The following is a 57,671-nucleotide window of genomic DNA, read 5'->3' as shown; positions in this document are numbered from 1 at the left end:
TGTTGTTGGGGGCTTATCGTGACAATGAAGTTTCACCAGTACACCCATTCATCTTGACGGTGGAGGAACTGAAGAAAGCTGGGAAGACTGTCAATACTATTACTCTCGCCCCCCTTACTTTTGATGATACGAATCAGTTGGTTGCCGATACATTGCATTGTTCAACTCAGCGATCGCAACCTCTGACGGAATTAATTGATCGCAAAACCAAAGGTAATCCCTTTTTCACAACGCAGTTTCTCAAAGCGTTACACGAAGATGGATACATTAGGTTTAACCACGTTTCATCCCCCGTTGCGAAGGAAGGAGGGTGGGAATGTGATATTACCCAAATTCATGCGCTGTCTCTCACTGATGATGTGGTGGAATTTATGGCGCAGCAGTTGCAGAAATTGCCTAGCCAAACCCAACAGGTTCTCAAGTTAGCGGCTTGTATTGGCAACCAATTTGATTTAGCTACCTTGGCGATTGTTTCAGAAAAATCAGAAGCGGATGCGGCGGCGGCTTTGTGGAAAGCGTTACAGGAAGGATTGATTCTGCCGCAAACTGAGGTATATAAATTTTATTTTAATCACGATGAGCTAAGTGTAAATACAGAGAAAATCGAAAATGTCGCCTATCGGTTTCTCCACGATCGCGTCCAACAAGCTGCCTATTCACTGATTCCAGAAGTAGAAAAACAGTCAACACACCTGAAAATTGGGCGATTGTTGTTGCAGAATACACCAACAGACCAGCAAGAGGAAGGAATTTTTGCGATCGTTAACCAACTCAATTATGGAGTGGAGTTAATCGCGGAACCTGACGAACGAAAACATCTTTCTCGGTTAAATCTGATAGCTGGTTGTAAAGCCAAAAACTCGACTGCTTACGGCGCGGCGGTGGAGTATTTCCAAGTAGCAATGGATCTTTTACCAATAAATTCTTGGCAAAGCAGCTACGAGTTGACTCTAGCTATTTACGAATCTGCGGCTGAAGCAGAATACCTGAATACAAATTTTGAATCATCAAAATCTTTAGTAGATATTCTCCTCAAAAACGCTAAATCTCCCTTGGAAAAAGTTCGTACCTATGAGATTCAAATCCAATCTTATACGGCGCAAAATAAATTCCTGGAAGCGATCGCTACAGGTAAAGAAGCACTGCAATTACTAGACTTGACTTTGCCTGAAGACAGTAACACTCAAATGATTTTTGCTGAACATCAGCAGTTGCAGCAATTGTTGATGAATCAATCGATTGCTGCGTTGGTAGATATGCCAGAAATTACTAATTCAAAATACTTGGTTGCACTTCGTATTTTATCGGGTTTATTTGCCCCGGTTTATATAGCCAAACCGATGTTGCTGCCGCTGAAGATTTTTACCATGATCAGGATTTGTATCCAGCATGGCAACTCACCCCAGGCAGCTATTGCTTATAGTCTTTATGGATTATTCTTGTGTAGTATTGGTGCTATTGAAGATGGGTATCAGTTTGGTCGATTGGCGGTACAACTGTTAGATAAATTTCAAACTAAAGAACTTAAAAGTAGAGTTTATCTCACATATAGTCTGTTTATTAAACACTGGAAAGATGCAATTAAATCCACATTAAGTTTATTTTTAGATGGGTTGCAAAGTGGATTGGAAACCGGAAATTTAGAATATGTCGGCTATTGTGCTAATTGCTATTGTCAGTTTCTCTTTTGGAGTGGCGAAAACCTAGAAAATGCTGCCCAAGAAGCAGATAAATATTGCGACATGATGCAGCAAATTAAACAAGAAGTATCTTTGATTTGGGGAAATATCTGGCGGCAGACTGTGAAAAATTTGCAAGGCGAAGCTGTCAATCCCTGTCAATTAAATGGCGAGAATTTTAACGAGGTAGAGATGTTGCCGACTTTGATTGCAACTAACAATATTAATGGTATTTGTTATGTCTATCTCGCCAAATCACTGCTGGCTTATCTGTTTGGTGAATACGAATCTGCTTGGGAATATTCCCAAAAATTTGAGCAGTATGAACAGGGTGCAGCAGGCTTATTAATAGTTCCTTTGCGGAATTTCTATCAATCTCTGAGTTTGTTAGCCCTTTGTCATCAAGCAAATGAAGCACAGCAACAGCTTTATCTCCAGAAAGTTACCGAAAATCAAGCAAAAATGCAGGAATGGGCACACCATGCGCCAGTCAATTACCAGCATAAATACAATTTAATTGTGGCTGAACAAGCCCGTGTAAGTGGCGATAAGCTACAAGCCGCAGATTATTACGAAATGGCTATCCAAGAAGCGATCGCTAATGATTATGTTCAGGAAGCAGCGATCGCCAATGAACTCGCAGCCAAGTTCTACCTCGACTGGAACAAAGAAAAAGTTGCCCAAGCATATATGCAGGAAGCGTATTATTGTTACGCACGTTGGGGAGCAAAAGCCAAGACCAATGATTTAGAACAACGCTATTCCCAACTTCTCAAACCCATCCTGCAACAACGACGACTCAATCTCAATCCTTTGGAAACGATTGCGACTATCACCCGTAGTTCCACTTCTAGATCAACTCACACTTCCACTACAGGTAGCAGTAGTATTGCCGATATTCTTGATTTTACTTCTGTGATCAAAGCCGCTCAAGCAATTTCCAGCAGCATCGAATTAGAAGAATTAATTATTAACCTGACACGAATTATCTTAGAAAATTCTGGTGCGAAAAAAACCGTCTTAATTCTTATCCAAGAAAATACTTGCCAAGTAAGAGCAATTACTTTTATTAGCCACAAGAACAAACCACAAGGTGAAATCCAAAGTATTCTGGTTTCAGAATCAACCGATACTTGTGAATATATACCAAGAAGAATAATTAATTATGTCAAAAATACCCAAGAAACTGTTGTCATAGATAATTGTCAAACAGATATTCCTGGGCTAATTGGTCAATATATGCTCGAATATAAACCCAAGAGTGTATTATGTACCCCAATTATTAACCAAGGGCATTTAGTAGGTATTTTATATCTGGAAAATCAACAGACATCTGGAGTATTTACAAGCGATCGCTTGCAAGTAATTAACTTACTTTGCACTCAAGCAGCTATATCCCTAGAAAAGGCTCAACTATACACTAATTTACAGGCAAGTGAAGCCCGTTTTTTACGACTTGCAGAAAATGCCCCCGGTATGATTTACCAGTTCCAACTTTCTCCAGAAGGTATCGCTAAATTTAACTACATCAGCCCTGGATGCTATGGGATTTACGAAGTTTCACCAGAAGAAGCAGTTGCAGACGCTAACAGATTACTTTCCTTGTCTCACCCAGAGGACATAGCCCATTATCAAGAGACTGTAGTAATTTCATCTCAAACTTTACAACCTTGGCAATATCAAGGACGAATTATTACCCCTTCCGGTAAAGTCAAATGGGTTGAAGCTGCATCTCGTCCAGTCAAACAAACCGATGGCACGATTATTTGGGATGGTTTGTTATTAGATATCACAGAACGTAAACAAGCAGAAGCTGCTGTTAAACAAAAATCCCAAGAATTAGAAAAAGCATTACAAGATTTACAACAAGCCCAATTACAAATTATCCAAAATGAGAAAATGTCTGCACTAGGTAATTTAGTAGCCGGGGTAGCCCATGAAATGAATAATCCTCTCGGCTTTATTTTTGCTACGCTTAAACAAGCTAAACCCATCGTTGCCGATATTAGCGAACACCTGAAATTATATCAAGTAACTTTACCCAATCCCAGCAAAGAAATTATTGAACATGCCGCAGAAATTGACTTGGACTATAGCTTAGAAGACTTGCCGAAGATGATAGATGCAATGGTGATGGCGTGCGACAGATTGCAAAATATCAGCACTAGTTTAAGAACTTTTTCCCGTGCCGATAAAGATTATAAAGTTGCATTTAACATCCACGAAGGTATCGATAGTACAATTTTAATTCTCAAACATCGCCTTAAAGCCAATGAACAACGTCCAGCAATTGAAGTTGTTACAGAGTACGGAAAGTTACCTCAAATAGAGTGTTTTCCTGGACAATTAAATCAGGTATTTATGAATATTCTGGCAAATGCGATCGATGCTTTAGATGAAGCAAGTACAGGGCGTACTTTCGAGGATATGAAAGCAAATCCTCACAGAATAACAGTTAAAACCTCAGTCGAAAATAACAACGTGAAAATATCAATTGCTGATAATGGTGAGGGGATGAGTGAAGATGTGAAAAACCGCATATTTGACCACTTATTTACTACCAAAGGGGTTGGTAAGGGAACGGGATTAGGGTTAGCGATCGCACGACAAATTGTGGTTGACAAACATGGCGGGACAATTGAGGTTAATTCTGTTTTGGGAGAAGGTACGGAGTTTGTAATTTCGTTACCGATCAATGGGGAGGTGGGGAGTGTGGGGAGGTGGGGAGTGTGGGGAGGTGGGGAGGTGGGGAACTCGGGGCCCCCACTCCCCCAAGGGAGTGGGGATTAGGGGCAGTGGGGAGGTGGGGGGATGGGGAGTAGTGAACAACTAACTACTAATGTACAGACGCGATTAATCGCGTCTGTACCCACTAACCACTAACTAATGACAAATGACAAATAACTACAATGAATAGTTATTACAAAGATTTTTTGATTCGTGATTGGGAAGAAGGCGATCGCATTCCTGCTTCTGAAGTTATTCGGTGGGTGTTAGCAGAATATGGTTTAGGTTGGGAACCTGATGGTGCTGATCGGGATGTGTTGCAAGTGGAAGAATGTTATTTAGCTACGGATGGGGAGTTTTGGGTAATTGAATACCAAAATCAAGTTGTAGGTACGGGGGCATATTATCCCATAAAAAGGGGCGAAAAAGCTGTAGAAATTAGGAAAATGTATCTTGTGCCGAGTGTTAGGGGTGTGGGGTTGGGGAAATATTTGTTACAAGAGTTGGAAGGTGCGATCGCCAAGCGTGGTTTTCAGCAAATTTGGATTGAAACTGCCAGTGTTTTAGCTGAAGCAGTTAAGTTATATGAAAGCAATGGTTATCTACCAACAACAGGTGTAGAGACAACACGGTGCGATCGGGTTTATGTGAAAGTGCTAGCGAGTATTTTTGATGCTGGAGGGTATGGCTGTTAATTATCTTAAGAGGTGCGATCGCATCAGCCTTGTTTGGATTTAGAAGAGAGGGGTGCCCGCTAGGGCGGGGTGAGGTTTTTGATCATAAGCAACTAACAAACTTGATATAGGTTGGGCAACCGTTCAGCTTTGACACCTACCAGGCTACCCAAACCAGTTTGATTTTCGGATGTCGTCGCCGACATCGCAGGAACAGGTCTGGACTCTTCTTTGGCACGCTCGACGCATTCCCATACGCCGACTCTGGCACAGAAGAGCGCTCGGCGCAACGAAACAGACCACCCGAAACCCGATGTTGTTGTTGTCGTTGTCTGGGTTGTTCCTGTTACGATTGGCAGAACGGCAATTTTCAGGATTGTTGTTCCAAGAACCACCGCGCAGCAGCCGGAGTTGCCTGTCCCTTCTTTACTCCCTCGTCCAAGCGAGTGCAGCAAATATCTGTTGACGCAACTGCCAAGTATCTCCATGCTCTAAATGAGCATACCAACTCTGAATTGATTGGGATACTTTCTCTTGGCTAATCTTACCGTGAATGTAGTCAAGTTGCATTTTTCTCAATCTGCGTTTTGCCCTTCGCAAGTTTTCTGCACGTACTCGGATGCGGTCTGGCAAGATGCGAAAACCAACAAAATTAGCGCCGTGCTTTGTTTCAAATAATTGACTTTTTACCGGATGAATTTTGAGTCTTAACTGAGCTAAATACTCTTCAATAGCTAATCTTACTTCGGTTAAAAACCCCCTGTCATCCGAAAATAAGGCAAAGTCATCGACATAACGAAGATATTTTTTTACTTGGAGTTGTTCTTTAACAAAGTGGTCAAAAGTGTTGAGATAGACATTCGCAAAAAATTGACTGGTAAGATTTCCAATTGGTAAACCCCGACGTCTTTGTACTGGTGTTAATAAATCATCTGATTTAAAATACTCAATTGCTGCTAACTGTTCGTTACTGTTGTCGATGATAGTATCAATTAACCAGAGAGTATCCTGACATTTAATTTTTCGGCGGAGTAGATTTTTCAAAATTTCGTGGTCGATGCTGGGAAAATATTTCTGAATATCACATTGAAGTACATAGCAACTACTACGAGCAAAATGAGTAAAGCGATGTAAAGCGCGATGAGTACCAAATCCTAACCGATTAGCGTATGAATCAGAAATAAATGTGGGTTCAATTAAAGGAACAATAACATTACATAAAGCATGATGTACTACTCTATCACGGTAAGGAGCGGCAGAAATCATGCGACTTTTTGGTTCTTTAATAAAAAAGGTTCTATAAGTACCAGGTTGATATGTTTTCTTAGTTAATTCCTGCTGCAATTTTGTCAGTTCACCTTCTAAATTATAGTTGAAAGCTAACACTTTTTCTCTAAATCTTTTACCCTTTTGTGCTTTTCTCGCTGCTACGAGGATATTGTCAAAAGCAGCAATTTGAGAATAAAGGTTGCTGTAGCGTTTCATATTATTTTAACTTATTCTGCTGTTTAATCCATCCACCTAATTCCAGACCAATTTCATTGATTAATTTTCCTGCATATTCATATCTATGTACTGGAATTAATTTAAAATCAAATAACAGACGTGTTTGATAACGTAAAATATCTAATTGACTATTTAACGATTCTAATTTATTTAGCTTATCCTTAGTATAACGAGCAATGATTAAACCATCTAATAAATCGTACAATTCATTAATTATTCTGTTTGCTAAAGTAAATTTATGAGAATTGGGCAGACCGTTGAGGATTGGAACGTACCATTTAATTAAATCATAGGTTTTTTGAATAATTGATAATTCTTCCATTGATTTTTAATAAGAATGCAAAACAGACTTTATATTCTAAAAATTGTATTTTACACACTTTTAAAGTAGAATTAAAAAAGAATAATTTGAGTTTTATCAAATTTAAAAAAATTTTAGATCGCTCCGCTCCGCTACGCTTAGAAAGGGCAAAAAGAAGAAGGGGAAAGGGTAAAAGTGCAAAAGTGTCAAGGGCTATTTAGTCCTCGGCGCAACGAAACAGACCACCCGAAACCCGATGAAGAGGTCGTCGTCTGGGTTGAGCCTGTTACGATTGGCAGAACGGCAATTTCCAGGAATGTCGAACCAAGAACCACCGCGCAGCAGCCGATAATAATTATCATTATCATTTTCATTTTCACTTAGCCAAGCTCTGCCATCTGTTGGCGCTCCTTGATAGTTTTCATGCCAGGTATCTTGACACCACTCCCAGACATTCCCGTGCATATCGTAAAGTCCAAAGGCATTAGGTGGAAAACTATCTACAGGAGTGGTTTGCTCTCGATATTCTCCCTTGGGAGCATTACCATAAGAGCCTGACCATTTATATTCTCTGATATCTGTACCTCTATAATTTGCTAAGTCTGTCGTAATCGTCTCACCAAAATGAAATGGCGTAGTCGTTCCTGCGCGACAAGCATACTCCCACTCAGCTTCACTGGGAAGGCGATAATCACGTCCTGTTTTTCGCGCCAGTCTAGCACAGAACTCGACAGCATCATACCAAGTCACGCATTCTACCGGGAGACGATCACCTTTAAAAAAAGAAGGATCTGACTTCAAATCCCGTTCTACTTTGGGTAATGCTGCGACTACTCGCCACTGCGCCTGAGTAATGGGATATTTACCGATAAAGAAGGGTTGAACAGTGACTTGGTGTTGGGGACGTTCATCATCAGTACTTCCTTCTTCATTTTCTAGTGCGCCCATAGTAAAGCTTCCACCAGGAATAGCAACCATTTCTAAGGTGACACCATTGCCAAGATTTTCAGTGAAATATTCGGCTTGACGTTTGTCTCGCCTAATTTCTTTACCTCTGTCGTTAACAGTGATGATCTCAAACTGAAAAATCGGTAATTGATTTTTTGGGGTTGGTGTGTCTCCTCTTGAGGAAGTGACAGGTTGAGTAGTTGATGAAATTACAGTTTCAGGGTTTGGATGTGGAATCGGTTGTCCTTGACCTGAACCAATTCTTTTAATCGCATTAATCGCCTGTCGGTCTGCGCTCGAAACTGCTAACACTCGAATCCATAATTGTTCAGCTAGTTCTAGGTTTCCTTGCACTTCAGCTTCAAATGCATCGGTTTTGAGGATAGCGACATCTTTTAGGGTTGCTTGCTTGGGTAAAAGAATCAAATGCAGCTTGGTTGCAGGATCAACAACAGTGTATGGAGTTTGTCTAGGCTGATTGTAGCGACGATTTAGTTCTGGAACAGAATTATACAAGTGTTGGTTGAGCCGTTCAACAGTAGCACAATTACCCTCTCCTTGTATCCGCAAAGCTTCTAGCAAGACATGAGTGAATGATCCTTGATTTAAAGCTTCAATTTCGTAGGCTTTCTCTTGAGGACTGCAAGAATAAAACGTGATCACTCCTGGATGTTCTTTACCAATTCCTAAACCGCCTCTACCTCCTTCATTACGGCAAGCATCTAAAAACAAGACTACATTATCAGCCCCACTGCGGCGCAATCTTTGGGTAACATAATCAATTGGGATTGCCGTATGTTCTACATCTCCTGGATCACTATCCAAAAACATGAGATAGTCACGGTCATTTTCACGACAACCATGTCCAGCAAAGAAAAACCAAAGATTATCTCCTGTTTCCAACAGTGGTTTTTCAAAGTTTGCCCGTAAAAAACGGCGAAAATTACCGTAGGTAGGCTGAGTTGGTATCGGCGGATTAGCTTTGTAGATGTCTACTTGATAAATCGTGGGAGAATCTTCGGTAAACTTCAAAACTGCATCAAACCTGGCTTCATCTTGGAACCAAGTTTCCATTGCTTCAGCATCTCGCTTGGCACACTTGAGTTGCTGAAGATTATTGTAATTGTTTATGCCGACAACGATCGCCCAATTCCTACCCATGCCCAATTCCTACCCATATTTAATTACTAATAGTCCGCCAAACTAACTTTGCGGCGTTTGTAGTGAGGACTTTAGTCCTCAAATATTCAAGCACTAAAGTGCTGACTATGAACGTCGCTTGAATTTGAAAGTCATCGCACCCTTACCTCCCGCTTTTCCACCAACCCCAAACAGGCTGATTTTTCCTTCGCCATTAATTTCTACAGATAACTCCACCTCCTCAAGTTGGATTTTAGAATTTGGCGGGTCCGCTTCTTCAAGAATTTCTCGCATCGCCTGCAAAAATCCTGACATTTCCTGCTTGAGTTGGTCTACTTCCACAGCTTTATACCTGGTGAACTTGAATTCTGTCGTTTCCGTAACTTCTGCACCAAGTATTCCGCCTAAATCACGACTGCTTCTTGCACCAGTAGTCGTAGTTTCCACAGAAGTAGCAGTTTCAGCAACTTCTTCAGTAATAATCCAGATTTGTTTTGGAGTTGGAATTTCTGTTGACATAGTTTGTTGATTAGTGGGTAGAGACGCGATAAATCGCGTCTGTACAATTAATTACGTCTGTGCGATAAATCGCCTCTGTGCGATTAATTGCCTCTGTACATTAGTGATTAGTGTCCCATTTAACAAGACTAATCCAAGTATAATATTTTTTTAATAGAAATTATTGAAACGTCCCATTAAATGGGATTAAATAGTAATAGAGAAGGGCGATCGCTCACCCTACATATATTTAGAGAAATATTTGTTACAAATAACCAATGATCAATGACTAATGACAAATGATCAATTGGAAAAACCTACTCAACCTCTTTCTCCAAGAGAATTGTCCTTTGTGCCAACGTTCCACCTCCCAAGAACTATGTCCCAACTGTATTCGCCAACTGCAAAAATGTCATAATCCCAACACACACTCTCTGCCGATATTTGCTTGGGGTACATATAGCGGTATCCTCAAACGAGCGATCGCTACAATGAAATACGAAAATCACCCCGAAATCGCTCGTCTGTTGGGTCAATTATTAGCACAAGCATGGCTATCACATCACGGGTGCGATCATAATTTAGTAGTTGTTCCGATCCCACTTCATGCTCAAAAGCTCAAGCAACGTGGCTATAATCAAGCTGCACTCATAGGTCAAAGCTTTTGCGAAGTAACTGGGTTACAATTAAAAAAACATGGCTTAGAAAGAATTAAAGTAACTCAAGCACAGTTTGACTTATCTGCATCAGAACGAGAAGAAAATTTAAATGAAGCCTTTGGATTAGGGAAAGACTTTTGTCTGCGTCCAAAAACTCCAGTGCTATTAGTAGATGATATTTACACTACAGGTGCAACTGCCAGGTCTGCTATGCAGATACTTCGTGAAAGTGGGATAAGTGTTTATGGTTTAGTAGCAGTTGCCATCAGTGTGAAATCAGTCAACAGCAAACATTTATCACCCTGATACACCCTGATAATTGATAACTGATAACTGAATCATACGTGGGCAAGCTGTGCCAGAGACAACTATAATTGGGCCAATCACGCTTAGTTTGTGGGAAAACTTTTAGGGATGAGAAGTCAGGCTTTTGTAGTGAGTTTAAAACAGATCGCTTTCATTCCTGCCTCTTTGCTGGCAATTGGTTTAAGTTCAACAGCAGCTTTTGCTCAAGTTAATAAGTTGTATAACCCAATTCCTCTACCTGGCAGTTATGAAGTTTCCGATACGCTGTCAGAAAAAGATATTCCCACAGGTCAGGGTGGATTTGCCCGTGATTATATGGTAACTCTGAAAAAGGGCGATAATCTGGCGGTTGATCTTAGTTCTGAAAGCTTTGACAGTATTGTCACTTTACTGGCTCCAGACGGCACGACAGTAGCAGAAAATGATGATGGTCCTGATGGTAGCAGTAATTCCTTGTTATTCACCCGCATTACAGAACCTGGAACTTACATTGTTCGCGTCCGGTCTTTTGGCGAAACTGGAGTAGGAGGTTTTAAACTCAAAGTAACGCGATTACAACCAGTCAAATAATTTAGGATTTAGATTTGAGCATCTAACTAGTGGTCTAAGTCGAGATCCCCGACTTTTTAAAAAGTCGGGGATCTCGCGGATCATCATAAATTAATGAAATTAACCACTAGCGCTCATTCGCGCCAGCATAATATACAAAAAACATCTACTTGATTTGTGTCTACCGTTATTTTAGTTGCTACAAATGATACCATTTCACGTTGATCACGATACATTTAAATCCTGTACCAGACGTGCCACGGCATGTCTGGTACAACACAAATGTGTTTCACGTTTAAAGGGAATGGGTATGACTTTTACTTATCATCGCACTGTTCGCTTTCAAGATACTGATGCTGCTGGGGTAGTTTACTTTGCTAATGTTTTAAGTATTTGTCATGAAGTTTATGAAGAATCTTTAGAAGCATCTGGTATTAATCTTAAGGAGTTTTTTAGTAATCCACCAGTAGCTTTTCCTATTGTTCATGCTAATGCTGACTTTTTTCGCCCAATGTTTTGTGGTGATAAATTAATCGTTAGTTTAATGCCACAAAAACTGAGTCTTGAAAAGTTTGAAATCAACTACGAAATTGTAGTAGCAGATGTAATGGTAGCTAAGGCGTTTACTAGGCATGTTTGCATTGATGTGACTAGCAGACAAAAAACAGAGTTACCTCAGCAGATGATTGAATGGTTAGAAGTAAACGCACCAGACGCAGAGAAAGCAGAGAGAAGAAAATCGAGAGAAGCGATTTGAAAACTTAAAATTCTCATGTATAAAAACTCTGCTACCTGGTGCGTCTACCTCTGCGTCCCTCTGCGTTGCAAAATGTTATCTAAAGCTATTGCCCGTAACTGCTGGCGGTTAATTTTACCCTGAGAATTGCGGGGTAAATTTTCCACAGAAATCCAGTATTTAGGAAGTTTAAATTTACTAAGTTTATCTTTGAGTAAATTTTGAATTTCTGCTACAGAATAATTTAAGTTTTTAGGAACATAAATAGCTGTTACAGCTTGTCCCCAATATTGATCTGGAATGCCTACAACACAAACATCACTCACCATTGCAGTTGCTTTGATTGCTGATTCTATTTCTGTAGGGTAGACATTTTCTCCACCTGTGATGATTTTATCGCTGTTACGCCCTACTATATTTAAATAACCATTGTTGTCTATAAAGCCGATATCATCTGTAGAAAAAGTAGGGGCTAGGGGCTGCTGGTTAGCAGCTAGGGGATAATAACCAAGGGCTAAAGATTCTGATTGAATAGTGATATTTCCTGCTTGGTTAGTATTTAATATATCACCTTTATCATTGCAAATTATAACTTTGGCATGAGGAAGAATTTGACCACTATTAACTTTCCCATTGAGAAAATCATCTGGTTTGAGTGTAGCAATTTGAGAAGCAGTTTCTGTCATACCATAGGTAAGAGCAAGGCGGATTTGGTAATATCTCGCTTTTTCTAAAATTTCATCCCAAGCTGGCGCCCCTCCTATAAGCACTGTTTGAAATTGGGATAGCCATGTTGTTAAATCTGAATTTTGCAGCAAACTTTGTAGCTGAGTTGGTACTAAAGATATGAAAAATTCTGCTGCTTCAAATTGATTTAATTGATACTCTGCTATTTCTTTAAAAGGTGAAATTACCAATTTACCACCAGTGGTAAAACAACGCATAAATTGCATCAAACCGCTGACATGATATAAAGGCAATACACAAAATGAATTGATTTTTTCTAGTTGAAAATATTCTGTAAACCCGCGTACTGAAGCTGTGAGAGTTTCCCAGGTATGAACAGCAAATTTAATCTTGCCTGATGAACCTCCGGTGGGAATCATGATATGTGGGTAATTAAAAGATAGGGAGATAGGAAGATGGGGTGTAGACGCACAACCGGCTTCCCGTAGGGTAGGGGTGATGGAGGAAAGTTGTCTCCCTATCACCCCACCGCCCCACCTCCCCATCATTGCAGCTGTTCCCCAAATAATATCTGGCTGCACTAAATCAAATACTTGTTGCCATTCCTGTTTTGCCCAATTAGGATTACAAAGAAAAACAGGACATTTAGCAGTCACAGCAGCGATTAAACCTGCTAAAAATCGCGTCGGTTCGCATTCAGCTAAAATGATTTTTGGTAGTGTTTGGCATTGGGAAAATTGCGTTAATTCTATATAACATTGTTCAGTTAACTGTGGCAGTTCATCACTGCGATCGCACACCAAAGTAAAATTTCCTAAAAACTCCATTTGTGGCTGGTTGTTGGTGGTTGGTTGTTGATGGTTAGTAGTTAGTGGTTAGTAGTTAGTTGGTAATTCCTCCACCTCTCATACTCCTCACACTCCCCCATCTCCCCACCCCCTCATCCTCAACAAAATAGTGATTGATACCAAAACCCATTGCCCGGTTGTGTCTCGATAATTCTACTGCTACTTGCAGGGCAGCTTTTCTACCAATGGCAGTTTCAAATACAGAAGAAAACACTGCATCAATTTCATGCTGCTGGCAAAACTGACGGAGGCGAGATGGGGAACCGGCGATTCCTGGTTTAATGACAAAAATTCCTCGCCAACCTTGTTGAAAGCAGTACTTTAGCTGTGGGAGTGTAGCAACAGACTCATCTAAAGCGATCGCTGTTTGATAGCGTTGACTCAACTCCAACATTACCGGAAATTGATCTACACATAGGGGTTGTTCGAGAAATTCAATATTGACTTTGAGGCGATCGCAACTCTCCAACCACAACTTTGCTTCCTCTTGATTCAATCCACCATTAGCATCTAATCGCAGTTTTGCAGAGGTTGGTAAGCTTTGCGTGAGTAAATCTAAAATTTTTAGTTCAACAGGCGTAGGATAAACCCCGATTTTCCACTTAAAAGTAGAATACCCCTGCTGCCACAAATTTTCCCACGCTTGTAGTGCTGCTTCTCCTGCGGGTAGTAAAGCGCTGTGGGTGAGGAGGGGATGGGGGGAGGTGGCCGGATGGGGTGATGGGGAGGTGTGATGGGGAGGTGGGGTGATGGGGAGGTGTGATGGGGAGGTGGGGTGATGGGGAGAAAGAAGAATTCTTTTGTCTCCCATTCTCCAACTATTCCACTCTTTCATTTCCCAAAGTGCTGATTCAAATCCAAATTGACAAGCCGGTAATTGATCGGGAATGGAAAAAATTGTTTCCTCTGTAATTTCTTGTGGTAGGTGACAACAAAAATCCCAAGCCTGTGCTAGGGTTTCGGAACCAAACCAGCTAATCGGCGCTATTTCTCCCCAACCTACTTTGTTAGTTTCGTCTGTGAGGCGAAGAATAATACCTTCACGGATCTCCCAGACACCGTGACTGGTAGCAACTGGGTGTACAAATTTTCGTTGGTAAGGACGAAAGTCAAATTGATAATTCACTACCTCTAGATCAAATAAATTTCGTCATTTGTAATGACAAATGACCAATGACTAAGGATAATCACCACGAGTCAGTTTCAAAATCAAATCGCGTTGTCAAAGCAGAAATCCCACACCAAACAGCAAGCAACACCAAAAATGGACGGCGACGGCGATGAATTTACAGTTACTGACTTGTTCTGGGTTGTGATGATTTTGCTGGACGTGACGGCATAATTTGATCGCGAAGGGTAAACTCACCCAACTCAGTAATGTCCATGTGGGAAAAATTGCTGTGAGTACAAATACCAAGGTGAGGGCGTAAATGCTAGCAGTAAACCAACTAAGGAGTTGTGCGCCTCTTTGAGTTCCCAGGCGGACAATGGGCGATCGCTTCCCTGCTGCTAAATCGTCTTTAACCTGGTGAAAGTGCGAACAGTACAAAATTAGAGTTGTGGCGATACCAACAATCGCTGAAGCCGCTAAATTCTGTAGTGACCAACTTTGAGTTTGGCTGTAGTATACTGCCGCCATGCCAATTGGCCCAAAGGCAAAAAAGCACAAGACTTCCCCCAAACCCTGGTATCCTAAACGAAAGGGAGGACCTTGGTAAGCGTATCCCAAAGCACAGCAGACCATAATTAACCCAATTACAGTCCAGTCATGTTGCCACCAAGCGATCGCTAGTATTCCCAGCAAGCCTAAACATAAAAATATATTTCCTAACCAAAATATTAATAGTTTGTTACCAGTTAAGTTCACTAAAGAATGATGTTTATTTTGATCAATTCCTGTCTCAGAATCAAAGACATCATTGCTGAGGTTTTCCCATGCCAAAATTAAAATTGCCGCAGCTAAGAAAACAGAAAAAACAGCCCAATTCCAAATTTTTGTTTCCGCAAATGCAACAGCCGTTCCTACCCAGATGGGCATAATTGCAACACTGTACATCGGCGGTTTGATTGCCGCCATCCATAATTTATTTTTGGCATTATTTTTGGGATATGAAATCAGATTTGTAGTCATCAGTCGCAATTAATTATATTGTTAGCACTTTCTTATGTCCAAAATTTCTGGTTTTATCCAGTCTATCTACAGGTAACATCTCAAGAAAGATTTTTCTACGTTTGCGATTAATTTCTTGCTAATGCCACAATCTGCACCACAAAGCTAGACTATGCCACACATGGTATTGCAAAACCATAATTTGGCAGAGCCAACACGCTGGTGAAACAGCGACTGTTTGTGTTACCTGTAGAAATACGACCATGATTTATCACTGTTTAGGAAGATTACTTCAAAAAAATTTACTATTTTTAGATCCATGACAGTTTCACCATGTGCCGCTGACTTTTGTGTATATAATAGGGAACTATACCAATTTCTTGTTGCTGCTCAGCGGAAGAGTAGAAAAAGTAATTCCACCCAAATTGCCAGTATTTCGCTAGAAATTAACTTGGTTGACCCCTTGGTAGTACTTAATAAACTGGCACAACCACATCAACTAAATTTTTATTGGGAAAACAAGGGCAAAAAAGAAGCGATCGCTGCAATTGGTGCTGTAGCAAAATTACAAATAGAGGGCAAGGAACGGTTTAGCAAATCTGAAGGATTTATCAAGTATTGTTTAAAAAATATAATTAATTTTGGCAGCACAGAAAGAAGTTTTTCCAAACCTCTATTTTTTTGTGGTTTTAGTTTTTTTGATATAAATCAACAAGAAAATTATCCATTTCCAGCAGCTACCGTTTTTCTTCCTCATTGGCAAATAGCTGTTAAAGAAGAATGCTGTATCTTAGTTGCCAATTTTATCATCCATGCTGACGTCAATATTGAAAAAATATTGCAGATGCTCTGGAGAAAAATTGAAATTATTCACTCTTGGGAATTTTATTCTCCTCACCAAGATTTTCAAGAGCCAAAGTTTAGTAAAAAATCCGTTGCTAATCCAGAAAAATTCAAACGTTCGGTATTGTCAGCATTAGAAACGATTCGCTCTACCCATGTCAGTAAAATTGTGCTAGCAGATGCACTAGACGTTAGATCCAATACCCCATTTAATTTGTTTAATTCCCTCCATAACTTGCGACAGCTACATCCGAATTGTTATATTTTCTCTACAAGTAACGGCAAAGGACAAAACTTTATTGGTGCGAGTCCAGAACGTTTAATCTGTATTCACAACCAACAATTAATCACCGATGCTTTAGCGGGTAGCGCAGCACGAGGTAAAACACCTGCGGAAGATGCTACCAATGCTGATCGCTTACTCAACAGTGAAAAAGAAAGACACGAACATTCCCTAGTAATTGATTTTATTACTCAACGCCTCTCACAACTAGGTTTATTACCGCAAATATTACCGCCCCGCTTGCGACAATTATCTAATATTCAGCACTTATGGACACCAATTAGTGCCATAGTTCCTGATGAAGTGCATCCATTAAAGATAGTTTCCCAACTCCATCCCACACCAGCAGTTGCAGGTACTGCGCCAGATGCAGCCTGTGTGGAAATTCGTCGTTACGAAAGCTTTGAGAGGGGTTTATACGCTGCACCCTTGGGATGGATAGACGCAGATGGTAACTGTGAGTTTATTGTTGGTATTCGTTCCGCACTCATAGATGGCGATCGCGCTAGACTTTACGCTGGTGCTGGTATTGTTGCAGGTTCTGATCCGGAAAAAGAACTGGCTGAAATTCAACTCAAGCTGCAAGCGTTGCTGAAAGCATTAGTTTAATAGGACTTACACACCAAGTTTGTCCCTTGAGACTGGGTGTAAGGGTGTAAGGGAAAGAACTTGCTTGGAAATCAAGATATAAGTGAGTCAATAGGTGTTTACTTTTTCCCTACATCCCCATACCTCTACCTTGAAAATTTTAGGCGATCGCATCGTACCTTATTTTTTGTCCTGTGTTTTTTGAACTGCAAGTATACAACACAAATGTGAAATCGAACATATCAATGTATTAGTAAAATATATCATAAGTATTTATCGCCTTCTCCACAGCCAAAAGTGCCAAACTGGCAACTAAGGCTACTTTTTTTTATTTATTATCTCAGGTAATATATTGAAGAAGCTTAACCAGCGGTGCTAAAAGCACTACCTACCATTTACCGATCTCAATTTAAAATTACGTAACAACTTAGGAAGCACAATAACATTAAGTAACCAATCTATGCTGTTTCAAAATTAATTGTGCTTTCCTCATTTTCTCGTGCAACTCACACATATTTGAACAACACTTTTGTTTGTGTCTTTGTGTCTTTGTGGTGAAAAAAGAAATCCTATTGAACCACCAAGACACTAAGGCACTAAGTTGAATCAGGAAAAAGCGATATTTTATGCCAAATCCTTGTGAGTAAAAGATTTGGCATTAGCACCAGTGTAATTAGCGGCAATATGACCATCACCTGTTAATTGGTACTTGTATGTAACTAATCCTTCTAAACCAACAGGCCCACGAGGTGGCATTTGTTGGGTGCTTATTCCGACTTCAGCACCTAAACCATAACGGAAACCATCTGCGAAGCGGGTAGAACAGTTGTAGTATACTCCTGCGGCATTTACTAGTGCTAGGAAAGTTTCAGCCGCCTTTGCATCTTCAGTGACGATCGCATCGGTATGCTTAGAACCGTAATCATTAATGTGAGCGATCGCTTCTTCTAAAGAATCTACAATTTTAATAGCCAAAATCAAATCGCTGTATTCAGTTTCCCAGTCTGTTTCTGTAGCTAATTTGAGACTTGGTAGAATTTCGCGGCTGCGTTCATCGCCTCTTAATTCGACATTTTGGGCTTGCAAAGCCTCAGCAATTTTTGGTAGAAAATCCGCAGCAATTTCACTATGAATTAGCAAAGTTTCGATGGCATTACATGCAGCCGGATAATGTGTTTTGGCATCAACAGTTATAGTAATTGCTTTCTTTAAATCAGCGGCTTTATCTATATAGAGATGACAGATACCATCGGCATGTCCTAGTACAGGTATGCGGGTATTTTCCTGCACAAATCGTACAAAAGAATTAGAACCTCGAGGAATAATTAAATCTACATATTTATCTAATTTTAAAAGTTCTAAAGTTTCTTCTCTAGTTGTTAATAACTGCACCACATCTGGGTTAACAGCAGTTGCAGATAATCCCTGTTTAACTGCTTTGACTATAGCTTCACAAGAACGAACTGCTTCTTTGCCGCCTTTGAGAATAACGCCATTACCTGATTTGATTGCCAAAGCCACAATTTGAATTGCCGCTTCAGGACGTGCTTCAAAAATCACACCTAAAACTCCCAATGGACAAGTGATGCGCTTGAGAATTAAGCCTGTATCTAGTTCGCGGTGAATCTGTACTGCACCCACAGGATCGGCAAGTTTAGCGACATCTCTGACTCCTGCGATCGCATCTTTTAACTTATACTCATCTAACTGCAAGCGTTTATAAAGTGGTTTCGCAATACCTTCAGTAGCAGCAGCTTGACAATCAGCAACATTCGCTTGCAAGATTTCATCTTTTGCTGATTCTAAAGCTTGAGCGATCGCTTCGAGCGCTTGATTTTTGGCCTCCGTTGATAAAACTGCGAGTTTGAGTGCCGCCAAACGGGTTTTTTTAGCTATTGCAACTAGGTTTGATGAGTTATCACCAGAAATATTCATGCCACACAACAACCTAAATCTATGCCGTTTTCCCATCGTATCAATTTAGGGGAAGCGGGGAAAAACAATTAGTGGTTAATGGTTAGTGGTTGATAGTTGGTTGTTGGTGAGACCAGCCCCCCAAAAAGGCGGTCTCCGTCACGTAGACACGAAGTGGCTTAAGGTAAGGGTAGGGGGACTGGCGAACCCGTAGACACGTAGACGCGTAGACGCGAAGCGGCTTCCGCAGGTAGCGGCTTAAGGCAGGGTAGTGGCTTCCCGTCAGGGTAGGGTTGTTGGTTGTTGTACCAGATGTGCCATGGCACGTCTGTACATTAGTTAGTGGTTAGTGGTTGATAGTTAATTACCAATGACAAATGACCCATGACAAATTACTCTTAACTTCCTTTCACTAGCCAAACTGTCAAAATCAATTTGGTGAACTAGTAGTTAGTGGTTGATAGTTAATTACCAATGACAAATTACTCTTAACTTCCTTTCACCAATACTTCATTACCTTCCACTTTGGTTATGTAGGTAGCTAGAGGTTGATCTGCTGGGCCATTTGTCACTTTGCCATCGCTAGCAAACTTAGAACCATGACAAGGACAGACAAAAGCATTTTGGTCTTGTTTCCATTCCACAACACAACCTTTGTGGGTGCAAGTGGGGTTGACGGCAATGACCTTGGTATTATTACTAGGATCTTTAATGGCCAATACCTTGCCAGCAGTATTATCATTCAAGAGTTGACCGTTTTTGTCTAAATCTGCTACTGTGCCAACTACCTGAAAACCATCAGCACGCACGGGAGTGGTAGTTGATTGGGATTTTGTTTCAGAAGAACAAGCTGCAATGACTACAGGTAGAGAACTAGCTAAACTCCCCACACTTACCCAACCGATAAATTCACGACGATTCATAAACTGTTTTTCAGTGGTTTTTCACTCTGGCGCGTCACGTTGCTTTCGCGAGTAGCCCCAATTGTCCGTATTACTGTAGCATAATTATCTTGGTAACTTTCCTTAGCACGAGCTACAGTGGGGAAAAGTTGAGCTAAATCCAGTGTATGGTTAATTGCTGTGATTTTTTATGTAAATAGGATGTAAAAAAATCAGAACTTATATAAACAACATCACACTATTTTCTGTAGGCGGAGCAGCATATTAATAGATCAATTGGGAAATTTAGGAAAAGTTAGGGCATAAAAAGCTTGATTCATTAATATCCCAAACAGTCAGATGAGATTTCAAATAGATTCTTAACAAAAACTTAAGGAGGGCCTGATGGTTACAGCCACTAGACCAGAACAACAGGTGAAAATTGGTCCAACCAAGCTGCTAATTAATAACGAGTGGGTAGAAAGCGTCAGTGGTAAAAGGTTTGAAACGATTAACCCCGCAACAGGCGAAGTCATCTGTGATGTTGCAGAAGCAGACGCCCCGGATGTAGATAAGGCTGTAGAAGCAGCAAGAGCGGCTTTTAATAGTAGAGAATGGCGCAATATGTCTGCTACCCGTCGGGGTGAATTACTCTACAAGCTGGCAGATTTAATTGAGCAAAATATTGACGAGTTGGCGCGGTTGGAAACCCTAGACAACGGTAAGCCGCTACATAGTTCTTATGGCGACTTAAAGCTAGTTATTGCTTGTTATCGCTACTATGCAGGCTGGGCTGACAAAGTACAAGGTAAAACCATCCCCATCAACGGTCCCTACTTCTGTTACACACGCCATGAACCGGTGGGTGTAGTCGGTCAAATTATTCCTTGGAACTTCCCATTATTGATGCAGGCGTGGAAGTTAAGCCCAGCTTTGGCAACGGGTAATACGGTAGTAATGAAAACTGCCGAACAAACTCCTTTGTCAGCACTGCGGGTGGGTGAGTTGATAATTGAAGCTGGTTTCCCGCCTGGTGTTGTTAATATTCTTTCTGGCTACGGCCCAACCGCCGGGGCTGCGATCGCGCGCCACATGGATATTGACAAATTGGCATTCACAGGCTCAACCGAAGTTGGACATCTGGTGATGGAAGCAGCAGCCAAAAGCAACCTCAAGCGCGTCACCCTCGAACTTGGTGGTAAGAGTCCCAACATCGTTTTTGCTGACGCTGATATGGATATGGCGATTGAAGGCGCACACCATAGTTTGTTCTTTAACCAAGGACAATGTTGCAATGCTGGTTCACGGTTATTCGTTGAAGAAAAATGCTATGACGATTTTGTCGCTAAGAGTGTAGAAAAAGCCAGACAGCGGACAGTCGGCGACCCCTTCGATCCCAATACCAAGCAAGGGCCGCAGATAGACCAAGAGCAGTTTGACAAAATCATGAGCTATATCGAGTCTGGTATGCGCGAAGGCGCGCAGATGTTATGCGGCGGTCATCGCTGGGGTGATCGCGGTTTCTTTATTGAACCAACTGTATTTGCCAATGTCAAAAATGAGATGAAGATTGCTCAAGAAGAAATCTTCGGCCCGGTGATGAGCATTATTAAATTCAAGGACATCGACGAAGTAATTCACCTTGCCAACACCACCATGTACGGACTTGCTGCTGGAGTGTGGACAAAAGATATTACCAAAGCCCATGCCATAGCCAACAACGTCCGTGCAGGTACTGTGTGGGTAAATTGCTACCACGTATTTGATGCTGCTGCCCCCTTCGGCGGCTTCAAGCAATCAGGTATGGGTCGCGAACTCGGTGAGTATTGTCTAGAACATTACACTGAAGTCAAGACAGTTACAATTAAGTTGTAAATAGTTAGTAGTTAGTGGTTAGTAGTTAGTAGTTGGGTTCACCACTAACCACTAACCACCTTTAGCAAGTTGTGCTTTCGCCTCCTGCCAAAGTGCTTCTAACTCTTCGAGAGTGTAATCAGACAGGGGGCGATCAGCTATTCCTTCTATTTTTTGGAAGCGGTGAATAAAACGTTGATTTGTTCCTTGTAAAGCTTCGCTGGGATCGAGATTATACCAACGGGCAAGCTGGAGAACAGAAAATAATAAATCCCCTAATTCAGCTTGTTGTCGTTCTGGTGTTTCGTGAGCTAAAGCTTCTTGAAACTCTCGCAATTCTTCGTGAAATTTCTCCCATACTCCATCAATATTTTCCCACTCAAATCCAATAGCAGCAGCTTTTTGAGAAATTTTCATCGTTGCCATTAATGGGGGAAGTTTGCGGGCATAACTACTGAGTTTTGTACTAAGTTTTTGATTTTCTGGAGATGGTTCGCCTTTTTCTGCTGCTTTGATTTGTTCCCAATTTTGCCGCACTTCATCGACACTCTGCACCGACACATCCCCAAAAACATGAGGATGACGCCGAATTAGTTTTTGGGAAATACCTTGTGCTACTTCTTGTAAAGAAAATTGACCATATTCCTTGGCGATTTGTGCTTGCAGAACAACTTGTAATAATAAATCTCCTAATTCTTCAGCGATCGCTTGTTTATCCCCACTGTTAATAGCATCTACTACCTCATAAGCTTCTTCAATCACATAGGGTGTCAGTGTTTGGGGAGTTTGTGCCAAATCCCACGGGCAACCAGCATCAGGCGATCGCAACTTTGCCACCACATCTATTAATTCTTGTAAGGCTGCCAAAGTCTCAGCATCAAATTGTGTTTGATTCTTATTTTGAAGATTAGACATAATTGTTAATTGGTAATTGGTAATTGGAGTAATGATTTTTTTCTATTCCCAATGCCCCATGCCCAATTCTCGCGAAATCAAAAGCCTAGATTGCAGGGGATGAGTTTAATTAACGCTTTTTGGTTTTGCTTGCTCTTTTGGTTCTAGTTCTATTCGACTGAGTGGTGGTACGTTTACGTTTCTTCATTTTCGCACGTGGTAATAAACCGCGAACACCTTGCTTTTGGAAACGCTTGTATGCAGAATTGCTCCAGTCACTGAGAGAATGGCTCATCGCACCAAGTTCTAGCCCTAAAAATAGTGCTAGTAATTCTGGAAGGTGATTAAGCGATCGCCCTAAGGTTTCACTCAAAATCTGTTTACTCCAGTTGCCGTTGCCTAGTATTTGAGCAACTACTGTACCCAGAATTATCAATATTCCCACCACGCCACTCAAATAAATCACTCGTAGTGTTGTACCGATAATTGGCCCATGAGATAAGAATGAGCGATGACGCAGGCTTTTTTGATAAGGAATCCAAATCCAACGTAACAGACCCCAACGTTGGTACTGGCGGGAATAGATATCCAAGTCTGGGCCAAACATCAGCCCCCCGAACATAAATCCACTTGCCACCGATAAAGTTAAGTTGCCACTCTTGGTTTGGACAAAAGTGGCTCCAGCAACAAACGGCAAAGCCCACAAAGTTATGCGATCGTGCGTTTGACCAGAGGGCATAGGAATTTTGGATGAGGCAAGCAAAATTTTCTCAAAAATACTATCGCGTTTTTCAATTTAGTGTGCTAACATTAATTCTTGTGAGCAAAAATGGGTGGTTAGCTCAGTTGGTAGAGCGCCTGCCTTACAAGCAGGATGTCACTGGTTCGAGTCCAGTACTACCCATATTTTCAAAACCCGTCCTAGTGACGGGTTTTGTTTTTTGCAATAATGCAACCTGCTGCTAAGTTGACGATTGAGGCGGCAAAAGATTGCATAATATCAAGTTCGGCTAATTGCTTACGATATTATGCTTCGTTGCTGGATATTGGGCGTTGGTTTTTCCCATTACCCATTACCAGCCTACGCGACAGTATAAGTATTCAAGCGAACATGATATAAGTCCTAATCTTCTAACTTCTCACCCCGAATTGAATAATCTAACAACTCCATCGGATGCATAATCGCAATATCCTTCCCTTGCAACTCCAAATGCTTCTGAATCTGCAAACTACAACCCGGATTTGGTGAAGCAATTAAATCAGCACCAGTGTTTAACAAATTCCGCACCTTTTGCCTTCCCAACTCCTCAGCTACATCCGGTTGCAGCATATTGTAAACTCCCGCGCTACCACAACATATGGCTGCATCCACAGGTTCTTTCAACTTCACCCCTGGAATTTGCTGCAACAACTGACGCGGTTGCACACTAATCTTTTGCCCATGTAGCAAATGACAAGCATCTTGATAAACCAAACTCAGAGGTTTACTAGCCAACGGCGATAACTTTGCTGTTAACCCAACCGTTGCTAAAAACTCTTGTGCATCCCTTACCTTCGCTGCAAACTGCTTCGCCTTCTCCCGATACTCTGGATCATCCTCCAAAATATGTCCGTATTCTTTCAGAGTATGACCACAACCAGCAGCATTGATAATCACATAATCCACACCAGTATTTGCAAAAGAATCAATCATCTGCCTAGCCAAAGCCTTAGCTTGTTCAGTTTGTCCTTGGTGTTCCGGCAGCGCCGCACAACAACCTTGAGACTTAGGAATTACCACCTCACAACCATTTGCCGTCAACACCCGCACCGTCGCTTCATTCACAGGCGAGAAAAATAACCGTTGCACACATCCGATAATCACCCCGACTCGATAACGCTTCTCACCCCGCGCCGAAATCACATCCGGCAAATTATCCTGAAAAGACTTCAGCGTAATCTCCGGTAAAATCGACTCCATCGCCGCTAACCGAGGCGATATATTCTTCAATAACCCAGTCGCCCGAAAAAACTTAGAAAAACCCAACCTCTGATAAACCAACAAAGGCACTAACAAAATCCGTAAAGCATCAGGATTAGGAAACAAAGAAAATATTAACTGCCTAACCAACCGATCCGCCAAACCACGCGAATAATTCCTCTCAACCTGGTGACGAGTCGCCGAAATCAACTTGTCATACTGCACTCCCGAAGGACAAGTCGTCACACACGCCAAACAACCCAAACAAGAATCAAAATGCTGCACACTCGCCGTATTCAACGCAATCTCACCCTCATTAATCGCATCCATTAAATAGATGCGTCCCCTGGGAGAATCCATCTCCTTACCAATCACCCGATAACTCGGACAAGTCGAAAGACAAAACCCACAATGCACACAAGAATCAATCAACTTCGGATCAGGCGGATTCTTCCCATCAAAGCCCTGCAAATTCTTCAAACTCGCCGTCTTCCCCTCAAAACCTTCCGAAACCTGCATATCATCCCTCTCCACTCTTCCTTGGCGTCTTGGCGGTTATATTTCCTAAATCCCATCCACAAAGCGACCAGGACTTAAAATACCCTTCTCATCAAACTGCAACTTAATCCGCCGCATCATTTCCCCAGCATTGCCAGTGTAACCCCACACATCCAACCCTTGCTTCACCGCCACTGGCGCAGTCAAAATTGTCAAAAACCCTCTATGATTTTCACAGAGCGATCGCATCTCCACCAATCCCTTCTCACCCTCAAACCGTAACACCCCCAAACCACTACCAATGTGAATCCAACCTTTTGGCGATCGTGTCAAAACTTCAACCGCCGCAGTAGGTAACACTCCTATTTTGCAAATAATTGCCGACTTATTGCCACCAGAATGGATAGATTCTCGTAATCTTTGCCATAAATCAGCTTCATCAGCCCCCGCATAAATCGCCTCTTGTAAACCCAAATTTTGCCCCACTTCCACCAACCGATTTGACTGTTCCTGCACACTCTCAGCAATACTCTGGAACCTCACAATCAACCCCATCCCCGTACCCAAACCCAACTCAGACACCAGTTGGGTTGAAATTAAATCAGCCTGAGTAGGCGTTAACGCCGAATTACGCAAAATAGCAGCAGCTTGGCGTACATCCTCCGCCCTACCCGTCAGTATCACTGTTGTAGAGATTTCTGGGATTGGGTATACACGAAACGTAACTTGACTAATCACACCTAATGTGCCGTATGAACCTGTAAACAACTTCATCAAATCGTATCCAGCGACATTTTTGACAACTCGTCCCCCAGCTTTGGCGACTTGTCCATCAGCACGGACAAAAGTAATCCCTAGTAATTGATCACGCACACTCCCATAACGCTGTCTCAAGGAACCCGTATCAGCAGTTGCAACAATTCCCCCCAAAGTAGCTGATGGTGTGACTGGATCAAGGGCAAGAAATTGGTTAGCTTTGGCCAAAATCTCTTGGAGTTTAGAAAACTTCATCCCTGCTTCTGCTGTCACCGTTAAATCACCAACAGCATGATCGATAAGTTTGTTCAGGTGTTCTGTGCTAACTACAACATCAGCCCCCTGAACTAACCCACCCCAACTAAGTTTGCTACCGCTACCATAAGGGAGAACACGCCATTGGTTGCGGTTAGCCTCCCTGATCACCTGTGCTAGCTGTTCAGTAGTTTCCGGATAGACGATACAACTAGGAGGAGTTTGAGAAGCGATCACCTGCAATATAGATTTTTGTTGAGGTGGTGTTAAATTTTCCCAAGGGTAGAAAGTATTTTCACCAACGATATATGCAAGACTAGAGGTACGGATACGCAAGGGGACTTGTTCGCTAGGCATTAGCTTTTGTCAATGTTTGTCTCTATGAAATACTGTACCTCATGAAGATAGGGATCGAGGCTCAGAGAACGAGAAGCAAACCCATAATCCATCTGTGTTCATCAATGTTCGATTTTTTCTTCCCTCGTTGTCAGCGAAAAGCCCCTAGAATTCTAATACAACACAGCATTTTTCAGAACTAAATACACAGTATATTTAATGGTGTAAAGGGATGCAGAATTAAAGTTATGAGAAGGATGACTGTTGAAGAGTTACTGAGAAGATATGCGATCGGGGAAAGAGATTTTACAGGAGTTGACATTGTTGAATTTAGAATCAGAGATTTGCTGGAAATCAATTTGAGTGGATCTGATTTTAGATATGCCAACTTACAAAAATTGGTTCGCTATACTGAAGGTATCAAGTTGAATTTGAGTTGTACAAACTTACGTGGGTTAAATTTAGAATATGCTCATTTTGAACATGCTAATTTGCAAAAAGCTGATTTGAGTTACACGGATATGTGGTGTGCTGCTCTTCATTCTGCTGATTTAAGTGGGGCTGATTTGAGTGGTGCAAAGTTGCATGAAGCTGTTTTTTATAATGTTAATTTGAGTCGAGCAAATTTGAGTGGGGCTCATTTGCTTGATACTCATTTTGATTATGCAAATCTGACTGAAGCTAATTTTAGATATGCTCGTAAAGTGAATTTTGGTAATGCTTATTTACAAGATACTATTATGCCGGATGGTAGTATTATCAATGTTTCTAGGCAAGTTTGAGGAAGCTGGTTTTTGCCAAATTTTGGGTTTAGATTATCGAACACAGATGCACACGGATGGGTTATTTGTGGGTATTGATGGGTTTGTATGTTGGTGTTGATTTGTGGCTATGCCAAATTTTGGGTTTAGATTATCTAACACAGATGCACACGGATGAACACGGATGGTTGATTCGTGGTTATTAGTTAGTAGTTAATAAGTTGATGTTTGATGATTTTCCACTAACTACTAACCGCTAACCACTAACTACTAACTACTAACTATTAGACATTCACCATCTCTCTTGTTTTTTCTGATGTGTAATTACCTAGAGGTTCTTTTCCTGTAATTAATCTTGCTCTACGATTACGAGTGAAGTAGTTCCAACCCCACTGAATCATTACTATCAGTTTGTTGTCAAATTCAATTAAGAAGTAAATATGAACTAATAACCAAAATAGCCAAGCTACAAATCCTGTAAATTTGATAAATCCTAAATCTACAACGGCTGAGTTTTGCCCAATTACTGCTAAGCTGCCTCTGTCAACATAATAAAATCGTGGCAATGATGTTTGACCTTGAAGTTTTTGTTTGATGAGTGAAGCGACGTATTCTCCTTGTTGCATTGCTACGGGTGCGACGCCAGGTAAGGGTTTACCATTTTGATGTGCAAAATGAGCTAAGTCACCAATTACAAAAATATTTGGATAGCCTTTAATACTTAAATCTGGTTCAACTATAACTCGTCCAGCGCGATCGCATTCTATTCCTGTTCTTTGCGCTAAGGCTTGACCTAGTGGTGAAGCTTTGACTCCTGCTGCCCATAATACTGTTTTGGCTGCAATTTGCGATATTTTTTCACCTTGTTTAATGGTGACAAAATCATTTTCGATGTTCGTCACTAATGTTTTTGTCTGTACTGTTACACCCAGTTTCTGAAGGGATGTTTCTGCTTGTGCTGATAATTCTGGGGCAAATGGTGGCAATATCCGATCTAAACCTTCAAGTAAAATAACTTGGGCTTCGGTTGTGTCGATGTTGCGGAAGTCTTCTTTCATTGTGTGGTACGCTAATTCTGCGATCGCACCTGCTAATTCCACACCTGTAGGACCACCACCAACAATGACAAATGTTAACCAAGCACGGCGTAGTTGCGGATCGGTTTCTTTTTCCGCAGCTTCAAATCCCATAAATATACGGTGACGCATTCCTATTGCATCTTCTACTGTTTTTAAACCAGGGGCAAATGATTCCCATTCATCCTTACCAAAGTAGGAATGTTTCGCACCTGTAGCCACAATTAATGTATCGTAAGGTATGGCTTCATCACCCATCAAAACTTTTTGTGCTTGGGGATCGATATCATTCACTTCTCCCAATAGCACTTTGGTATTCTTACTCTTGCTTAGTACTGAACGCAGTGGTGAGGAAATATCAGCAGGTGATATCGCACCTGTTGCAACCTGATATAAAAGCGGTTGAAACAGGTGAAAATTGCGTCTATCGATGAGAGTAATATTTACATTGGCATTATTCAGTGATTTCGCGGCATAAAGTCCGCCAAAACCGCCGCCAATAATCACTACCTGATGGGGTGGTTGAGTCTCTGTCGTGTTCGCCATAAGATTTGCTTCCTTTTGTTGATAGTACTGCCACTATTCTTAACAAATTTTTACAAATTTGTTCACTTGATTCTGTTTTTTAATTACATATTAAGATTTGTAAAAGTAATTAATCATACAAACCTAAAGTAGTCAAAACTACATTGTAATTTTTTCTTTAGATTGATATAACTACAAAATTACTCAGAAAAAATGGCTTTAGTGATTACTAAACTCTATTTTTGCAGGTGTTTCATAAAGTTATGGAACTTACGTAAAAACTCAGTAACTGAGTGATTATCTGCAAGATTTGTTGAATTTAAATTATAAATAACCTCTTACTCTACAAACTGCACCACACCCCACTGTCCATTTGTTAACCATTCAGAATCAGATTTCGATACTTTTTCAATTACTTCTGGCTGCAAACCTACTGCTACTTCTGATTTAAGGGTACGTAAAGCCACAATTGGCACTGGTAAATAACATACAATATCTGCAATGTTAGTGGTAAAATCCCAGTGTCTATCTCCCAATAATCTACGATAATTGGCATCACCTTTAATCAGTAATAAATCAGCATCAGCTAACTCTTGTTTGAGGGATTCGGGTATTTCCCAAAAAGCTAGAGGCGATGTCCAAAAATAATCATCACCCAGAATTAACTTACCTGACGCAATATAAGCTTGTAACCTTTCTGCAACATTTGCCACTTGTTGATGGTTAGATGCTGCTAAAAAATCGACTGTATCATACACATCTTTAATCATGGCATCAGAGACAAAAGTAGGGTGAGGTTTTAAATGCAGCTTGATTTGGTCAACGACACCACTACCTAATAAAAAATCTACTAAACACAAATCGCAAATTAACTCAAAGCCAGCATTATCAACTATAAAATCAACACGTTGACATGCACTACTAATGAATACTTCTGTAACGATGGAAGCATCATCTACTAAAATATGAGCTTTTTGATTTTCAATATCAAAATTACTGCGTTCGCTTTCAAATGCTGACCACAAACTCAAGTCTACCCGATTACCCCAAAGTGCAAAATATAATAGTGTAATCAGAAAATTTTGATTAATTTTTCCTGTATTTTTACTTTTTTCTAGCCCTTGATTCACTTGATAACACAGATTAATTATTGCATCTAGAGATGTTTTCAAACCTTGAGATTTCTGTAAATGGAATGGATCTACACCTTGCCATTCACTAGATTGAAAATAATTAGTAATATTGAGAATTAATCTATAAAAATAAGTTTCAGCAAAAAACCAAGGGATATCTATCCAACGCTGTCCTTTGTAGGGTTCTAAATATTTTTTCCAATCTCCGACATCAGTTCCAGCATCATCTGCAAAAGGTAATAAATATCCTGATGGCAATTGATTAGCTAAGTTTTCTAAACTTTTATTAATATTTAGTGAAAAATTGTTTTCCGCGATGATTCGACGAGCAATACCAGGCATCCTTTGAGTTACTGTAAACTCAGTGAAGGTTCCAACTTCTGATCCTACAAGTGATACTGGAAGTGGTAACTTAGGAATTTGCGATTTCATCACTAAAAATTTCTCTTTTTGTTAATGGTTAGTATTATTAGTTGGTGGTTGGTTGTTGTTTGTTGGTGGTCAATAGTTAATGGTCAAGGGTCAATTATCATTAGTTATTCTCCCCATCGCCCCATTGCCCCATTGCCCCTAATCCCCACTCCCTTAGGGGAGTGGGGGCCGGTGAGTTCCCCATCTCCCCATCACCCCATCACCTCACCTCCCTAGCAATGCCTGAAAACATTTTATTCAAAAAAGTTAAAAAAACTCTCAAAGAAGCAGATGCTAGTTTTGTCCGCATCCTTTGGTGTGATAACGCCAATATCATTCGTGGTAAAGCTGTGCATGTGGAGATGCTACCCCATTACTTTGAACATGGCGTGGGTATATCCGTAGGACAACAGGGTGTGCCAGTTATGTATGATGCTGTTGTTCGCAAAACTGGTTTGGGGCCAGTAGGTGAAGTTTCCTTAGTTCCCGATTGGTCTAGCTTAACTGCTTTACCGTATTCTCCGGCTCATTTTCGTGTCATGGGAAACATGAAATTAAACAATGAAGCCTGGGATTTATGTCCACGCCATTTTTTAATGCGGATGATAGAAGCGGCAAAAAGTCAAGGATTAGAAGTACAGGCTGCCTTTGAAAATGAGTTTTACCTGCTGCAACAATCAGGCGATCGCATTGTACCCGCAGACTCTACACTTTTCGCCTCTACCCAAGCAATGGATATTCATTACGAAGTCATTGATGATATTGCTGAAGCGTTGATTTCCCAAGGCATTCCTGTCGAACAATACTATCCAGAGTCTGGCCCCGGTCAACAGGAAATATCCATACGATATACTGAAGCATTGCGTGCTGCTGACTGGCAAATTGCCTATAGAGAGACGGTAAGAGCCATAGCCAGACGTCACAATCTGAAAGCTTCTTTTTTACCGAAAATCTTTCCAGAGTCAGCAGGTAGTGGTTGTCATATTCATCTGAGCCTATGGCGGGATGGGCAAAATTTGTTACCCGATACCCAAGGTGTTTGTGGTCTATCTAAGGTAGCAAGAGCTTTTATTTCTGGCATTCTGGAGCATTTGCCAGCACTGATGGCGTTGACTACTCCTAGTGTTAATTCTTACCGTCGTATTTGTCCTCATGCTTGGAGTGGTGCTTTTCGTTGTTGGGGACTAGATAATCGGGAGGCAGCGGTGAGAGTACCCAGTGCGACTGCATTCGGTATTCCCACACATTTTGAAGTCAAAACGGTAGATGCATCAGCAAATCCTTACTTGGCTTTAGGTGCAGTGATCGCAGCCGGATTAGACGGGGTGCAACGAAATTTAGAACTAGGACAACCAGTAGCTGTAGATCCTGGATACCTGCCACCAGATGATCGCCAACTACAAAAAATCGACCCTTTACCCACAACATTAGGTGAAGCGATCGCGCACCTCAAACAAGATAACGTGCTTTTAGATGCTTTAAATTCACAGCTATCAACAGCTTTTATCGCTGTACGTCAAGCCGAATGGGAAGCGATGAAAGATTGGGATTTAGAACAAGAGGTAAAAGTTTTATTAGAAAGATATTAACTAAAGTGGTTGATTGTTGGTTGTTGGTGAGACCAGCCCCCCAAAAAGGCGGTCTCCGTCACGTAGACGCGTAGACGCGAAGCGGCTTCCGCAGGTAGCGGCTTAAGGTAAGGGTAGGGGGACTGGCGAACCCGTAGACACGTAGACGCGTAGACGCGAAGCGGCTTCCGCAGGTAGCGGCTTAAGGCAGGGTAGTGGCTTCCCGTCAGGGTAGGGTGGTTGGTGGTTAGTGGTTAGTAGTTAGTGATTAGTGGTTAGTAGTTAGTAGTTTTTTTATCCTCACACTCCCCACCTCCCCACCTCCCCACCTCCCCACCTCCCCACTGCCCCTAATCCCCACGACCGACAGGGAGTGGGGGCCGGTGAGTTCCCCACCTCCCCACCTCCCCACCTCCGCTAATACTAAGCGGAAGCTTGAATTTGACCAAAGCGGCGATCGCGTTTTTGGTAACTTAATAAAGCTTGGTGGAAGGCTGTGCGGTCAAAATCGGGCCAGAAAATATCGGTAAAGTATATCTCTGTATATGCAAGTTGCCACAAGAGAAAATTACTTAACCGCATCTCTCCACTAGTGCGAATCAATAAATCTGGTTCAGGAGTATCTGTTGTGTAGAGATGTTGTGCAACTAAACTTTCATTTATTTGTTGGGGTTTAAGTTCTCCCTGTTGCACCAATTCCGCCAGTTCACGACACGCTTTGATAATTTCGTTACGACTCCCGTAATTGACTGCAACGGTAAAGTGAATTGCTTGGTTGTACAATGTCTGTGCCATTGAACGCTGCATTTCTGTTTGTAGGGACTTGGGTAGAAGTGATAAATCTCCAATGAACGAGATTCGCACTCCTTCGCGATGCATTTGTGTTAATTCGCGACGCAGTAGACGTTCAAACAAATGCAGCAAAAAATCCACCTCTTCAATGGGACGCCGCCAATTTTCTGTAGAGAAAGCATAAGCTGTCAGTGCTTTGATTCCCCAATCCTTACAGCATCGTAATAGTTCTTTGAGTGTTTTTGCTCCTTGGCGATGTCCAGCAATACGCGGTAAACCGCGACGGGTTGCCCATCGCCCGTTACCATCCATAATTACGGCTACATGTTGGGGTAAGTTTTGGGGATTTAAATCTGGGGGTAATTTGGCAAAAAGTTTAGATGTCATAAGTTTGAGATTTGATCTGAGTTGAAGCGAGGACAAAAATTCTGTTTTTTTTATCGAACACCGTGCAAGGCGATGGACACCGATGGACGCAGATGGATCATGGGTAGGCGTTTATGTCATTCCCATCAACAACCAACAATTGATTTGGTTATAATTAATTGCTTGCCAGTCAATAGGTTTCCAAGGACGCGGCTGGGGATTTTGGAATTGCAATGGTAAATCTTGCAGGCGATCGCATAATTTCTCGACCGTAAGATAGCGATTTACAAGGGATTTAATCCGGCGTTGAGTTTGAAAGTAGTGAGGCTGAGTATATAACTGACCTGCCAAATCTTCCGTAGGTGGGCTGGTGGTAATAAGCATATTTTTTTACTTATATTTTTACCTTGTTGCCCAATAGATTAAGCGACCTAACAGGGGTTTGTCTGTAGGGGAAAGTAGGGAATTTTACAGTTTACAAAAGTAGGGAAAAAAGTCGGATTTACAGAAACTTATCAGAAAATTCCAGGTCTGGAACTGTAGACTAAAATTCAGTGAACAGTAAACAGTTATCAGTGAGACTCATACCCAAATTTAGAAAGCTAATAACTGACAACTAATAAACAATGGACGCTGAAGCAGTATTAGCATGGTTAGATACCACAATTCCTGCTCAGACCGGGGAACGGTTGAGCGAACTCCAAAAAGTTATTCTTCAGCAAGTTTGGCAGGGTCGAAAATACCTAGAAATCGCTAATTACTACGGTTGTACGGAAGGACACGCTAAGGATGTAGGTTCCCAGTTATGGAAGTTGCTCTCTTTAGCATTGAAGCAGAAGATTACCAAAAGTAATTGTCGCTCTACTTTAGAACGGATTGTCAAAAAGACAAGTGCGATCGCTAATCTGCTTCATCACCCTACACTCAACCCGGAAAATGCCAATTTTATTGGCCGTACAGCAGCCATTGCTCACCTGAATAATTTAGTCGATCAAGGTATCAAAGTGATTGTGATCCAGGGTGAAGGAGGAGTGGGTAAGACGACTCTGGCTCAACAATATCTGCAAACTCAAGGTTTTGAGTTGGTTTTAGAATTGTTGATGGCGAAAGAGACTCAAAATATCACGGCAGTAGAACACGTAATTGAAGAGTGGTTAAAACAGGATTTTCAGGAAGAACCGGGAGTAGAATTTGGGGTGACGCTGGGGCGACTGAAGCGACAACTCCATAACCGTAGAATTGGAGTTTTGATTGATAATCTTGAACCCGCGCTTGATGGACAAGGACAATTGATTGCTCCCCACCGCAACTATGTAGAGTTATTACGGGTTTTAGCTGATGCGAGGGTAGAGTCTGTCACCTTAATTACTAGTCGCGATCGCCTTTGTGAACCAGGAATAAATGTGGAACATTATCGTTTACCTGGTTTAGATCAAACAGCATGGCAACAATTTTTTAGTAACCGGGGATTAGCAATTGATTTACCCACCTTAAAAACTATGCACCGTGCCTATGGGGGAAATGCCAAAGCAATGGGTATTCTCTGCGGTTCGATTCAAGCAGATTTTGACGGTGACATGGCTGTTTATTGGCACGAGAATCATGCTGATCCTCTGTCTGCAACAGACTTAAAAAATTTGGTGGTGAGTCAAATCAATCGTCTGCAAGTCCTCGATCCCCAAGCTTACCAGTTACTTTGCCGTCTGGGGTGTTATCGTTACCAAGATATACCCCAAATCCCAACACAGGGATTGTTGAGTTTATTGTGGGATGTTCCGTCTTCACAACATCGGCAAGTGATCGCTTCGTTGCGAAATCGCTCTTTGGTAGAGTGTCATCAAGGGCAATATTGGTTGCATCCGGTGATTCGTGGAGAAGCGATCGCACGTTTACGCCAGAGTGAAGAATGGGAAATTACCAACTACAAAGCCGCCGAATTTTGGACAGCTAGTGTCAAACAAATTGCCACATTTAAAGATGCGTTGCAAGCCTTAGAAGCTTATTATCATTATTTAGAAATTAACAAGTTTGAATTAGCAGGCAAAGTCATCCTTAAAAGTAGAAATAATCAATGGGGACAGTTTTTACCCCTTGGTAGTACCCTATATCGTATGGGTTGGTTACAACCTTTAATTGCTGCCATTAATCAAGTTATTCTCAATGTTATTAACTCTGACGTTAATATCAGTGAATTATATAATATTTTAGGCGATTTATACTGGATTACAGGAAAAATCCATCTGGCGATTACCTGTCAAGAAAAAACAATTAATTTAGCAAGTCAGTTACTTAAATCTCTGGTTGGCAGCTTAGACAATAAACATCAAATTTACTATTTGACAATGTTAGAGGTAGATTCCCTTTTAAGCATTGGTCTTTATAAAATAGATTTGTGGGAATTAGAAGCAGCTGTTCAGTTATTTCAACAAGTTATTGACTTAGCTCAAAATACTGCTCATCATCGCTGGGCAGAAAAAGCAATGGTGTGTTTATCTCTAGTCTATTCTTATTTAAAGCAGTATGAAGCATCTTATAGATTAGCAGATGCAATTTATCACTCTATGACTACAGAAAATTTTCTAGAACAGACAGGCAGATTTGCCTATTTTATTCAAATCCTCGGGCAAACCTACGTGAATTTAGGAGAATTTACTAAAGCCAAAGAATTATTTACCATAGCCTTGAGTTGTGCTGAAGAAAGCCATTATATGCAAGTCAAAGCCAAAACCCTCAATGGTTTAGCAGAAATCCATCGCCAGCAAACAGAATATGGATTAGCTCTTGCTAAACATTCACAAGCCATTGAGCTTTTAGAGAAGATTGGTGCTAAGTGTGATTTAGCGATCGCTTATTTGCAATTGGCTTTAACTGAGCAAAGTATGGGAAATATTCATGAAAGTAAAATGAATTTTGACAAATCTATACAACTTTTTACTGAAATGAATGCACCAAAACAAAGAGAGAAAATTCTATCAATTATCAAATTAAGATTTTCTGATTGACCAATTACCTTACCTTATATTTTGCACTGTTAACCGTTCCCTGTTCCCTTTTAAATATTCTGTAGAATACCACAAAGTCTGCATTTTCTGGCTGAAATTGCGATCGCAGCTCTTGTTTACTCTACTCAACCCACAAGCGTGGCGTTGTCGGACATGTCTTTTAAAAAACACGCTTCCACGTCCCCCAATCCTTGATGATTAACGTGAAATGGTTATAAGTGCATAAATTGATCTTGTTTACCCCTATAAGAAATATAGGTTTGTACATTTGTGATTTTGTGCAAATAGTATTATCACTTATGCACATATCATTAAGCGATTAACCAGGAAACCGCGACAAGGTAGGAATTAGCCGAGGGTTTTTCTGGAATTCTATTTTGCTCATTTGTAGTTTTGTGTAGATTTTTGTAACCATTATCGTTGATTTATCTATGCATATTAGTATCCCGGATAACCTCAAGCGACAGTTCCACTCGACTTGCGCTCTGAGGGGACTGAAGATGAGCCAAGTAGTGACAGAGCTAATTGAGCAATGGCTGAAAGTGAACGATGCTTCTACATCTGATTTTGAATCTGGTGAATTTTTGACAACAGACAAAGTAACTAAGCCGTAGTGGGGTGGTGTCAGCGATCGCTTGAAACCAGCCACAATCATTCTCAAGTTGTATTGAAAATATGGGATGTTGATAAGTATGGGTTTATCTAAGGAACAACGTAAAAAACTACAAGAAGCTTTAATTGATGCTTTTCCGACTACAGCATCCTTAGAACAGATGTTGTCATTTGAATTAGATAAAAGCCTAGATGCAATTGTTGGAGGAGGTAGTTTAGCAACAGTTGTGTTTAATTTAATCAAAGTGGCAGATTCTCAGGGATGGGTGGAAAATTTAGTTCGTGCTGCATGTCAGTCAAATCCTGGAAACTCCAATTTAAAAGCTATTGCAGAAGAACTGTTAACAGAAAGTTCATTCATAGTACCGCCTGCTCCTTCTCCTGAACCTCTGACACAACCAAATCAGCAGCAGAAAATATTGATTTTGGCAGCTATTCCTCATGGATTACGTTTGGATAAAGAGATTCGAGAAATTGAGGAAGCTATACGACGATCTGTAAGACGAGATTTATTTGAAATTCGTGTGAGAACTGCTGTACGTCCTCAAGATATTCGTCGCGCGATCGCAGAAGAACAACCTCAAATTGTTCATTTTTGTGGACATGGCCAACCAGATGGCAGCTTGGTGTTAGAAGATGATGGGGGAAATAATAAACCAGTTTCACCAGAAGGTTTAGCATCACTGTTTGAATTACACACCGATTATGTTAAATGCGTGCTGCTGAACACTTGTTATTCACAACAACCTGCTGAGGCAATTAGGCAGCATATTAATTATGTTATTGGTATGAATAACCCAATCAAAGACAAAGCAGCGATCGCGTTTGCTCAAGGGTTTTATGATGGGTTGGGTTACAAAAATTCAGGTAATCAAGATGTGTTCCAAAGAGCCTTTAAAGAAGGGATGGCTGCCATTATGCTAGAAAATCCTTCACAAGGTTCAATACCAGTCTTGAGAACAAAATAGAACAGTTTGCACCAAAATCAAACCAGAGATTATTTCTTCTCAACATTTATCAAGCAACGGTAAAAATTCCCAATCTACCTACCTTTTAAACATATAAATAGATGGATTTAAAATATGAAGTTATCTTGTGAATTGCGTCAGGGACTACGAGAAGCTTTGATTAATGCTTTCCCTACAAAAGCATTCTTGGAGCAGATGTTATCATTTGAGTTAGATAAAAATCTAGAAGCAGTTGCAGGAGAAGGTAATTTAGAAACTGTTGTCTTTTACTTAATAAAAAGAGCAGAATCAGAAGGGTGGGTTGGAAAACTAGTACGTGCGGCACGTAAGCAAAATCCTGGAAACTCCAATTTAAAAGCTATTGCCCGAGAATTATTGATAAATACTTATCATAAAGAAAAGGAAGCTGAACAACAAACCGTTAAACTCAACCATAATGGACCCACAAGTAATTGTTGTTGTGTACGATTACTTATGAGCTATGGATAAGTAAAATATCATCTTCCTAAATACCTAGTTGCCATCTGCATCGCATCAGCAATATCAACATCACCATCATTGTCAGCATCTAGGAAAGAATTCAAGACTGAGTTCCCGCCTGATTGAGAACTTGCACCTGTTTTCAAGAAATTCAGGACTATAGGAACCAACACTGGTAGTAATTGTTCAATCATCCCAGCATCCAAACCTGTACGCTGCGAAACAGCTTCAGCTACCTGTCGTTGCATTCCTAGCGAAAATAGAGAGTTTACAGCTTGGGAACTGGGAGAAGTACCGCCGTATTGATTAACTACAGCTTGCGCTTCTGCGTTACCACCATGAGCTTGCTTTTCTTGCAAAGCAGAACGTACATAACTACCCACAATACCAATAACTGATTGCATGGTAGAAGGATCTGCACCAGTCCGATTACTTAGCTGCTGTACAGTATTGACAATATCACCCAATTGCCCTGTACTGCCTTGCTGGCTAGGATTGTCGATCGCATTGATAATTTGGTCAAAAAGTCCCATAAGCTTTGGTGATCCCTTATCAGAACATGGGGTTTGGGGGAGTAGTAAAACCCCGAACCGTAAGAAAGGGGATATATGAACTCCCCCAGTAAAAATAGGTAATTCGATATTACCTATTTTTACTTAAGGTAGACTTGTTGAACCAACAATCCCTATCACGATAGATTTATCTCGTAGTGGCAATTACTTGGATGCAAGCAATTGTGACACCTCTGCGTGTGCTAATACAACGCTGGCTTCACGCTGGAGAGCAGTGTAGTATTTTCTGGCAAATGCATTACCTTCCTCTTGTGGTGTCAGTAGGGTGCGAACATCAACAATCAAATTTTCGACATCTTCCAGTGATACCGGTTTATCTGCTTGCAGCATTTCATCGATTTGTACAACCACTTCAGATATGCGATGTAGCCAAGCGAATTGTTCATGTTCGATGACGAGTCGGAGTAGTTCTCCGTTCGATACTCGTCCACGTACCTGTTCGTAATTGATGCGTTCTGTATCCAGCAACATCCGGTGAAGGTGTAGCAGTTTATTTCGCAAATCGCGCAGATATTGATGTTGATGTATTCGCTGTAAAAGTATGTTAGAAGTCAATGGAACCCATCCTCTCGTTACAATAGTTTGCAGTAGCTGGAATGATTTTGCAGAGTTGGTTGAGTGGTACACCAGCAATTAGCAACAAATTCAGCGGTGATTTCGCATCTGATAAATTGGCGATCGCCACTTCCTCACCTTCCAATTCAATGTTGTAAAACTTAAACGGCAAAAGCTGGTAGTTTGTTCAATTCACAACCAGATAGTTACGGTTTTTGTTAAGTTACGCCGTCATCAAGATTACCGTGCTGGATAACTCTTATATATGATTAGTCTTATATTAGCATCCATATCAGAAATGACAGATAGAGCTTCAACTACTTTATTTTCGGAAAACCGTCTATGTCGCTAGCATATGCAATAATGGGTCTGCTTCAGCAAGAACAGAGGACAGGTTACGAACTGAAAACAAACTGCTTCGATCAATACCTTGTTCACTTGTGGCCAGCAGATCAAGCACAGATTTACAGAACCCTTGATAAACTACTAGAACAGGGTTGGATTACTTGTAGTATTGAAATTCAATGCGATCGCCCTAATCGTAAAGTCTACAGTGTGACGGAGGCGGGAAAAGCCGAATTCATCCAATGGTTACAATCTCCCCATCCTTTACCAACACTAAGAGAACCATTACTCCTTCAGTTATTTTTCGCAGCACACTTACCCAGTGAAGCGATCGTTCAACTCCTAGAACAGCAGCTTGCTGCACGTATCGAAAAACTAACTGAGTGTGAAAACATTAATTTACCCATGCTCAGCGATCAGTCTACGAGTCGTGAACAGATTATGCAAAAACTCGTATTAGAGTTGGTGTTACGTAGAGAACAAATATATATTGATTGGTTGAAGACGGTTATTGAGATTATGCATCACCAGTAAATTTTGTTTGTAGTAGAAAGGCAGGAGGCAGAAGGAAAGATTATTAGTGTACGCAGTTCATAGCGGCTACTTATGTTTATTCTTTTTTCTGTAAATACTCTGGTGGTACATGATCAACTAACCAAACTCCATTATCAGAACAGTAAAAAATGTAACCAGCTTCATGCATTGCCGCCGCATCTACAATAAAAACTACAGGTTTACCATGCCTTGCACCAACAGTTTTTGCTGTAGCAATATCAGCTGATAAATGCACATGATGACGCGACATTTTATTCAGTCCTGTTTGCTGAATTGAATCAACAGCTTTGTGTCCTGTACCGTGATAAAGCACATCGGGAGGAACAATGGGTTCTAGTTGCAAATCAACTTCTGTGCTATGTCCTTGATTAGCACGAATTAAAGCGCCTGTGGAATCAAAAGAAAAGCGTTTTTTGTCGTTATTCGCGACAACTTCATTAAGTTCAGTACGGGTTATAGGAAACTGATTTTTTTTGCACGCTGCTAATAATTCATCAACAGTAACCCAGCCACCAGGAGCAAGTTTTAAACCAATACGTTCAGGTTGGTGGCGGAGGTGTTTGCTAAGGTATTTACTAATTTTGACAAGGCGAGAATTATTCATAGATTCACTAGCTTTACAAATAATATTTTTTCACCGATAATAAAAATCTAGCTATAGCAATCCCATTTCATGTGAAAAAATAACCTCTTTAATGAACTGCCAAGGACGCCTTAGACGCGATAGTGGCTTCCGTAAGGTAGGACGCCAAGAAAAGAAAGAGGAAATTTCATAAATTATCTAGGAATTCTCTATTACTAAGCTAGTCATAAGAATAACTGAAATACGTAAAATATTAATATTTCAGGATGAAGAAAACAATTGAGCTACTTGTGACAAATCTACATTCCCACCACTAATAATCACACCAATCTTCGCGTCAGGTTCATTAATTACACCTTCTAATAAAGCAGCAGCAGCTAATACTCCAGTGGGTTCTACAACTATTTTTAAGCGTTCCCATAAAAAGAACATAGTTCTAACAATTGCTTCCTCAGATACTGTCACCATGTCATCGACGTAATTTAATACCAGAGGAAACGTAATTTTACCTAAACTAGGAGTCCGCGCACCGTCAGCGATGGTATCAGGATTATTGACAGTGTGGAAAGTTTTAGTATGAAAAGAACGGGTAGCATCGTCAGCGCGTTCTGGTTCTACACCGATGACTTTACAATTGGGTGAAAGTGCTTTAGCCGCGATCGCACTTCCAGAAAGTAAGCCGCCACCACCACAACACACTAACAGTAAATCTAATCCACCGACTTCCTCTACTAGTTCTTTAGCTGCTGTCCCTTGTCCCGCAACTATATGAGGATGGTCGTAGGGAGGAATCATTGTTAAACCCCTATCCTGTGCCAAAGTTTGGGTTAATTCTTCCCTATTTGTTTCGCTACGGTCATATAAAATTACCTCTGCACCATAACCACGAGTTGCTGATTGTTTGACACTGGGGGCATCCTCTGGCATGACTATAGTTGTGGGGATGTTGAGCAAACTTCCAGCTAAGGCGATCGCTTGAGCGTGATTCCCTGATGAAAATGTGATCACACCTTTTTGTTTTTGATCTGCCGATAACTGCAAAAGTGCATTGTATGCACCGCGAAATTTAAAAGAACCCGTGCGTTGAAAGTTTTCGCATTTGAAGAAAACTTGACTATTCGTGCGTTGATTTACAGTTGTTGAAGTCATAACTGGCGTACGGTAAGCAATACCAGCAAGATGCTTCGCAGCCATTTCAATATCGGCAAACGTAACAGAATGAAACTGTGACATGACACCTGTATGAGTAGACCTGTGATAAATCAAAGCTGTGGCAAAAATTAGGTTTTGAAAATCGACCACCGATAAACACCGATGCACACCGATAAATCATCCGTGTGCATCTGTGTGCATCTGTGTTCGTTTTTTCTAAAACAATTCACTCAACGCTAGCCTCAATTGGCTGTAAATCCTAATTCAATCAAATAGAAAACAATAATCATATAAATCACCTACAACTCGATAACCAATTGCTTCGTAAATATGGTTGCTGGTTGGGTTTGCCAAATCTGTAAATAAAAAACAGTATTTATACCCTTGCTGAAGTAAAGTCTGGCTCAAAGCTGCCACGCAAGTGCTGGCGTAGCCCTTTTGGCGATATTCTGGTGGTGTGTACACCATACTGACTCCTGCACCGTTGGGTGTGACACCAGTATGACAAGCCATAGAGACGGGGATTATATCTTCCCAAATGTAACCAGTACCACGCTGCAAGTGGTTGTCAACAGCGCGTTCCGTATTTGTGGGAGGAGTGTCCAAAGCTTCTAGTACAAAGGCTTTAAACCAACGGATAAGTATTTCGCGATCGCTTTGTGTCGCCTGACGTAAGTGACCATTTGCTTGGGAAATCTTCTGCACCTGTTCTAGTTGAAAAGCACGCAGGGCCATTTTTAATTGGTATGATTGACCTGTTAGGGAATGCCAATTCTCTGCAAAGGCTTTTGCCTCAGCCGTAGGGCCGTTGACTCCTGGCAGTAACTTTTGGGTAAAGTGTAAATTTTGAGCGATCGCCTGTATGGCCGCAAAATCTTGTATCTTTGACAATAGCAAGTTCCGAGACTTTGTCTTCATTACTACTGCAATAATATCTCCGTCTGCCTCCACAATTGCTAAATAGGGTTTTTCGTCGAAGCGTTGCGGATTGTGAATCAAGGCGTGACAAAGTGCAAGCTGCACGTTATGCATTGCTTCGTGAATCAGCAAGTAATCTTTCACCCGGTCATAAAATTGTTTTGCATCTTCAAATTGTTGGAGTTTCATCTAAACCCCTAATTTCCTACGATATGAAACAATAATTATGCCAATCACCTACAGGTCGATAACCTATTAATTGGTAGATATGATTAGTGGTTGGATTTGCTAAATCCGTAAACAAAAAACAGTATTTATGCCCTTGATCAAGTAATTTTTGGCTTAACCGTGCCAAGCAAGCACTAGCATAGCCTTTACCACGATATTCTGGTGGTGTATACACCAAATTGATCCGCACACCATGAGGTGTGAGTTGACCACGGCTAGCCATTGAAACTGTTACCTCATCTTGCCAAAGGTAAACAGCTTGCTGTTGCAAATGATGATTAATCCAAGCTTGGGGATCAGATTCAACTTTGCCAACTGCTTCTAGGCAAAAAGCTTCAAACCAACGTAACAAAAGTTCTTGATCACTATCGGTTGCTAGCCGCAAATATCCTGGCGCTTGAGAAATATGGTGGACTTGTTCTAATTGAAAGGCACGCATGGCCATTTTCAATTGATAGGATTTTCCTGTAAGAGAACACCAGGCTTGTGCAAAAGCTTCGGACTCAACAGTAGGCCCATTAACTGCTGATATTGATTCTGAAACTAAATATAAGTCTTGAGCGATCGCTTTGACTGCATCTAAATTTTCGCTTTGCGATAACACCAAATCATATGGTGGTGTTCTCATCGCCACTGCAACGATATCTCTGTCTATTTCTACTATTGCTAAGTAGGGTTGGGATTTATATCGTTCTGGATGATGAATTAAGGTATTAGCTATTCCAAGTAGCAAATTATGCATTGCTTCTTGACTGAGCAAATAATCTTTTACCCTGTCATAAAATTCACTTGCATTTTCAAAACGTTGGAGTTTCATGAGACTCTCCTAATTTTGCACTTTCCATTTGTTCTCGCACAGCAGCAACTTGTGAAACAACACTTTGTTTCATACCACCAATTTTCATCTCTGTTATCCATTGCATCATGGCAGAAAGAAATTGTTCTTTGAGATAAGCAAAGGAAAAACTTTTATTATCTTTCTTTGCAATAACCCTGCTGCCAACTGAGTAAAATTACTGCTAGTTGATTTCCTTGCCATGTGTTCCCAAAAATTTTACAACTTCAATAAATATTTTTCCAACTCTTGCAATAAGGGATCAATAGTTTTTCGCTGAATCGTATGTGGCGGTTTCCATTCTACCCACATATAGCCACTGTGTTCGCTGGTTTTAATCAAAACTTCGTTCTTTAACCATGCTAAAAATATGACAACTTTTTTCTCTGCTTTTTTGTTTTGAGTCCGCTTAGATTTGACTAGATAAGTAACATGAAACTGGAATTTATGATCTAATTCAATGTCATTAGCTCTAATTCCAGTTTCTTCAAATAATTCGCGTAAAGCACAACTGATTTCATCCTCACCTGTTTCTATATGACCTTTTGGTAAGTCATAACGGTTAGGTTTTAACAGGAGTAAAAAACTCATTTGTGGTTGTGATCGCATTACAAGCACACCACAAGATTTGATTTTACGCATTCTCTAAATTAAACAAATAAATGAGTAAATTCATACATCAAATCTACCCTACCTTTACGCAACATAGCGGGATCTAGTCTTTCTGTGGTGTTGCAAGTCATCAGTACTACCAACCTTTGTTGCATTTGCATACCAGAGTCTTCTATAACACTTTGATACAAAGTGCCATCTAGCAAACTTAAAATATGTTCAGTCTTATTGCTATGCTGTGCGACTTCGCTAGCACGGTCTTGAGCTAAATTGTCTGCCTCATTAATAATAATACAGATTCGCTCTAAATAATTAGGTGGTACAAAGTTAGCGATCGCATCATGATCCAAAATAAAAATCACAAACCCAAGCGATACTAAAATTTCTTTTGCAACTGCTTGTGTCCACGCAGTCTTACCTGTTCCTGGTTTACCATGTACTAAAACTGCTAATTGATTTTGATTTAGAATTGCCTGTTGAACTATATCGGTAAAGTGTTGAATATCTTCTGGAAAACTGCGAATCATAAATTGACTCTGCACCTTACCTACACGACTTTGATATCCACTCAACATGATTGCTAAATCATAAGTCGCTTTGTTAATTAATGGAGATAATTTTTTTGCCATTAAACTATAATGCCGCCGTCCCCGATCATAGGGATCAATTTGTAACCAGACATCATCTTTTGACCAATATGCATAAACAGTGTTTATCACATCTAGCCGTTCCCAATTTATAAATTTCTCAACGGGAAAATAAAAATTTCTTTCTAAATAATATTGAGTAATTACATCAGGGCGTCCTAATAATTTTAAAACCCGCATCACCGTAATTTCTTGCAGTCGATTGAGAACATAATCGATGGGAATACTATTACGATTCACAAATTGCGTAATAGGTGTATCTGTATTTAAAACATCCTTATAACGATAATCAGGTGTCAGTGGGTCTGGTGTGATATAGTTCCAGAATTTCTCAACTTCGTAGCGCGTATTTTCCGAAACAATATTTAATAAATTTGCCCACCAAGCATAGTTATTGCGTCCCAAAGTTTCTGCGATGCTACTTGCTAAATTCAGACTTTTTTGAGTTAACTCCTGTGTATCATGCAACATCAGTTGACCTAAAAATTCCCAGTCCAATTCCCGATGGAAAGGTCGCCAACCACTAGCTAGTAAACTTTGACGGTTGTTATTAACAGGAGAACCTTCATGGTGTCTGAAATAATCAAATTCCATATTTTGTCAGTTATCAGTGATCAGTTAACAGTTATCAGTTATTCACTAATTTAATGGAGTTGTCCTTAAAGATGTAAACATATAAATTATACTTTTTAAGTAAAATAAACCACTTGCGTGTAAGTCGTCAGAGCAAAGCGTTTATCGCATGGAAAAAACTCCACTGGTGAGTTATGACACACTCTTTTAAGGATAGCTACTTTTAAGCTAACCTCCCAGATTCTCAGTAATTTCCCTGCGTCTACGCACCCGCCGCTTTTGAGTAACGGTACATTTCCTCTCGTACTATGTATGTAAGCTCTGAACTGTCGGGACACGCAAGCGGTGAATTTGAGATAAATTTTTTAAATTAGTAAAAATAATTTCGAGTGGTAGTTATTCGGTAGAGGTTTTGCCAACGCTAATTTATAGCAGCTTGCAGTTGGGTACAGTATTAAGATAAGAAACGAACACAGATAAACACAGTGCAAGGCGATGGATCATGGGTTTGCTGTTAAGTTAATCCCCAATCGCTATTTTCAAAATAGATTTCAGATACGGTTCACTCCAGTGCGTTGCTAGGTTGTGCTACTACGTTGCAGATTTGATATATCCATCCAGCCATAGCCAATCTCGATTAGTTTAGTTCCTCCCCTTTCAATCTCTTTTTCATGTACTTTTTGTCCTCCAAGCGTTTCATAGAAACGACACGCAGGATTGTTTGCTAATACCCACACCAGCATGGAATCAATCTTCATCTGACCTAACCTTTGTGCTACTATCCGAACTAGTTCACGCCCAATTCCTTTTTTTTGATGGCTCTTGAGAATATAAATTGCCCTCAACTCACCCTGATAAACTGGATCGCCTGTGCGTTCTACTCCACCATTCGCAAAACCAACAATTTGACCTGATTCATCCTCTGCAACGTAAGTAAAGTTGCCATCTTTTGATGCGTTGTTCAAAACTTGATGCCAACCATTTTCCCGCTTCTCGTAGGATAGATTTGTGAGAAACTCATGTGGAACAATCCCTTGATAAGTGGTTCGCCAAGTATCTACATGAACTCGTGCAATTGCGGGTACGTCACTATGGGTCGCTTCTCGCACAATCATCAGCAACTTTCACCAATACGTTAACTTGTGCAATTTAGACTCATATCCAAGTCAAGTTGTTTTATTTTGCGATCGCTGCTCTATATACTTATGTATTACACTATATTACATAAGTAATAACTGTGTCAAGTTACTCAATTTTGAATTTCTGATAGCAATTGAGCGGACTACATTAATGTCAAAAATGGCGGCTTTCTGTGGGGGTGGCACTTAATATTACAAGTGAGATACTTGGAGGTATGCGATCGCATCCAGCAAAGTGATGTGTAAGATACCCTTGGTACTAAATCTAGCTTTTAACCCTTAATAAGGTTGAAATGTCGTCAAAATTACAGAAAAATAGATTTAATACGGAATTTTTCTTTGTTTAACATAATCTTATAAGTAATTACACGTCAGTAATTCTTCCTTACAAAGTTTTACAAGTAATAATTTTGCTCCGGTTAATGTTTAAGTTTTTGGTAGAGATGATTAACGGGGTGCTAGCCCTATGTCCTAAATAGAGCTTTTCTATCATGACTCGGATTATTGTCATTACTTCCGGCAAAGGCGGTGTGGGTAAAACCACCATTACAGCCAACTTGGGCATAGCTTTAGCCAAGATGGGTTATCAGGTAGCATTGGTTGATGCTGATTTTGAATTGAGAAATTTGGATTTGCTGCTGGGACTAGAAAAACGAATAATATACTCATTATTTGATGTTCTGGCCCGGGAATGTCGCTTAGAACAAGCTTTGATCAAAGATAAACGCCAGCCGGGTTTAGCACTTTTACCAGCAGGCAAAAAACGCAGCAAAGAATTAGTCACTCCAGAACAGATAAAAGCGTTATTGAACGACTTGGCACAGAAGTATCAATATGTACTCATAGATAGCCCAGCAGGTATTGATACAGGGTTTCAAAATGCGATCGCTGCTGCTACTGAAGCGTTAGTTGTGACTACACCAGAAATTTCCTCAGTACGTGATGCTAACCGTGTCATTACCTTACTAGAAGCACAAAAGATAAAGCCCATTCAATTAATTATTAATCGTGTTAGACCCGGAATGGTGCGTGATTTGAATATGATGTCACCAGAAGATGTCCAAGAACTTCTAGCAATTCCACTCATAGGATCAATTTGTGAAGATGAGCGTGTGATCGTTTCTACCAATCATGGTGAGCCTTTAGTATTAGGAAAAAACAAATCACCTGCTGTAATTGCGTTTGATAAGATTGCTCACAGCTTAGGAGGCGAAAAGGTCAACAAATCTCTTGATTTTGACTTATCTGATGACAGAATCTTAGATAGAGGCTCTACAATCGATCCAACTACTGACTTTATAAGTTTATATCCCTATTTTTAAATTGCTGGAATCCTTATATTGTCGCGTAGGTTGGTAATGGGTAATTGGTAATAGGTAATTGGTTTTTCCCATTACCTATTACCTACAGTCCTTCACAGATATGATAAGTCCTCAAACGGACATGACATAAAATCTATAAACTTAATTCTTGGCGTTCTTGGCGTCGAAGAAATTCTGCTGGCTGATTTTGTTAATTATGCATGGGATCAATCCTTTGGCAGTCCTCATTCGTCATTTGCAAAGTTTGAAAAAAAAGCAGGAAGAATTGATCAACGCTGCTGCGGTTTGAGCATATGATCTAAAGAACCCCGCTTACCCAAACAAGCGATCGCATTAATTGAAACACGGTCAACAATATCAGAACTAGCGATTAAGCTAGAAATGAGAGGAATTATAAATATCAACAGGGAGACAAGTGTGAACAGTGTAGTTCACTGGCAACAACGAGTAGGTAATCAAAGAGACTGGGTATGGCGGGGTTGGCAAACTCGTTACACTTATATTCGTCCAATCCAAAACCACCCCAATACAACCCCCCTGATTTTGCTGCATGGGTTTGGTGCTTCTATTGGACATTGGCGACACAATTTAGAGGTGTTGGGAGAACTGCATACAGTTTATGCCCTAGACATGCTGGGTTTTGGTGCTTCTGAAAAAGCTTGTGTGAATTATAGTATCCAACTTTGGGTAGAACAGGTCTATGACTTTTGGAAAACATTTATCCGCCAACCTGTCATTTTAATAGGTAACTCCCTCGGTTCTCTAGTCTCCTTGGCTGCTGCTGCTACTTATCCTGAGATGGTGCAGGGTGTAGTGATGATGAGTTTACCAGATCCATCTTTAGAGCAAGAAGCTATTCCTGCTTTTCTGCATCCCGTCGTTGCCACAATTAAAAATATGGTGGCTTCGCCATTGTTAATGAAACCCCTATTTTATTTCATTCGCCGACCAAATATACTACGGCGTTGGGCTGCGATCGCCTACGCTAACCCAGAAGCTATTACCGATGAACTAGTAGAAATATTAGCAGGGCCTCCCCAAGATAGGGGTTCTGCCCGCGCTTTTAGTGCTTTGTTTAAAGCGACAATTAGTGCCAATTTTGGCATGAGTGTCAAGTCTATGCTGCCTAACTTAACAATTCCCATGCTATTAATCTGGGGACAAAAAGATAAATTTGTTCCCCCAGCACTTGCCCATGAATTTACTAAATATAACCAGAATTTACAATTGCTGAGTATAGAAGATGTTGGTCATTGTCCCCACGATGAAAATCCAGAGATTATCAACCAAGCTATTTTAGATTGGATTAATTCACTTAGTGATCGCCAAGACAAAGATAACTCTTTAATAGATACTACTTCAGCCCAAAAGTGTTGACATGTTTAGTTTGTAGTTAGTGCTTCAGCGCTCAAGTATAATATCTTAAAAGCGCTAAAGCCCAGACTATAAACTAACCAATCGTAACTTGACTGGTGTCAACAGCTGCCGCACCATTCACGCTTCGCGCCACAGAAACCATTTTGTTGAGAATGTCTTGGCTGGGAACTTTACCCTTTAACACAACAGTACTGCCAGTTTGAGCAACCCAAAGGGTATCAACATCATCCAATTGAGGATCTTGATCAAATGCAAGTGCTACACGCTTTGCTAAACCACTTTGATCGTATTCTCCATTTAATCCCATCCGTTCTGGAGCAATTTGCTGAGTAGCAGCAGGTGCAGCTGGCTGTTGTTGTATAGCTTGAGGAGTAGGATTTACTTGAGCATTTTGTGGTTTTTCTAATCCAAAAAGTCTTTTTAACCAACCCATAAATTTTGTCTCCTATAGGGTTATTAACCATCTGTAATATAAAAACCAAAACATAGAATTTACATCTATCTATGTTCTGATATTGATCTATTTTTTTACCATAAATTGCTACACTCTTTCTTTACCTCACAAGCTTTTCAAGGTATTTTATCGCCCCTTCAGCCCGATCTCTTACCCCAAGTTAACTTTTAGCGACGACAAATCATCAACAAAACTTTATTTACCACTTAAATTTATAAGATGTGCTAATACTTGCTTGAGATTACAGGTAGTTTTGGACAGAGATTGCGATCGCAAGACATTCAATATGGATACAGATAATAAAGCTGAACCTACCCCGTTGCATATTTGCAGACAAATCAAATGTTCAAATTAATACTTCACATATTACGCAGGAGGCAGCAGTTTACCATCCTCCTTACCAGATTCAACCTCATAACAAGAACTAGGGCAAGAGAGTCTTGTTGAGAATGGTGCTACTAGATTTCCAAGTAGATACATTGTTATTAAGACTTGCCGGATCAATCAGAGATTTTACTTCTACCATACTTGTAGCAGGCGGATTCTCACCAAAAACTTCTTGATGCGCGCGTCCAAATTCTGCCCAACGACTAATATCTGTGACGAACATCCGAGTTCTGACTACAGAATTGATGTCAGCACCCAAGTCCTGTAATGCTTTTTGAATAATTGCCAAACAATGCTTTGCTTGTGTGTAACCATCCCCAGGGGCAAAGACTTCACCCCCTTCAGCAATTGGTGCAGTCCCGGAAATATAGATATGGTTATTGACTCTAACGCCTCGACAATAGCCTACCTGAGATTCCCAAGATGCACCAGAAAATGTACGTTTAATGTTCATTGTTAACTTGATTACTTTGGACTTGCTAAATTTTATTCAGACTAGATAATTATGAAGTAATCATTATCAAATTACTAGAGATGATACAAAATTACTTCATCCTCATAATTTAATTGAATAGGTGGTTTTGGACAACTTATTAGAAAAACCTAATTATGCGGCGTCTCATTCTTGCTCCCAGGTGGTTGCAGTTTTTTATTGTTGTACTTTTGTTATTTGGTGTATTCTTTCGCTTCGTTAATCTTGATAGAAAAGTTTATTCACCAGGGGAAATTGATACTTTATTACGTATTTCTGGTTACACATCTACCCAAGTTAAACAACAACTTTTTAATGGTAGAGTAATTGATAAACAAGCTTTTGCGAAATTTCAGAGTCTCAATCCTGAGAAAAAACTTGGAGATACTATTAAATCATTGGCAATAGATAATCCACGACATCCACCATTGTATTATCTACTAGTAAGATTTTGGGTACAATTTTTTGGCGACTCGATAACCACAATTAGAAGCTTATCTGCTGTAATTAGTTTATCAGTATTTCCTTGTGCTTATTGGTTGTGTCGAGAATTATTTAAGGTGCCTTTATCACTACCTGGGATAGCGATCGCACTTCTGGCTATCTCTCCTATACAAATTATCTATGCTCAAGAAGCACAGGAATATATTCTATGGGAAGTGACTATATTACTATCTAGCGCAGCTTTACTTAGAGTATTGCGGCTAGAATCAACCCAGCTAAAAGAAGAGTCTTATATATTGAATTGGGGGATTTATACATTTACATTAGTTCTTAGTTTATACACATTTTTATTAAGTGGTTTTGTAGCTATTACTCATCTGTGTTATGTAATTGCAATTGCCAAATTTCGCTGGAATCAAATATTTCAAAGGTTTTTAATATCATCATTATTAGGATTTTTTATTTTTTCGCCTTGGATATTGGTCATACTTGCTAACCAATCTTCCGTTTTATTTTCTACTGAGGCTAAAATTCAAACTTTATCTTTTCCTAATTCAATTGTATATTGGTTAATACAGACAAATCATATTTTTATTGATGTAAATTTTAATTGGCTTAAGCCTTTAAGTTTGATAGTAGTAACGCCAATATTTTTTGCTTTAGTTGGATATGCACTTTATTGCCTTTGGCGTACAAATCATGAAAAAACTTGGTTATTTATTACAAGCTTAATTTCAATACCAACAATACCTCTGTTAGTTTCGTTTCGCCAATTAGATATAATACCCTATTACTTAGGCGTACAAATAGCGGTGGCTTATCTCCTGGCAATCCAGCTATATAATGGCAGTATTTCCCGACAAAAAACTTGGCAGACTATATTAGCAGTGTTAATAATAGTTGGGTTATTTTCTGATACTTTATATTCTCAATCTTATACTTGGTGGAGTAAATTTAGTGGTAATAACCACCTAGAAATAGCCAATATTATTAATCAAGCTCCCCGCCCACTTTTAATTAGTAGTGATGCAGGTAATAATTCTATAAGCATACTGACTCTTAGTTCTTTAGTTGAACAAAACGTTCTATTTTTATTAGTACAAGGTAATAATATTCCAAAATTTTCTAAAAATTACTCTAATATATTTTTATTAAATCCTTCTGATACATTACGCAAAAGAATAGAAAAAAAATATCAAATGAATATTAGTATTATTTACCACGGTGAATATTCTTCTCTATGGAAATTATCAAAATGAGACGATAGTAACACAGCTTATATCCTACACCAGGCAGCTAAAAGTCGCAGCTACTTTTCTTGACTACAGAGAGAGGTTATTCTTGTGAGGTTTTTCAATTCATTTTGGTGTACATAATTTGTCATGGCTACTCAAATCATTAGAAATAATAAAAAATTTTAGATGAAATTAAAGTTTTCCGTAATGTCAGCTACTTGATTGGAATTATTAATAAATATAGAGAGTACCATAGCTATGAAATTCAAAATTTTAGCAATTATAAGTATTTTTACTCTATTGACCGTAGGTTGTACAACAGATGTAAATTCTAAGCAGCCGATTAATGAAGCCCAGCCGATAGCTAGAACCAACGCTCAACCAGGAAGCTTTGTTACTGGGGAATATGCTACTCAAGGAACTGTTAAAGTTGTAACAGAGAATGGCAAGCGTTATTTAGAATTCAATGAAAATTTCAAAACTAGCAAAGGTCCTGACTTATTCGTAATCTTGTACCGCAATGATACAGTTCCTACATCTGGTATTCAAGAAAAAGATTATCTCAAAATTGCTCGTTTACAAAAGACAAGTGGGAATCAACGCTACACTATTCCTAATGATGTAAAGCTTGTAGATTATGAATCTGTGGCAATTTGGTGTCGTCAGTTCAATACAACTTTTGGCTATGCATCTTTAGGTAAGTAAATTACTGCTTCATCAAGTTTGAATTTATAGGTTTGTAGTAAGCGCTTTAGTGCTAAAGCGCTTATTAGGTAAGCATACCTCATAGCAAAATTGACAGAGTACTGGACTGATACGGGCATTGAGCGCGTCTACCTTTTTCCTAACAATCAGTCTCACAATTAAAGCAATGAACTATGCAACAATAACTTTAGCTAATCTGCAAATTCCCTCTTGAATTTGTTGTGATGTTAGTTCTGAATAACCAAAAATAAATTCGCCTGTGCTATTATCTTGCAGATAATGGGGTTGAGCAGACATCATCCCCACACCCAAGGATGCGGCACCCTCAATAATCTCCTCATCCGTAAGTTGCGTGTGTAGTTTCACCATTAAATGAAGTCCAGCCTTCTCGCCTAAAATTGTTACTCGTTCCCCAAAGCGATCGCTTAATGCTTGTACCAATACTTGGCGACACTGATCATAGTGCTTACGCATTTTTCTAATATGTCTTTCTAAATGCCCTGACTCAATAAAATCAGTCAAAACACACTGTTCCAACAATGATAAGTGTCTATCGTTCAACCACTTAGCACTGGCAAATATTGCTAATAAACTTTTGGGTAAGACTAAGTAACCAATCCGCAGTGAAGGAAACAGTACCTTGGAGAAAGTACCTATATACAGCACACAATCGCTTTTATCCAAGCCTTGTAGGGCTGGTATTGGTCTGTCACCATAGCGATATTCACTGTCATAATCATCCTCAATAATCATAGCCCCATGCGAGTGGGCCCAAGCCAGTAGCTCTAGTCGCCGAGACAACGAAAGTATTGCTCCTGTGGGAAACTGGTGAGAAGGAGTCACATAAACAAGCTTAATGTCTTCACCCCTATAGTTCCCTAACTCCCTAACTACCAAGCCTGAATCATCCACAGGTACTGGCAAAAGCTTTGCACCTTGTGTGAGAAAGATACGGCGTGCGCTCAGATAACCAGGATCTTCTAAAGCAATAGCATCACCAGGATCGATTAACAAGCGCATCACCAAATATAAAGCTTGCTGAGTGCCATTAGTAATCATCACTTGTTCAGGTTCACATTGCACTGCACGGGACTGGGACAGGTAACGAGCGATCGCTTCCCGTAGTGGTTGATATCCCAAGGCGTCTGTCGCATAATCTAAGCAATGACAATGGGAGCGACAGTGATGAGACAATAATTTCCGCCACAGTTGCATTGGAAATAATTCCAAAGCAGGTCGCCCATAGCGGAAGTTAATAGGGGCATCAGGTTCCGTAGTTATAAATACATCATTTTCCATCAAACGGACGGCATACTTAGATAGTGGTCTTTGCTCAAAAGTCTGCTTATAGTAAGACTCAATCGGTGTGGAATTTAGCAGATCGTCGGGGAGTTGGTCGCAGATATATGTGCCAGAACCAACAATAGTTTTGATGTAACCTTCACTGAGAAGTTGCTCGTAGCAAGTAGTAACCGTAGTACGAGAAATACCCAAGGACTTGGAAAGCTTTCGCGTGGATGGAATGCGTTGATTGGGTAGCAGGCGCCCGTGGAGAATTGCTTGACGTATTTCCTCGTATAACTGCTGATGTAATGGCACGTCTATATTGCTGTCGAGTGCGATCGCTAAATCCATACTTCTAGTTTTGTATAACATCCAAGTGGACTGATGTTACAACACAAAAGTGGCTCTTGTAGTAGACCACTTGCACAATTAAGCTGACAGTATACGCAATAGAAACAAGCTTTTGATTATGAGTAATAGTAGTGAACATGTGTTGCCTGTGACGCAACGCACCAAAATCAGGCGCGTTCCCCAACGTGGACAGTACGAACGTCAAGTCATCTATGACATTTTAGATGAAGGTTTGGTGTGCCATGTCGGGTTTGGTGTAGATAATCAACCATTTGTGATTCCTACAGCTTATGGCAGAGTGGGAGACAAACTTTATATTCATGGTTCTCCTGCAAGTAGAATGTTGCGATCGCTCCAAAATGCCATCGAAGTCTGCGTTACTGTGACGCTACTTGATGGACTAGTACTGGCGCGGTCTGCTTTTCATCACTCGATGAACTATAGGTCAGTAGTAATATTTGGTACAGCAACAACTGTAGAAAGTTCTGAAGAAAAGCTAGCAGCACTACACGCTTTTTAAGAAGTCGGGGATCTATAACCCATCAGAATTAATGTGATAAACCAGTAGGTGTCAACCTGATTTTGATAAAATCAGTTGGAGCTTATTAGTGGGTTATAAGCTGTGCTAGCAGCCTTACTTTACGGTAAAGAAAATTTACGCTTGGAAAAAGTTCCTGACCCTACTCCCAAAAAAGGAGAAGTAGTGATCCAAGTGGGAGCGGCGACAACTTGTGGTACAGATTTAAAAGTGTGGCGTCGCGGCGGTCATGCCAAGATGCTGAAACCTCCTACTCTCTTTGGTCATGAGGCTGCTGGGCAAATTGTGGCTATAGGTGAAGGTGTCACAGGTTGGCAAATAGGCGATCGCGTGGTTGCTAATAATTCGGCTCCATGCATGAATTGTTTTTTTTGTCAACATCAAGAGTTTTCTCTGTGTCCAAATTTGACATGGAATAATGGTACTTTTGCAGAATATCTCAGAATTCCTGCGCCGATTGTAAAGCATAATTTATTGCCAATACCAGAAGATTTACCTTATGAATTGGCAGCAATGACAGAACCATTAGCTTGCGTCCTACATGGGGCAGCTCGTTCCAACGTCAAGCCTGGAGATCGGGTAGTAGTTTTGGGAGATGGGGCGATCGGGCTGATGTTTGTCGCTAAGTTAGCTCATGATTTAGCGGCGGAAGTACTGCTATTCGGCGGTAATGACGACAGGCTAGAAATTGGTCAAAAACTTGGTGCAGCCCAGACGTTTAATTATCGACAGTTACCAGATATACCTACCGTAGTCAAGGAATTTACAGATGGGTGGGGTGCAGATGTAGTCATTGAAGCAACAGGTCTACCCAGTGTTTGGGAAACAGCGATCGCCTGCGCCCGTCCTGGTGCAACTGTGAATTTATTCGGCGGTTGTCCACGAGACACGACAATCACCGTCAACACAGAACAACTCCACTACAGTGAACTTACCCTCAAGGGAGTATTTCATAATACCCCTGAGTTTGTCAGAGCGGCCTTATCACTGATTGCGAGTCGCAGAATTCCTTTTGAGTTACTAATTAGTGAACAGCGTCCATTACAAGATTTAGAAGCTGTGTTTTGTGATATGCGATCGCGCAAAGTGATTAAAGTCGCAATGATTCCGTAGGATTACTTATAAATAAATCAAGGCAGTAGGGGAAAAATAAAATCACTCCTTTTAATAAAGGTTGGTATAAAGAAATGCTAAAAAACTCCCTGCTGAAAATTTTCATACTGCCTTTTTCTCTCGTTCCCTATATTTGTGAGGGAATATTTTTTGCTCACCAAGCCAAGGCTTTACCAGGGCAAACGACAGAAGAAGTTGGTGCTTGGATTCAAGCACACCCTACCCTGCGCCCCAATGTTAACGAGAAATTTTTTATACAGAAAAGCGATACAGCAGCCCAGCGATTCACTTTTCAAGCATCGGTATTTGCTCCTGGAAAAGTGGAGTTTATCAAAGACCGCAGTCGCATTCGTAGTGAGAGACTGAGCATGTATGATGCCATTAATGGCATGAGTTTTGCTCGCTTGGAAGATTCATTGCGAGTAGTATATGGCTTGGATATTTACCAAGACTTTAAACGCGCTCAGGTAGTTTACGAATATCCTAGTCAAAGTACCGTTAACTCCGCTCGTTTTGCCAAAACTCCCATCCGGGAAGCTTTGCGGGGAGAACTACGTGTGGGCGATCGCTACGCATACTGGGTAGAAATTGCCCAACCTAAAAACGGCAAGGCTTTTACCGGTCAAATGACTGTTTTACTCAAATCTGATTTGGATAAACTAGAAGCGCAGTTGAAAAGTAGATAGTAGTTAGTTGTTGGTTGGTTGTTAATTGTTGCAAACAGCAATCAACTAGCAACCACCGACTAAATTAATGTAAATTTTGCCAGTTACCAGAAAAGATACTTTCAGTAGCGATCGCTATTCTCAATAAATCTTCTTTTAGCAGGGGGGGCCACTCAACCCCTGCTTTGCGTCCTGCTGCAAATAGCATTTGAGTTTTGATGGTGAGTAGATATAAAGCGTAGGCGAGTTCTCGTTCAATAGTAGTGGCTTCTCTGAGACCTTCAAACACCACCTTCAACGCCAGTAAAGTTGAGGTAATCTGACCAGGAACTGGTGGTTTTCCCTGCTGCAAGCGGCTTAGTAGCGCATCCGAGTTTTCTTCAGAGGTGATTGTTTGGTCTATGAGAAATTTGCAAGCAGTTTCGTAGTTCATACCATTTCCGAGTCACCACGTCAGTTTTAACTACGGCTATTTAAACATTTTTT

At 40.5% G+C, this 57,671-nt stretch carries 56 protein-coding genes, 1 tRNA gene, 3 pseudogenes and 1 other annotated feature (1 of these 61 running past the window's edge); of the genes and pseudogenes, 24 read left to right on the top strand and 36 right to left on the bottom strand.

From position 1 onward, the window contains the following. Positions 1-4,469: the 3' portion of an ATP-binding sensor histidine kinase gene (locus tag UYI_RS32840; protein WP_081589241.1), read on the top strand. 1,456 nt of this gene lie to the left of the window's left edge; 4,469 of the gene's 5,925 nt are visible here — the last part of the coding sequence; its start codon lies off the left edge, out of view; its stop codon occupies positions 4,467-4,469. 119 nt (positions 4,470-4,588) lie between these two features. Beyond that, the gene (locus tag UYI_RS0117315; protein ID WP_016867906.1) at positions 4,589-5,101 is read left to right on the top strand and encodes a GNAT family N-acetyltransferase; all 513 of its coding nucleotides are present in this window, start codon (positions 4,589-4,591) and stop codon (positions 5,099-5,101) included. 92 nt (positions 5,102-5,193) lie between these two features. Here the strand turns inward: UYI_RS0117315 and UYI_RS39035 are convergent, their stop codons facing one another. The 6 genes and pseudogenes from UYI_RS39035 to UYI_RS0117295 all read right to left on the bottom strand — a co-directional run bounded on the left by UYI_RS39035 (position 5,194) and on the right by UYI_RS0117295 (position 9,494). Further along, the gene (locus UYI_RS39035) at positions 5,194-5,370 is read right to left on the bottom strand and encodes a hypothetical protein (RefSeq protein ID WP_235147965.1); all 177 of its coding nucleotides are present in this window, start codon (positions 5,368-5,370) and stop codon (positions 5,194-5,196) included. Positions 5,371-5,434: 64 nt separating this feature from the next. Continuing rightward, a pseudogene (locus UYI_RS40210) lies at positions 5,435-5,482 on the bottom strand (hypothetical protein); the annotation flags it as partial. Positions 5,483-5,506: 24 nt separating this feature from the next. After that, positions 5,507-6,565 carry an RNA-directed DNA polymerase gene (locus tag UYI_RS0117310; RefSeq protein ID WP_016867905.1) on the bottom strand — a complete coding sequence of 353 codons (1,059 nt, stop codon included), beginning with the start codon at positions 6,563-6,565 and terminating at the stop codon, positions 5,507-5,509. Between the two features lies 1 nt (position 6,566). Further along, positions 6,567-6,908 (bottom strand): diversity-generating retroelement protein Avd, encoded by a 342-nt coding sequence (gene avd, locus UYI_RS0117305; RefSeq protein ID WP_016867904.1) that lies wholly within the window; start codon positions 6,906-6,908, stop codon positions 6,567-6,569. 192 nt (positions 6,909-7,100) lie between these two features. Then, positions 7,101-8,996, bottom strand: a complete 1,896-nt coding sequence (locus tag UYI_RS0117300; protein ID WP_016867903.1) for an SUMF1/EgtB/PvdO family nonheme iron enzyme — start codon at positions 8,994-8,996, stop codon at positions 7,101-7,103. A 105-nt stretch (positions 8,997-9,101) separates the two neighbouring features. Further along, on the bottom strand, positions 9,102-9,494 hold the full coding sequence (locus UYI_RS0117295; protein ID WP_016867902.1) for a Pepco domain-containing protein: 393 nt from the start codon (positions 9,492-9,494) through the stop codon (positions 9,102-9,104). A gap of 278 nt (positions 9,495-9,772) precedes the next feature. Here UYI_RS0117295 and UYI_RS0117290 point away from each other — a divergent pair, with 278 nt between their 5' ends. From UYI_RS0117290 to UYI_RS0117280, 3 genes are all read left to right on the top strand, one after another. Next, positions 9,773-10,438, top strand: coding sequence for a ComF family protein (locus UYI_RS0117290; RefSeq protein ID WP_016867901.1), 666 nt, complete (start codon positions 9,773-9,775; stop codon positions 10,436-10,438). A 108-nt stretch (positions 10,439-10,546) separates the two neighbouring features. After that, complete coding sequence (locus UYI_RS0117285) at positions 10,547-11,008, top strand: PPC domain-containing protein (protein WP_016867900.1); 462 nt, start codon at positions 10,547-10,549, stop codon at positions 11,006-11,008. Positions 11,009-11,297: 289 nt separating this feature from the next. Next, positions 11,298-11,744 (top strand): acyl-CoA thioesterase, encoded by a 447-nt coding sequence (locus tag UYI_RS0117280; protein WP_016867899.1) that lies wholly within the window; start codon positions 11,298-11,300, stop codon positions 11,742-11,744. A gap of 44 nt (positions 11,745-11,788) precedes the next feature. Here the strand turns inward: UYI_RS0117280 and UYI_RS0117275 are convergent, their stop codons facing one another. The 3 genes from UYI_RS0117275 to menA form a co-directional block, all read right to left on the bottom strand. Beyond that, positions 11,789-13,237, bottom strand: a complete 1,449-nt coding sequence (locus tag UYI_RS0117275) for a 2-succinylbenzoate--CoA ligase (protein ID WP_016867898.1) — start codon at positions 13,235-13,237, stop codon at positions 11,789-11,791. A 55-nt stretch (positions 13,238-13,292) separates the two neighbouring features. Further along, a complete protein-coding gene (locus UYI_RS0117270) occupies positions 13,293-14,384 on the bottom strand; it encodes an o-succinylbenzoate synthase (protein WP_016867897.1) in 1,092 nt (363 codons plus the stop codon). 96 nt (positions 14,385-14,480) lie between these two features. Continuing rightward, positions 14,481-15,389 carry a 2-carboxy-1,4-naphthoquinone phytyltransferase gene (menA, locus tag UYI_RS0117265; RefSeq protein WP_016867896.1) on the bottom strand — a complete coding sequence of 303 codons (909 nt, stop codon included), beginning with the start codon at positions 15,387-15,389 and terminating at the stop codon, positions 14,481-14,483. Between the two features lie 298 nt (positions 15,390-15,687). Here menA and UYI_RS0117260 point away from each other — a divergent pair, with 298 nt between their 5' ends. Continuing rightward, positions 15,688-17,103, top strand: a complete 1,416-nt coding sequence (locus UYI_RS0117260; protein WP_016867895.1) for an isochorismate synthase — start codon at positions 15,688-15,690, stop codon at positions 17,101-17,103. Positions 17,104-17,706: 603 nt separating this feature from the next. On the opposite strand, the gene UYI_RS0117255 is transcribed toward UYI_RS0117260, so the two are convergent. From UYI_RS0117255 to UYI_RS0117250, 3 genes are all read right to left on the bottom strand, one after another. Beyond that, the gene (locus tag UYI_RS0117255) at positions 17,707-19,017 is read right to left on the bottom strand and encodes a glutamate-5-semialdehyde dehydrogenase (RefSeq protein WP_016867894.1); all 1,311 of its coding nucleotides are present in this window, start codon (positions 19,015-19,017) and stop codon (positions 17,707-17,709) included. A 158-nt stretch (positions 19,018-19,175) separates the two neighbouring features. Next, complete coding sequence (locus UYI_RS36895) at positions 19,176-19,322, bottom strand: hypothetical protein (protein WP_157226358.1); 147 nt, start codon at positions 19,320-19,322, stop codon at positions 19,176-19,178. 162 nt (positions 19,323-19,484) lie between these two features. Further along, complete coding sequence (locus tag UYI_RS0117250; RefSeq protein ID WP_016867893.1) at positions 19,485-19,919, bottom strand: QcrA and Rieske domain-containing protein; 435 nt, start codon at positions 19,917-19,919, stop codon at positions 19,485-19,487. Between the two features lie 363 nt (positions 19,920-20,282). Here UYI_RS0117250 and UYI_RS0117245 point away from each other — a divergent pair, with 363 nt between their 5' ends. Next, a complete protein-coding gene (locus tag UYI_RS0117245; RefSeq protein ID WP_016867892.1) occupies positions 20,283-21,752 on the top strand; it encodes an aldehyde dehydrogenase family protein in 1,470 nt (489 codons plus the stop codon). Between the two features lie 51 nt (positions 21,753-21,803). Here the strand turns inward: UYI_RS0117245 and mazG are convergent, their stop codons facing one another. Both mazG and UYI_RS0117235 read right to left on the bottom strand, forming a co-directional pair. Continuing rightward, positions 21,804-22,646, bottom strand: a complete 843-nt coding sequence (gene mazG / locus UYI_RS0117240; protein WP_016867891.1) for a nucleoside triphosphate pyrophosphohydrolase — start codon at positions 22,644-22,646, stop codon at positions 21,804-21,806. A 109-nt stretch (positions 22,647-22,755) separates the two neighbouring features. Beyond that, entirely contained in the window at positions 22,756-23,364 is a 609-nt protein-coding gene (locus UYI_RS0117235; protein WP_016867890.1) for a metal-binding protein, read from the bottom strand. A gap of 92 nt (positions 23,365-23,456) precedes the next feature. Between UYI_RS0117235 and UYI_RS0117230 the strand changes: the two genes are divergently transcribed. Beyond that, positions 23,457-23,529, top strand: a tRNA-Val gene (locus tag UYI_RS0117230). 219 nt (positions 23,530-23,748) lie between these two features. On the opposite strand, the gene UYI_RS0117225 is transcribed toward UYI_RS0117230, so the two are convergent. Both UYI_RS0117225 and UYI_RS0117220 read right to left on the bottom strand, forming a co-directional pair. Further along, on the bottom strand, positions 23,749-25,104 hold the full coding sequence (locus UYI_RS0117225) for a (Fe-S)-binding protein (RefSeq protein ID WP_026086011.1): 1,356 nt from the start codon (positions 25,102-25,104) through the stop codon (positions 23,749-23,751). Between the two features lie 45 nt (positions 25,105-25,149). Then, on the bottom strand, positions 25,150-26,451 hold the full coding sequence (locus tag UYI_RS0117220; protein ID WP_016867888.1) for an FAD-binding oxidoreductase: 1,302 nt from the start codon (positions 26,449-26,451) through the stop codon (positions 25,150-25,152). A 236-nt stretch (positions 26,452-26,687) separates the two neighbouring features. Here UYI_RS0117220 and UYI_RS0117215 point away from each other — a divergent pair, with 236 nt between their 5' ends. Continuing rightward, the gene (locus UYI_RS0117215) at positions 26,688-27,212 is read left to right on the top strand and encodes a pentapeptide repeat-containing protein (protein WP_016867887.1); all 525 of its coding nucleotides are present in this window, start codon (positions 26,688-26,690) and stop codon (positions 27,210-27,212) included. Positions 27,213-27,268: 56 nt separating this feature from the next. Further along, positions 27,269-27,397: a hypothetical protein gene (locus tag UYI_RS39745; protein ID WP_016867886.1), complete on the top strand. Its 129-nt coding sequence runs from the start codon at positions 27,269-27,271 to the stop codon at positions 27,395-27,397. A 78-nt stretch (positions 27,398-27,475) separates the two neighbouring features. On the opposite strand, the gene UYI_RS0117205 is transcribed toward UYI_RS39745, so the two are convergent. Beyond that, positions 27,476-28,813 carry an NAD(P)/FAD-dependent oxidoreductase gene (locus UYI_RS0117205; protein ID WP_016867885.1) on the bottom strand — a complete coding sequence of 446 codons (1,338 nt, stop codon included), beginning with the start codon at positions 28,811-28,813 and terminating at the stop codon, positions 27,476-27,478. Between the two features lie 317 nt (positions 28,814-29,130). Then, positions 29,131-30,357 (bottom strand): damage-control phosphatase ARMT1 family protein, encoded by a 1,227-nt coding sequence (locus tag UYI_RS0117200; RefSeq protein ID WP_016867884.1) that lies wholly within the window; start codon positions 30,355-30,357, stop codon positions 29,131-29,133. A 24-nt stretch (positions 30,358-30,381) separates the two neighbouring features. On the opposite strand from UYI_RS0117200, the gene UYI_RS37700 reads away from it, so the two are divergent. Both UYI_RS37700 and UYI_RS0117195 read left to right on the top strand, forming a co-directional pair. Then, positions 30,382-30,573, top strand: coding sequence for a hypothetical protein (locus tag UYI_RS37700; protein WP_071588851.1), 192 nt, complete (start codon positions 30,382-30,384; stop codon positions 30,571-30,573). A gap of 2 nt (positions 30,574-30,575) precedes the next feature. Next, positions 30,576-31,925, top strand: coding sequence for a glutamine synthetase family protein (locus UYI_RS0117195; RefSeq protein WP_016867883.1), 1,350 nt, complete (start codon positions 30,576-30,578; stop codon positions 31,923-31,925). Positions 31,926-32,327: 402 nt separating this feature from the next. On the opposite strand, the gene uppS is transcribed toward UYI_RS0117195, so the two are convergent. Further along, positions 32,328-33,083 carry a polyprenyl diphosphate synthase gene (gene uppS / locus UYI_RS0117190; protein ID WP_016867882.1) on the bottom strand — a complete coding sequence of 252 codons (756 nt, stop codon included), beginning with the start codon at positions 33,081-33,083 and terminating at the stop codon, positions 32,328-32,330. A gap of 141 nt (positions 33,084-33,224) precedes the next feature. Then, positions 33,225-33,446 (bottom strand): annotated as a pseudogene (locus UYI_RS0117185) (ferritin-like domain-containing protein); the annotation flags it as partial. A 242-nt stretch (positions 33,447-33,688) separates the two neighbouring features. Between UYI_RS0117185 and UYI_RS0117180 the strand changes: the two are divergent. The 4 genes from UYI_RS0117180 (at position 33,689) to UYI_RS0117165 (ending at position 38,133) form a co-directional block, all read left to right on the top strand. Then, positions 33,689-36,064: a tetratricopeptide repeat protein gene (locus UYI_RS0117180; RefSeq protein ID WP_016867880.1), complete on the top strand. Its 2,376-nt coding sequence runs from the start codon at positions 33,689-33,691 to the stop codon at positions 36,062-36,064. Between the two features lie 431 nt (positions 36,065-36,495). Beyond that, positions 36,496-36,678 (top strand): hypothetical protein, encoded by a 183-nt coding sequence (locus UYI_RS34955; protein WP_071588850.1) that lies wholly within the window; start codon positions 36,496-36,498, stop codon positions 36,676-36,678. 78 nt (positions 36,679-36,756) lie between these two features. Continuing rightward, positions 36,757-37,644: an effector-associated domain EAD1-containing protein gene (locus tag UYI_RS0117170; protein ID WP_026086009.1), complete on the top strand. Its 888-nt coding sequence runs from the start codon at positions 36,757-36,759 to the stop codon at positions 37,642-37,644. A gap of 114 nt (positions 37,645-37,758) precedes the next feature. Beyond that, positions 37,759-38,133 (top strand): effector-associated domain EAD1-containing protein, encoded by a 375-nt coding sequence (locus UYI_RS0117165; RefSeq protein WP_016867877.1) that lies wholly within the window; start codon positions 37,759-37,761, stop codon positions 38,131-38,133. 8 nt (positions 38,134-38,141) lie between these two features. On the opposite strand, the gene UYI_RS0117160 is transcribed toward UYI_RS0117165, so the two are convergent. The 3 genes from UYI_RS0117160 to UYI_RS0117150 form a co-directional block, all read right to left on the bottom strand. After that, the gene (locus tag UYI_RS0117160) at positions 38,142-38,657 is read right to left on the bottom strand and encodes a DUF937 domain-containing protein (protein ID WP_016867876.1); all 516 of its coding nucleotides are present in this window, start codon (positions 38,655-38,657) and stop codon (positions 38,142-38,144) included. Between the two features lie 183 nt (positions 38,658-38,840). Next, entirely contained in the window at positions 38,841-39,251 is a 411-nt protein-coding gene (locus tag UYI_RS0117155; protein WP_235147964.1) for a hypothetical protein, read from the bottom strand. Then, positions 39,241-39,423 carry a hypothetical protein gene (locus tag UYI_RS0117150; protein WP_016867874.1) on the bottom strand — a complete coding sequence of 61 codons (183 nt, stop codon included), beginning with the start codon at positions 39,421-39,423 and terminating at the stop codon, positions 39,241-39,243. The genes UYI_RS0117155 and UYI_RS0117150 overlap by 11 nt, the downstream gene beginning before the upstream one ends. A 170-nt stretch (positions 39,424-39,593) precedes the next feature. Between UYI_RS0117150 and UYI_RS0117145 the strand changes: the two genes are divergently transcribed. Beyond that, on the top strand, positions 39,594-40,130 hold the full coding sequence (locus tag UYI_RS0117145; RefSeq protein ID WP_026086008.1) for a PadR family transcriptional regulator: 537 nt from the start codon (positions 39,594-39,596) through the stop codon (positions 40,128-40,130). 76 nt (positions 40,131-40,206) lie between these two features. Here UYI_RS0117145 and UYI_RS0117140 read toward each other — a convergent pair whose 3' ends face one another. From UYI_RS0117140 to UYI_RS0117105, 8 genes are all read right to left on the bottom strand, one after another. Further along, positions 40,207-40,755, bottom strand: coding sequence for an RNA 2'-phosphotransferase (locus tag UYI_RS0117140; protein WP_016867872.1), 549 nt, complete (start codon positions 40,753-40,755; stop codon positions 40,207-40,209). Positions 40,756-40,995: 240 nt separating this feature from the next. Further along, positions 40,996-41,967: a threo-3-hydroxy-L-aspartate ammonia-lyase gene (locus UYI_RS0117135; protein ID WP_026086007.1), complete on the bottom strand. Its 972-nt coding sequence runs from the start codon at positions 41,965-41,967 to the stop codon at positions 40,996-40,998. 183 nt (positions 41,968-42,150) lie between these two features. Next, entirely contained in the window at positions 42,151-42,993 is an 843-nt protein-coding gene (locus tag UYI_RS0117130) for a GNAT family N-acetyltransferase (RefSeq protein ID WP_016867870.1), read from the bottom strand. A 16-nt stretch (positions 42,994-43,009) separates the two neighbouring features. Further along, positions 43,010-43,849 (bottom strand): GNAT family N-acetyltransferase, encoded by an 840-nt coding sequence (locus tag UYI_RS0117125; protein ID WP_016867869.1) that lies wholly within the window; start codon positions 43,847-43,849, stop codon positions 43,010-43,012. After that, the gene (locus UYI_RS39740) at positions 43,830-43,958 is read right to left on the bottom strand and encodes a hypothetical protein (RefSeq protein ID WP_258003480.1); all 129 of its coding nucleotides are present in this window, start codon (positions 43,956-43,958) and stop codon (positions 43,830-43,832) included. The genes UYI_RS0117125 and UYI_RS39740 overlap by 20 nt, the downstream gene beginning before the upstream one ends. 128 nt (positions 43,959-44,086) lie before the next feature. After that, positions 44,087-44,509: a bis(5'-nucleosyl)-tetraphosphatase gene (locus tag UYI_RS0117115; protein ID WP_016867867.1), complete on the bottom strand. Its 423-nt coding sequence runs from the start codon at positions 44,507-44,509 to the stop codon at positions 44,087-44,089. Positions 44,510-44,517: 8 nt separating this feature from the next. Continuing rightward, entirely contained in the window at positions 44,518-45,720 is a 1,203-nt protein-coding gene (locus UYI_RS0117110) for an AAA family ATPase (RefSeq protein WP_016867866.1), read from the bottom strand. A gap of 141 nt (positions 45,721-45,861) precedes the next feature. Next, positions 45,862-45,959 (bottom strand) — a sequence feature (23S ribosomal RNA rRNA prediction is too short). Positions 45,960-46,277: 318 nt separating this feature from the next. Then, on the bottom strand, positions 46,278-46,814 hold the full coding sequence (locus tag UYI_RS0117105; RefSeq protein ID WP_016867865.1) for a GNAT family N-acetyltransferase: 537 nt from the start codon (positions 46,812-46,814) through the stop codon (positions 46,278-46,280). 515 nt (positions 46,815-47,329) lie between these two features. Between UYI_RS0117105 and minD the strand changes: the two genes are divergently transcribed. Continuing rightward, positions 47,330-48,160: a septum site-determining protein MinD gene (gene minD / locus UYI_RS0117100; protein WP_016867864.1), complete on the top strand. Its 831-nt coding sequence runs from the start codon at positions 47,330-47,332 to the stop codon at positions 48,158-48,160. 269 nt (positions 48,161-48,429) lie between these two features. Here minD and UYI_RS39735 read toward each other — a convergent pair whose 3' ends face one another. Then, the gene (locus tag UYI_RS39735) at positions 48,430-48,564 is read right to left on the bottom strand and encodes a hypothetical protein (RefSeq protein ID WP_258003481.1); all 135 of its coding nucleotides are present in this window, start codon (positions 48,562-48,564) and stop codon (positions 48,430-48,432) included. A 13-nt stretch (positions 48,565-48,577) separates the two neighbouring features. Here UYI_RS39735 and UYI_RS0117090 point away from each other — a divergent pair, with 13 nt between their 5' ends. Further along, on the top strand, positions 48,578-49,537 hold the full coding sequence (locus UYI_RS0117090) for an alpha/beta fold hydrolase (RefSeq protein WP_016867862.1): 960 nt from the start codon (positions 48,578-48,580) through the stop codon (positions 49,535-49,537). 73 nt (positions 49,538-49,610) lie between these two features. On the opposite strand, the gene UYI_RS0117085 is transcribed toward UYI_RS0117090, so the two are convergent. Both UYI_RS0117085 and UYI_RS32835 read right to left on the bottom strand, forming a co-directional pair. Next, positions 49,611-49,970: a BON domain-containing protein gene (locus UYI_RS0117085; protein ID WP_016867861.1), complete on the bottom strand. Its 360-nt coding sequence runs from the start codon at positions 49,968-49,970 to the stop codon at positions 49,611-49,613. Between the two features lie 445 nt (positions 49,971-50,415). Beyond that, positions 50,416-50,832 (bottom strand): RidA family protein, encoded by a 417-nt coding sequence (locus UYI_RS32835; RefSeq protein WP_016867860.1) that lies wholly within the window; start codon positions 50,830-50,832, stop codon positions 50,416-50,418. Between the two features lie 155 nt (positions 50,833-50,987). Here UYI_RS32835 and UYI_RS0117075 point away from each other — a divergent pair, with 155 nt between their 5' ends. Next, on the top strand, positions 50,988-52,553 hold the full coding sequence (locus tag UYI_RS0117075; protein ID WP_016867859.1) for a glycosyltransferase family 39 protein: 1,566 nt from the start codon (positions 50,988-50,990) through the stop codon (positions 52,551-52,553). Between the two features lie 234 nt (positions 52,554-52,787). Further along, on the top strand, positions 52,788-53,234 hold the full coding sequence (locus tag UYI_RS0117070) for a DM13 domain-containing protein (RefSeq protein ID WP_016867858.1): 447 nt from the start codon (positions 52,788-52,790) through the stop codon (positions 53,232-53,234). Between the two features lie 171 nt (positions 53,235-53,405). Here UYI_RS0117070 and pdxR read toward each other — a convergent pair whose 3' ends face one another. Further along, complete coding sequence (gene pdxR, locus UYI_RS0117060) at positions 53,406-54,869, bottom strand: MocR-like pyridoxine biosynthesis transcription factor PdxR (protein WP_016867857.1); 1,464 nt, start codon at positions 54,867-54,869, stop codon at positions 53,406-53,408. 118 nt (positions 54,870-54,987) lie between these two features. On the opposite strand from pdxR, the pseudogene UYI_RS32830 reads away from it, so the two are divergent. From UYI_RS32830 to UYI_RS0117045, 3 genes and pseudogenes are all read left to right on the top strand, one after another. Then, positions 54,988-55,386 (top strand): annotated as a pseudogene (locus tag UYI_RS32830) (pyridoxamine 5'-phosphate oxidase family protein); the annotation flags it as partial. Positions 55,387-55,491: 105 nt separating this feature from the next. Beyond that, the gene (locus tag UYI_RS0117050; RefSeq protein WP_016867855.1) at positions 55,492-56,520 is read left to right on the top strand and encodes a zinc-dependent alcohol dehydrogenase; all 1,029 of its coding nucleotides are present in this window, start codon (positions 55,492-55,494) and stop codon (positions 56,518-56,520) included. 74 nt (positions 56,521-56,594) lie between these two features. Beyond that, positions 56,595-57,206, top strand: a complete 612-nt coding sequence (locus UYI_RS0117045) for a hypothetical protein (RefSeq protein WP_016867854.1) — start codon at positions 56,595-56,597, stop codon at positions 57,204-57,206. Between the two features lie 64 nt (positions 57,207-57,270). Here the strand turns inward: UYI_RS0117045 and UYI_RS0117040 are convergent, their stop codons facing one another. Then, the gene (locus UYI_RS0117040; RefSeq protein WP_016867853.1) at positions 57,271-57,618 is read right to left on the bottom strand and encodes a hypothetical protein; all 348 of its coding nucleotides are present in this window, start codon (positions 57,616-57,618) and stop codon (positions 57,271-57,273) included. Positions 57,619-57,671: the final 53 nt, after the last annotated feature.

The sequence above is a fragment of the Fischerella muscicola PCC 7414 genome (assembly GCF_000317205.1).
Lineage (GTDB): Bacteria > Cyanobacteriota > Cyanobacteriia > Cyanobacteriales > Nostocaceae > Fischerella > Fischerella muscicola.
This window is presented reverse-complemented; position numbering and strand designations above follow the sequence as displayed.

Coding starts and splice junctions, on each gene's coding strand:
- UYI_RS0117215 (WP_016867887.1), top strand. CDS start 26,688: ATGACTGTTGAAGAGTTACTGAGAAGATATGCGATCGGGGAAAGAGAT.
- UYI_RS32835 (WP_016867860.1), bottom strand. CDS start 50,832: ATGAACATTAAACGTACATTTTCTGGTGCATCTTGGGAATCTCAGGTA.
- UYI_RS0117280 (WP_016867899.1), top strand. CDS start 11,298: ATGACTTTTACTTATCATCGCACTGTTCGCTTTCAAGATACTGATGCT.
- UYI_RS0117275 (WP_016867898.1), bottom strand. CDS start 13,237: ATGGAGTTTTTAGGAAATTTTACTTTGGTGTGCGATCGCAGTGATGAA.
- avd (WP_016867904.1), bottom strand. CDS start 6,908: ATGGAAGAATTATCAATTATTCAAAAAACCTATGATTTAATTAAATGG.
- UYI_RS0117135 (WP_026086007.1), bottom strand. CDS start 41,967: ATGTCACAGTTTCATTCTGTTACGTTTGCCGATATTGAAATGGCTGCG.
- pdxR (WP_016867857.1), bottom strand. CDS start 54,869: ATGGATTTAGCGATCGCACTCGACAGCAATATAGACGTGCCATTACAT.
- UYI_RS0117130 (WP_016867870.1), bottom strand. CDS start 42,993: ATGAAACTCCAACAATTTGAAGATGCAAAACAATTTTATGACCGGGTG.
- UYI_RS0117300 (WP_016867903.1), bottom strand. CDS start 8,996: ATGGGTAGGAATTGGGCGATCGTTGTCGGCATAAACAATTACAATAAT.
- UYI_RS0117245 (WP_016867892.1), top strand. CDS start 20,283: ATGGTTACAGCCACTAGACCAGAACAACAGGTGAAAATTGGTCCAACC.
- UYI_RS0117295 (WP_016867902.1), bottom strand. CDS start 9,494: ATGTCAACAGAAATTCCAACTCCAAAACAAATCTGGATTATTACTGAA.
- UYI_RS0117145 (WP_026086008.1), top strand. CDS start 39,594: ATGTCGCTAGCATATGCAATAATGGGTCTGCTTCAGCAAGAACAGAGG.
- UYI_RS0117260 (WP_016867895.1), top strand. CDS start 15,688: ATGACAGTTTCACCATGTGCCGCTGACTTTTGTGTATATAATAGGGAA.
- UYI_RS39740 (WP_258003480.1), bottom strand. CDS start 43,958: ATGATGCAATGGATAACAGAGATGAAAATTGGTGGTATGAAACAAAGT.
- mazG (WP_016867891.1), bottom strand. CDS start 22,646: ATGTCTAATCTTCAAAATAAGAATCAAACACAATTTGATGCTGAGACT.
- minD (WP_016867864.1), top strand. CDS start 47,330: ATGACTCGGATTATTGTCATTACTTCCGGCAAAGGCGGTGTGGGTAAA.
- UYI_RS0117220 (WP_016867888.1), bottom strand. CDS start 26,451: ATGCCTAGCGAACAAGTCCCCTTGCGTATCCGTACCTCTAGTCTTGCA.
- UYI_RS0117085 (WP_016867861.1), bottom strand. CDS start 49,970: ATGGGTTGGTTAAAAAGACTTTTTGGATTAGAAAAACCACAAAATGCT.
- UYI_RS0117070 (WP_016867858.1), top strand. CDS start 52,788: ATGAAATTCAAAATTTTAGCAATTATAAGTATTTTTACTCTATTGACC.
- UYI_RS0117140 (WP_016867872.1), bottom strand. CDS start 40,755: ATGAATAATTCTCGCCTTGTCAAAATTAGTAAATACCTTAGCAAACAC.
- UYI_RS0117285 (WP_016867900.1), top strand. CDS start 10,547: ATGAGAAGTCAGGCTTTTGTAGTGAGTTTAAAACAGATCGCTTTCATT.
- UYI_RS0117205 (WP_016867885.1), bottom strand. CDS start 28,813: ATGGCGAACACGACAGAGACTCAACCACCCCATCAGGTAGTGATTATT.
- UYI_RS0117110 (WP_016867866.1), bottom strand. CDS start 45,720: ATGGAATTTGATTATTTCAGACACCATGAAGGTTCTCCTGTTAATAAC.
- UYI_RS0117075 (WP_016867859.1), top strand. CDS start 50,988: ATGCGGCGTCTCATTCTTGCTCCCAGGTGGTTGCAGTTTTTTATTGTT.
- UYI_RS0117165 (WP_016867877.1), top strand. CDS start 37,759: ATGAAGTTATCTTGTGAATTGCGTCAGGGACTACGAGAAGCTTTGATT.
- UYI_RS0117170 (WP_026086009.1), top strand. CDS start 36,757: ATGGGTTTATCTAAGGAACAACGTAAAAAACTACAAGAAGCTTTAATT.
- UYI_RS0117180 (WP_016867880.1), top strand. CDS start 33,689: ATGGACGCTGAAGCAGTATTAGCATGGTTAGATACCACAATTCCTGCT.
- menA (WP_016867896.1), bottom strand. CDS start 15,389: ATGACTACAAATCTGATTTCATATCCCAAAAATAATGCCAAAAATAAA.
- UYI_RS0117160 (WP_016867876.1), bottom strand. CDS start 38,657: ATGGGACTTTTTGACCAAATTATCAATGCGATCGACAATCCTAGCCAG.
- UYI_RS0117225 (WP_026086011.1), bottom strand. CDS start 25,104: ATGCAGGTTTCGGAAGGTTTTGAGGGGAAGACGGCGAGTTTGAAGAAT.
- UYI_RS37700 (WP_071588851.1), top strand. CDS start 30,382: ATGGTTAGTATTATTAGTTGGTGGTTGGTTGTTGTTTGTTGGTGGTCA.
- UYI_RS0117045 (WP_016867854.1), top strand. CDS start 56,595: ATGCTAAAAAACTCCCTGCTGAAAATTTTCATACTGCCTTTTTCTCTC.
- UYI_RS34955 (WP_071588850.1), top strand. CDS start 36,496: ATGCATATTAGTATCCCGGATAACCTCAAGCGACAGTTCCACTCGACT.
- UYI_RS0117235 (WP_016867890.1), bottom strand. CDS start 23,364: ATGCCCTCTGGTCAAACGCACGATCGCATAACTTTGTGGGCTTTGCCG.
- UYI_RS0117105 (WP_016867865.1), bottom strand. CDS start 46,814: ATGATTGTGCGAGAAGCGACCCATAGTGACGTACCCGCAATTGCACGA.
- UYI_RS0117315 (WP_016867906.1), top strand. CDS start 4,589: ATGAATAGTTATTACAAAGATTTTTTGATTCGTGATTGGGAAGAAGGC.
- UYI_RS39745 (WP_016867886.1), top strand. CDS start 27,269: ATGGGTTATTTGTGGGTATTGATGGGTTTGTATGTTGGTGTTGATTTG.
- UYI_RS0117195 (WP_016867883.1), top strand. CDS start 30,576: ATGCCTGAAAACATTTTATTCAAAAAAGTTAAAAAAACTCTCAAAGAA.
- UYI_RS0117040 (WP_016867853.1), bottom strand. CDS start 57,618: ATGAACTACGAAACTGCTTGCAAATTTCTCATAGACCAAACAATCACC.
- UYI_RS0117115 (WP_016867867.1), bottom strand. CDS start 44,509: ATGCGTAAAATCAAATCTTGTGGTGTGCTTGTAATGCGATCACAACCA.
- UYI_RS0117255 (WP_016867894.1), bottom strand. CDS start 19,017: ATGAATATTTCTGGTGATAACTCATCAAACCTAGTTGCAATAGCTAAA.
- UYI_RS0117310 (WP_016867905.1), bottom strand. CDS start 6,565: ATGAAACGCTACAGCAACCTTTATTCTCAAATTGCTGCTTTTGACAAT.
- UYI_RS0117200 (WP_016867884.1), bottom strand. CDS start 30,357: ATGAAATCGCAAATTCCTAAGTTACCACTTCCAGTATCACTTGTAGGA.
- UYI_RS0117125 (WP_016867869.1), bottom strand. CDS start 43,849: ATGAAACTCCAACGTTTTGAAAATGCAAGTGAATTTTATGACAGGGTA.
- UYI_RS0117250 (WP_016867893.1), bottom strand. CDS start 19,919: ATGAATCGTCGTGAATTTATCGGTTGGGTAAGTGTGGGGAGTTTAGCT.
- UYI_RS0117290 (WP_016867901.1), top strand. CDS start 9,773: ATGATCAATTGGAAAAACCTACTCAACCTCTTTCTCCAAGAGAATTGT.
- uppS (WP_016867882.1), bottom strand. CDS start 33,083: ATGACATCTAAACTTTTTGCCAAATTACCCCCAGATTTAAATCCCCAA.